Genomic DNA, 45,189 nt, shown 5'->3' on the forward strand with positions numbered 1-45,189 from the left:
AAGCAGGCGTCCCCGCAGCGGAAGCGGCAGGTCAGCGCGGAACGCCCGCCCGGGTGGGAGCTGATGAGCGGCAGCAGATTACGCACGTGGATTCCCTCCGTCGGTGTGTCGTGCGTGACGGTAGGTGCGCCCGCACGCGGTCCGAGGGACTCCCGGTGAACGGGGAGTGAAGTCCGGGCCACCGCTGTTCCCTTGAAGCCGTACGCGGACACCGCGCCGGGCTCGGTCCGGGATCGGTTTCGGCTCGGTTGGCGCAGGGGTGGGCCGGACCGGCGAACGGCCGGATCCGGCCGCTAACCTTACGTATCCGTCCTGGCCAGGGATGAAATCGCCCAGGTCGGACATTCCCCGCACCCAACTCATGCGAAAGGCCTCGCCCATGGGCATTCGGAGCTTGCTGCGTAAGGTGTTCGGCCGCACGGAGCAGGACGAGCCGACCACGGCCACCGTCCCGCCCCAGGCCGAGCGCACTCAGTCCACGGAGCCGGAGCCGGAGACCACTTCGGCGGCCGGTCCCCCGTCGGAGACGGAGCCGTCCGACCCGAAGCCGTCGGAGCCGAAGGCGTCGATCCCGGCCCCCGCTTCGCCCGTCGCGGAGACCACCGAGAGTGACGCCGGTGCCGCGGACCTGGTGGCAGCGGCCTTCGACAAAGCGGCCACCTCCCCGACGACGCCCTCTCCCACACCGACCGTGCCCGCACAGGGCTCGGGACCGGACGCGGAGCCGGTCGCGGAGCGGAAGGCGGAGGCCGTGGCGGAGCCGGTCGCGGAGCCGAAGGCGGAGCCGGTCACCGAGCCGAAGGCGGAGCCGGTCACCGAGCCGAAGGCGGAGCCCGTCGCCGAGCCGGTCGCGGAGAGCGTGGCTGAGCCCGTAGTCGAGCCGAAGGCGGAGACCGCCAGGGAGGCCGTCCCGGAGCCCGTGGTCGAGCCGGTCACGGTGGAGGAGCCGGCCGCGGAGCCGGTGAAGGCAGAGGAGCCCGTCAAGGCCGACGAGCCCATCGCCGAGCCCGTCAAGGCCGAAGAGCCCGCACCGGCCCCGGTCGTGGAACCTGCCCCCGTGCCGGCCCCGATCACGATCGACTTCGACCTCGATCTCGACCCGGAGCCGGCCGCCGCGCCGGAAGCCCAGGCCGCGCCGGAGCCGGAGCCGGAGGCCAAGCCCGAAGCGGAAGCGGAAGCAGCCCCCGCGCCGGAAGCCGCCCCGAAGGCCGTCGCCCCCACCGAGGTCAACGAAGCCTCCGCGACCACCGAGGCGACGCCCGACGCGACTCCCGAACCGGCGGCGGCCATCCCCACCACCCCCGAGCCCCCCAAGGCAACCCCCGCCGCCAAGCCCGCCACCCCCCTCGCCCGCGTCACCCAGCGCGCGCCCCAGCTCGTCGCCCCGTACAAGGCGGCGCAGGCGGCGCTCAAGGCGCACGGGCTGACCGGGCTCCGCGCCCGCGTCTACCTGGTGCTCGACCGCTCGGGCTCCATGCGGCCCTTCTACAGGGACGGCAGCGCCCAGCACCTGGGCGACCGCGCCGTGGCCCTCGCCGCCCACCTGGACGCCGACGCCACCGTGCCCGTCGTCTTCTTCTCGACCGACGTCGACGGCACCGGCACGATCGAGCTGGCCGCCCACGAGGGCCGCGTCGATCAGCTGAACGCGGGCCTCGGCCGCCTGGGCCGGACGAACTACCACCGCGCGGTCGAGGAGATCGTCGCGCACCACGAGAAGGCGCAGGACGCCGGCCCGGCTCTGGTGATCTTCCAGACGGACGGCCCGCCGGACGCCAAGCAGCTCGCCCGCCAGGCGCTGGCGGAAGCGGCGCGGCTGCCGTTGTTCTTCCAGTTCGTCGCGTTCGGCGAGCAGGACGGGAAGGGCTTCGAGTTCCTGCGAAGGCTGGGCGCACCCAACGCCGCCTTCTTCCACGCCGGCCCGGCCCCGCGCGAGATCGCGGACGCCGAGCTCTACCGCGCCATCCTCGCCGGGCTCCCGGCCTGGATCGCGGCGCGCGAGGCCCGTACCGAGGGCTGATCGACCGGCAGCCGTACGGTCACGGCGAGACCGCCGCCCCCCGGGCCCGGTACCGCCGTGACCGTACCGCCGTGCGCCACCGCGATGGACCGCACGATGGACAGCCCGAGGCCCGACCCCGGGCCCATCCGGTCGCGCCCCTCGCCCCGCCGGAACGGCTCGAAGAACTCCGCGATATCGGCCTCGGAGACCACCGGGCCGGTGTTACGCACCACCAGCGCGCCGTCACGGGTCAGCGAGACGTCCACCGAACCGCCCGGCACGTTGTACGTGACCGCGTTGGCCACCAGGTTCGACACCAGCTGCGACAGCAGCATCCGGTTGCCCCGCACCGGACAGTCCGCCACCGCGACCCTCACCGGAGGACGGCCGTCCGCGCCAGGCCTCCGGGTCGTCTCCTCCGCCACCACCCGGTCGAACCGGATGTCCTCGCGCTCGTCGGCGGCCAGCCCCCGTTCGCTGCGGGCCAGCACGAGCAGCCCCTCGATGAGCCGCTCGCTGCGCCGGTTGGTGTCCAGCAGCGTCTGCCGGGTGCGGACGAGGTCCTCGGGGGTCGGGTCGTCCAGCCCCACCTGGATCGCCACGCGCTGGGTGGCGAGCGGGGTCCGCAGCTCGTGCGAGGCGTTCGCGATGAACCGGCGCTGACTGTCGAACGCCTTCTCCAGCCGGGCCAGCAGCGCGTCCAGCGTCTCGCCCAGCTCCTTCAGCTCGTCGTCGGGGCCGCTGGAGGCGATCCGCTCGTGCAGCGTCCGCTCCGAGAGCCGGCGGGCCTTCGCCGTCATCGCGTGCACGGGCCGCAGCACCCGGCCGGCGATCCACCAGCCCACGCCGACCGCGCCCGCCGTCATCACGAGGAGCGCGGCGACGGACCAGTACATGTGCTGTTTGCTCGCCGCGTCGCTGACGTGGTCGGTGAGTTCGTAGGCGGTGGGAGCGCCGACCGAGCTGCGGGCGATGAACGGGCCGTTGACGGTGTACCCGGGCGGAACGACGGTGGCGGAGGAGGCGATGGCACGCGCCTCGGAGTCCGTACCGGCACGGGAGGCCACGTTGACGGTGGCGAGCAGGGCCGTGCCGAGGACGAGGAAGACCCCGCCGTACACGAGGGCGATGCGCGTCCTGATCGTCGAGTGCGGCAGCGTCGACGCCTCCACCAGCCGCCGCAACCACAACCTGAGCAGGAACCGGAACCGGACCGGGCCCTTCACAGGGCGTACCCGACACCCTGGACGGTGCGGATCAGGGCGGGCTCACCGAGCTTGGCGCGGAGTTTGCTCATGCAGACGCGTACGGCACCGGTGAAAGGATCGGCGTTGGCGTCCCAGGCCCGCTCCAGCAGCTCCTCCGCGCTGACCGTCCCGCCGTCCGCCTCCAGGAGCAGTTGCAGCACGGTGAACTCCTTGGGCGACAGGTCCAGCTCCCGGCCGTCACGGAGCGCGGAGCGCCGTACGGTGTCGAGCCGGATGCCGTGGCGCTCCAACTGGGGCGGTACGGGTCTGGCGCTGCGGCGGCGCAGGGCGCGGACCCGGGAGACCAGCTCGGGGAACTCGAACGGTTTGCTGACGTAATCGTCGGCGCCGAGGTCGAGCCCGGCGACCCGGTCCTCCATAGTGCCGGAGGCGGTCAGCATCAGGATCCGCGTACGGGAACCGGAGGCGACCAGGCGGCGGGCCACATCGTCGCCGTGGACGCGCGGGAGGTCGCGGTCGAGGACGACGACGTCGTAGTCGTGCAGCCCGAGGTAGGCGAGGGCCGCGTCCCCGCTGTAGACGGTGTCGACCGCGAAGCCGGCCCGGCGCAGCCCCGTCGCGACCAGTTCCGCGAGGATCTCCTCGTCCTCGGCGACCAGTACCCGCATGGTGATGTCCCCTGCCTCGTACACGCTTGTCCGCTCCCTCCCAGGATGCGACTTTCCTGGGGGAACCATTACGGGAAGGCATGTTTCGCAAAGCTCTCCACCGGCGGCTCTACCGGCCGCTCCACCGGAGAGCCCTGCTGGAGCGAGGTTTATCGATGTGAGTGGATCTTCAACCGACCGTTAGGATTTCGACCATGGCGGCCACTGGATCCGAGAAGCAGGGGGCGACGGCGTACTACGTCTCGACCCCCATCTACTACGTCAACGACGCTCCTCACCTGGGCCACGCCTACACGACCGTCGCAGGCGACGTGCTCACGCGCTGGCACCGCCAGCGCGGCGAGAAGGTGTGGTACCTCACCGGCACGGACGAGCACGGTCAGAAGATCATGCGCACGGCCGAGGCGAACAACGTCACTCCCCAGGCTTGGTGCGACAAGCTCGTGGAAGAGGCGTGGAAGCCCCTCTGGGAGCATCTGAACATCGCGAACGACGACTTCATCCGGACGACGGAGAAGCGGCACACCGACCGTGTGCAGGAGTTCGTGCAGGACCTGTACGACAAGGACGAGATCTACAAGGGCGGGTACGAAGGCCCGTACTGCGTGGGCTGCGAGGAGTACAAGCTCCCCGGCGATCTGCTCGACGGCGAGGGCGAGTTCGCCGGGCAGAAGCTCTGCCCGATCCACAAGAAGCCGGTGGAACTCCTCAAGGAGGAGAACTACTTCTTCAAGCTCAGCGCGTACGGCCCGAAGCTGCTGGAGTTCTACACGGCGAACCCGGGCTTCATCCAGCCCGAGTCGGCCCGCAACGAGATCGTGAACTTCGTCGAGCAGGGCCTCCAGGACCTGTCGATCTCGCGGTCCACCTTCGACTGGGGCGTCCCGGTCCCGTGGGACGACAAGCACGTCATCTACGTCTGGATCGACGCGCTCCTGAACTACGCGACGGCCGTGGGCTACGGCGCCAACCAGGAGAAGTTCGACGGTACGTTCCCGGCGGACGTGCACCTGATCGGCAAGGACATCCTCCGCTTCCACACGGTGATCTGGCCCGCGATGCTGATGGCGCAGGGCCTGCCGCTCCCCGGCAAGGTCGTCGCCAACGGCTGGCTGATGGTCGGCGGCGAGAAGATGTCGAAGTCGAACCTGACCGGCATCAAGCCGCAGGACCTGACCTCGCACTTCGGCGTGGACGCGTACCGCTGGTACTTCCTGCGGGCCATCGCGTACGGCAGCGACGGCTCGTTCTCCTGGGAGGACTTCTCCGCCCGCTACACCTCCGAGCTGGCCAACGACTACGGCAACCTCGCCTCACGCGTGGCGGCGATGGTCGGCAAGTACTTCGGCGGCGCGCTGCCGGAGGCCGCGGCCGCCGGTGACGCCGAGCGGGCCGTGCAGGAGGGCTTGGCGAAGGCCGTCGCCACGGCCGACCAGAAGATCGGCGAGGAGCTGGACTTCCAGTCCGGCATCCTGGCGATCTTCGACTTCGTGAAGCAGGTCAACGGCTACATCACGGAGCAGGAGCCGTGGAAGGTGGCCAAGGACACCACCCCCGAGGGCCAGGCCCGCCTGGCGACCATCCTCTACACGGCCGCCGAGTCGCTGCGCGGTGTCGCGGTCCTGCTGAACGCCGTGATGCCGGAGACCTCGCAGAGCCTGTGGGAGTCCCTGGGCGCCGAGGAGTCCCTGGGCGCGCTGGCCGACCAGAAGGTCCAGGACGCGGGCACGTGGGGCATCCTGCCCGCAGGCGCGACGGTGACGAAGGGCGCGGTGCTGTTCCCGCGCCTGGAGGAGAAGCCGGCGTAGTACGTACACCAGGAGCCCGGGACCACCGCATGTGGTCCCGGGCTCCTGCCGTACGCGTACGGCGTCGGGTCAGCGCGTCCAGTTCTTGAGCGGCTCGGTGTCCAGCCCGATCCCGACCGGGTCGGGGAGAGTGACGGACTTCCCGTACGGCACCGTCACGACCTGCTCGTAGCGCACGCCGTCGGGCTGCGAGTGGACCTTCACCTCACAGCTGTCCCGGTCGATCAGCAGGTAGACGGGGATGCCGGTCTCGGCGTACGCCCGCGGCTTCTCGACGCGGTCACGTTGGTCGGTGTCCTCGTCGTACGAGGTGACCTCGACGACCATGAGGACGCCGTCGGGGCCGGCCCATTCACCCTGGCCTGCGAAGGTGCCGCTCGGGGCGAAGCTGCCGTCGGGCCGGGCATTGCCCTCCCGGTCGGTCCCGATCCGCAGCCCTTGGTTGGCGTAGAGCCATCGGTCCGGGTCCGCCTGCATGCACAGGCGCGTCAGCCAGGCGATGATCCGCCCGCGATTCCCGTCCGGCGGCGCCTTGACACCCAGCTTCCCGTGCACGAACTCCAGCCACGGCGCCTCCTCGATCCGCTGGGCATGCCGGGACAGCTCCTCGAACACGTCCTGCGTCAGGACGCGGTCCCTGCCCTTGCTCACGACGGTCTCCTCCTGCGCTGGGGCACACCGGATCACGTGCACCGGGGATCGTCCTCAGCGTACGGACCGGCGCTCACCGCCCCAGCGTCTCCGCGTCCGCCATCACGATCACCGGGTCCATCTCCGGGTCCAGGGTGCGCAGGAGCTCCTCCATGCGCTCCTCCGGGATGGAGACGCAGCCCTGGGTCGGGCCGCCGTGGTCGACGTGGATCCAGATGCCGCCGCCGCGTTCGAGGCCGAGAGGACGGGTGCGGTCGAGCGGGGTGACGCCCTCCGTGCGGTTGTAGTTGATCGCCACGACGTAGTCGAAGGAGCCTTCCAGCGGCTCGCCGAAGAAGCCCACGCCGTCCACCGCGAACCGGGGGTGCTCGTCGTACGGGAGCAGCGCGCCCGGGTCGGGGAGGCGGCCGCCCGCGTCGGTGAGGGAGTAGACGCCCCTGGGGGACCTCAGGTCGCCCGCCACATGGTGGTCGGTCCAGCCCTCCATGCCGTTGTGGGCGTCCCACGGACCGGCGACCGGCACCCATCCCTCCGCGGGGTCCTCGCGGCTGTACAGCACCGCGCTGGACCGGTTGGCGTCCTCGTCCTCCCCGGTGACCACGAACGCCTGCCGGGCCTCCTCGGGAATCTCCGCCCGCGTCTGCGGCCCGAGGCCCGGGATCTCCGCGGGGCTCGGCGCCGCCTCGGCGGAGGGCGATGAGCGCAGTACGGAGGCGGCGTCGGACTCCGGGCCCGCGGCGCCCTGCCCCGGGGCCCCTACGGGTGCCTTCACGGGACCGGAGGAGGCGCAGCCGGTGAGCAGCAGGGCCAGGACGAGGAGCGGTGCGGTGAGCAGGGCGGGCAGGCGGAGCGGGACGGACACGGTGGCGGGCTCCTCGGGTGACGGCGGACGGCGGACGGCGGACGGCGTGACGCTCCGGCTGGGGCGGTACGCGCGGCGCAAGAGGGGTGTCTCGATACGAGAGGGGGGCTCGTACGAGAGGGGGGCTCGTACGAGAGAGGGGCTCGTACGAGAGAGGGGCTCGTACGAGAGAGGTATCTCGGTGCCAGTCCTTGCCGCACCCGGCGCCGTCGAATCCGAACCGGGGCCATCCGGCTGTACCGCGTCGCCCGCCGGTCACCGGCTCGCGCGCCCCCGTAACGAAACAGCCCCCGATCAGGTGATCGGGGGCTGTTTCACGTGAAACATCCGCAGAGCGGGACCGTACGGACTACTTGTCGGCGGGCTTCTCCGACGTGCTCGCGCCCTTCGCGGCGACCGGCTTGCGGAGCTGGATGTTCAGCTCGCGCAGCCGGGACTCGTCCAGCTCGGTCGGCGCGCCCATCATCAGGTCCTGGGCGTTGCCGTTGAGCGGGAAGGCGATCGTCTCGCGGATGTTGGGCTCGTCGGCGAGCAGCATCACGATGCGGTCGACGCCCGGGGCGATGCCACCGTGCGGCGGGGCGCCGAGGCGGAACGCGCGGAGCATGCCCGCAAACTCGTGCTCGACGGTCTCGCGGTCGTACCCGGCGATCTCGAAGGCCTTGAGCATCAGCTCGGGCTCGTGGTTACGGATGGCGCCCGAGGACAGCTCGATGCCGTTGCAGACGATGTCGTACTGCCAGGCGAGGATGTCCAGCGGGTCCTTCTCCTCCAGGTCGGCCAGGCCGCCCTGGGGCATCGAGAAGGGGTTGTGCGAGAAGTCGATCTTGCCGCTCTCCTCGTCCTTCTCGTACATCGGGAAGTCGACGATCCAGCAGAACCGGAACACGCCCTCCTCGAAGTTGCCGGCGCGCTTGGCGGCCTCGACCCGGACGACCGACATGATCTTGGAGACCTCGTCGAACTCGCCCGCGCCGAAGAAGACCGCGTGGCCCGGGACCAGCGAGAGGCGCTCGGTGAGCGTCTTGACGTCGGTCTCGGTGAGGAACTTGGCGATCGGGCCCGCCAGCGTGCCGTCCTCGCCCACGCGCACCCAGGCCAGGCCCTTGGCCCCGTGCTCGACGGCGTACTCACCGAGGCCGTCGAAGAACTTGCGGGACTGGCCCGCCGTGTCCGGGACGGGCAGCGCGCGCACGTGCTTGCCGGCGAACGCCTTGAACCCGGAGTCGGCGAAGACGTCCGAGATGTCGACGAGCTCCAGCTTGGCCCGCAGGTCCGGCTTGTCGTTGCCGTACTTCAGCATCGACTCGCGGAACGGGATGCGCGGGAACGGCGAGGTGACCTCGCGGCCGTTGCCGAACTCGGTGAAGAGCTCGGTCATCAGCCTCTCGATCGGCTGGAAGACGTCCTCCTGCTCGACGAAGGACATCTCCACGTCGAGCTGGTAGAACTCGCCCGGCGAACGGTCCGCACGCGCGTCCTCGTCGCGGAAGCAGGGCGCGATCTGGAAGTAGCGGTCGAAGCCCGAGATCATCAGCAACTGCTTGAACTGCTGCGGGGCCTGCGGCAGCGCGTAGAACTTGCCGGGGTTCAGCCGGGACGGGACGACGAAGTCACGGGCGCCCTCGGGGGAGGTCGCGGTGAGGATCGGGGTCGCCATCTCGTTGAAGCCGAGGGCCACCATCTTGGAGCGGATGGAGGCGATCACGGCCGAGCGCAGCAGGATGTTGCGGTGCATACGCTCGCGGCGCAGGTCGAGGAAGCGGTACTCCAGGCGCCGCTCCTCGTTGACGCCGTCCTCGGTGTTGATCGTGAAGGGCAGCGGGCCGGCCTCGCCGAGCACCTCGACCTCGGTGACCTCGATCTCGATCTCACCGGTCGGCAGCTCCGGGTTGACGTTCTCGGCGCCGCGCGCGGACACCTTGCCGTCGATCCGGACGACGGTCTCCTTGGTCAGCTTCGCCAGGGCCTCGTTGCCGGGGGTGCCGGGACGGGCGACGAGCTGCACCAGACCGTAGTGGTCGCGCAGATCGATGAAGAGGATGCCACCCAGGTCTCGGCGATTGTGCAGCCAGCCGCTCAGCCGGACGTCGGTGCCGACGTCAGAGGCGCGGAGCTCGCCGCAGGTGTGGGACCTGTACCGATGCATCGTCGTTCATCCAGTCTTCGCGGTTGGGGGTCGAATGAGCCACCCCAGGCTACCGCCCGGCGCCGCACCTCTTCATTTCCCTTTACCGCCCGCTCCGGCGCGGGCCCGCACTCGGCCGCCCCTCGGTGGCGTACGGAGAGCACATCTTCCTAAAGTGGGGCAATGCGCACCGAGGAAGTCCTGGCCGCGATCGCGACCGGCCTGTGGCGCTGGGACAACGCCGCCGGCACGGTCACGCTCGACGCGGAGGCGGCCCGGCTGCTCGGCCTGCCCGCCGAGCCCGGCAGCTACCGGGAGGCGGCGGTGCGCTCCCGTTTCCACCCGGTCGACTGGAACGAGATCTACGGGGTCGTGAACCTGGCCGTCGCCGAGGGCACCCTGGCCGAAGCCAGGCTGCGGATCGTGGACGAGCGGGGCAAGGTGCTGCGTACGGTGCGCAGCCGCTCCAAGCCGGTCGTCGCGGCGGAGGGGGACCGGGAGAACTACCTGCTCATCGGCACGCTCCAGGAGGTCGCCGAGCCGCAGCTGGGCTCCACGGACGCCGCCCACACGCCGATCACCGGCGACTGGCGCAGGTCCCGGGAGGCCTTCCTGCTGGACGCCGGGCGGGCGCTGGCGGAGGCCCGGTCCACGGAGGAGGTGCTGCGGGTCGCCGCGTCGCTCTCCATGCCCGGGTTCTCGCCGGACGGGCTCGCGGTCTTCGGCTCCGTCGGGGAGCGGCTGACGATCATCGGCCACCACGGGCAGAGCCCGGGCGAGGAGGACCCGTTCACCGACATGCCCCTGGACACCGACTACCCGGCCGCCGAGGTGGTCCGCACCGGCCGCGCGATCTATCTCCCCTCCCCCGAGGAGTACCGCCGCCGCTACCCAGCCACCTGGCCGCTGGCCCGGCGTTTCGGCCGGCAGTCCTGGGCGTACCTCCCGCTGGTCTCCTCCGGCCGCACGATGGGCGCGTGGATGGCCGGGTTCCAGCATCCGGTGGGGTTCTCGCCCGACGAGCGCGCGGTGCTCTCCACGGTCGCCCGGATGCTCGCCCAGGCGCTGGCCCGGGCCGGGGTCGCGGAGACGGAGCGGGAGCTCTCGCTCGGACTCCAGCGCTCGATGATGCCGACGCTGGGGCCCGACATCCCGGGCATGACGGTGGCGGCGCGGTACGTGCCGACCGGCGGCGGGCTCCAGGTGGGCGGCGACTGGTACGACATGATCCCGCTGCCCAACGGCCGGATCGCGCTGGTCATCGGTGACGTCCAGGGCCATGACGTACGGGCCGCCGGGCTGATGGGCCAGCTCCGCATCGCCCTGCGCGCGTACGCCTCCGAGGGGCACCGCCCGGACGCGGTCCTCGCCCGGGCCTCGCGCTTCCTCGCCGGGCTGACCGACGCGTACGAGGGCGTGGCGGGCGACGACGAGTTCTCCGCGCCGCGCTTCGCGACCTGCCTGTACGCGGAGGTGGACCCGGAGACCGGGACTCTGGACATCGCCCGCGCGGGCCATCCCGACCCGGTGGTGGTGAGCGCCGACGGCACCGCGGTGATCCGCCAGACGGCGGGCGGGCTGCCGCTGGGCATCGAGACGGACTCCGACTACCCCACCACCCGGGTCGACCTGGAACCCGGCGAAACGATCATGTTCTGCACGGACGGCCTCATCGAGACCGGCGGCCACGACATGGCCACCGGCTGGGGCAGGCTGCGCCCGGTCCTGGAGGAGCCCACCGAGGACCTGGAGGAGATGGCCGACGCCCTGGTCCAGGCCGTGCACGGGCCGACCTCGCACTACACGACCGGGCCGCTCGCCGACCGCCGCGAGGACGACATCGCGGTGCTGGTGCTGCGGCGGGAGAGGGTGCGGGCGCCGCAGACGCCGATGCGCCGCAGCGTCCTGACGATCGCGCAGGCCGAGCCCGAGCGGATCTCGGTGGGCCGCCAGCTCGTACGGGAGCTGCTGCACGACTGGAAGGACCCCGAGCAGGTCGACTCGGCGGTCCTGATGGTCTCGGAGATGGCCACCAACGTGCTGGTCCACACGGACGGCGACGCGCTGATGGTGGCGGAGGTCTCCGGGGAGCGGGGGGAGCGGCGGCTGCGGGTGGAGGTGGCCGACGCGAGCGACGAGCTGCCGCACAAGCGGCGTCCTGGGGAGATGGCGTCCAGCGGGCGGGGGCTGGTGCTGATGGAGATGCTGGCGGACGCGTGGGGGGTGGATCCGCGGGGGGAGGGGAAGTCGATCTGGTTCGAGCTGTACGAGGCGGGTGGGGCGGATGTCTAGGTGCGGGGTCTCCGTCGTGAGGGTTCCGTCCTCAGACGCCGGACGGGCTGGAATGGCGCCTGCGTAGTTCGCCCAGGACGCCGAACGCCGCCGCGCACATCGGGACGGCCAGCAGCATGCCCATCAGGCCGGCCACGCTCGCTCCCGCCGTCAGCGCGATCATGATCATCGCGGGGTGCATCTGCACCGTACGGCTCTGGATCACCGGCTGGAGCACATGGCCCTCCAGCACCTGGACCGCGAGCACCACCCCCAGCGCCCACAGCGCGATCACGAACCCCCGGTCCGCCAGCGCCACCAGGACGGCGACGGCGCCGGAGAGGAAGGCGCCGAGGTACGGGATGTAGGCGCCGACGAAGACCAGCGCACCCAGCCCCACCGCCCCCGGCACGTCCAGGATCAGCAGGCCCACCGTGATGCACACGGCGTCGATCAGCGCGATGAACGTGGTGCCGCGCATGAAGCCCTCGACGGCCTCGAACGCCCGGCGCCCCATCGCCTCCACCAGGTCACCGGTCCCGCGCGGGGCCACCGCGTGCGCGAGGTCCACCGCGCGGTCGGAGTCGCGGAGGAAGAAGAAGGTCAGCAGCAGCGCGAGCACGCTGGTCGCCACCAGCGTGCCGACCAGGCTGATCCCGCTGAGCAGGCCCCCCGCCGCGCTCGCGCCGAACTTCTCGACCAGGTTCCTGGCGTTCTCGGCGAGGCTGTCGACGTCGGTGTTTCCGCCGATGTCCAGGTGGTCGACGACCCACTGCCCGGCGTCCTTCAGGGAGCGGACGATCTGGTCGCCGGAGTCGACGAGGGCGGTGACCACGATGTACCCGGCGCCGCCCACCACCGCGACGAGCGCCGCACAGGTCAGCCCGGCGGCCAGCGACCGGTTGAGCCGGCGGGCGATGAGCCAGCGGTGTACGGGGCCGAGCAGCGCGGTGCCGAGGAGGGCGAGCAGCACCGGGGTGACGGCGGTCTTGAGCGCGACGACCAGCCAGATCGCGACGGCGGCGACGCCCACGACCAGCAGGACGACACCGCACCAGGCGGCCGCACGGCGGGCGCCGTCGGGCAGGAGGGGCTTGGAAGCAGGCACCCTCCCACCCGATCACGGCGTACGTCGACCGGCCCGCCCGCCGCCACCGTACGGGTGACGGATCGTCATAAAGGACATCGGGCGGACCGTGCGCCGTGCTGTCACATGCCGTGGACCGCCGGGACCGTGCCGAGCCGGCCGGCCTGGAAGTCCTCGAAGGCCTGCTTCAGCTCGGCCTGACTGTTCATCACGAACGGCCCGTAGTGCGCCATCGGCTCCCGGATCGGGCGACCGCCGAGGAGGACGATCTCCAGGTCCGGGGTGTTCCCGTCCTGCTTCTCGTCCGCGCGGACGGTCAGCGAGCCGCCGCTGCCGAACACCGCGGTCTGCCCGAGGCGGATGGGCCGGCGCTCCTGGCCGACCGTGCCACGCCCGGCCAGGACGTACGCGAGCCCGTTGAAGTCCTCGCGCCAGGGCAGGGTCACCTCGGCGCCGGGCCGGACGGTGGCGTGGATCATCGTGATCGGGGTGTGGGTGATGCCGGGGCCCTGGTGCCCGTCGAGCTCACCGGCGATGACCCTCAGCAGCGCGCCGCCGTCCGGGGAGGCGAGGAGCTGGACCTCGCCGCCGCGGATGTCCTGGTAGCGCGGGTTCATCATCTTGTCGGCCTTGGGCAGGTTCACCCAGAGCTGGAGACCGTGGAAGAGCCCGCCGGACATCACGAGCGACTCCGGCGGCGCCTCGATGTGCAGCAGCCCCGATCCGGCGGTCATCCACTGGGTGTCGCCGTTCTCGATGGTGCCGCCGCCACCGTTGGAGTCCTGGTGGATGAAGGAGCCGTCGATCAGGTACGTGACCGTCTCGAAGCCGCGGTGCGGGTGCCAGGGCGTGCCCTTCGGTTCGCCGGCGGCGTACTCCACCTCACCCATCTGGTCCATCATGATGAACGGGTCGAGGTGCTGGTAGTTGATCCCCGCGAACGCGCGGCGGACGGGGAAGCCCTCGCCCTCGAATCCGCTCGGCGCCGTGGTGACGGCGAGCACGGGGCGGGCCACGGCGTCACCCGAAGCGGCCACCTTGGGCAGGGTCAGCGGGTTGTCGACGGTCACTGCGGGCATGGGAGCCACCTCCGGGCGAGTCTGCTGGAAAGAATTTAGTTGAATGATGAACATCCCGCAAGGCGTGCGGCATTCCCGAGGCACCCCGCGGGGCGCTCCTGGCGCATCCTCGGGGCGCTCCCGGCGCACCCTCGGGGCGCTCCCGGCAGCACAAAGGGCCCGCGCCGGAAGTGGCGCAGGCCCTCACCCGTACAAGAAGTCCGCAGGTCAGCGACGCACGGACCCGGAACCCCTACCCGTACATCCGCCGCATCGCGAAGTCGACCATCTGCTCGACCGCCTTGGCGTCGAAGACCATCCGGTGGTCGCCCTCCATGTCCAGGACGAAGCCGTATCCCGTGGGGAGCAGGTCGATCACCTCGGCGCCGGTGATCACGAAGTACTTGGACTCCTTGCCCGCGTAGAGCCGCAACTCCTTGAGGGTCGTGAACATCGGGATCACGGGCTGCTGCGTGTTGTGCAGCGCCAGGAAGCCGGGGTTGTCACCGCGCGGGCAGTAGACCTTCGACGTGGCGAAGATCTGCTGGAAGTCCTCGGCGGAGAGGGAGCCGGTGGTGAAGGCCCGTACCGCGTCGGCCAGGGAGGGCGGGGAGGGCTCGGGATACAGCGGCTGCTCGCCGTAGCCGCCGCCCATCTGCCCCATCTGGCCCATCTGACCCATCTGCTGCTGAGCACCAGGGTTCTGGTCGTAGCCGTACATGCTGCAAAGAGTAATCGGACACATCTACGGCTTGAGGGGTTGCGCCTTATTACTGACGGGTAGCATCATCGTAGAGGTCAGCTGATACACCCGCGTCCGCCTGTACCGAACGCTGCACCGAACCGCTGTACCGCCGCCTGCCTGTCGCCCGACCCGCATCACTCCCCGGGGCGCTGTGCGCCACTGCTATTGATTACGGAGCCTTCCCATGGGGCACTACAAGTCGAATCTCCGCGACATCGAGTTCAACCTCTTCGAGGTGCTCGGGCGCGACAAGCTGTACGGCACCGGTCCGTTCGCGGAGATGGACGTCGACACCGCGAAGAGCATCCTGGAGGAGATCGTCCGCCTCGCGGAGAACGAGCTCGCCGACTCCTTCGCCGACGCCGACCGCAACCCGCCGGTCTTCGACCCGGAGACCAACACCGCACCGGTCCCGGAGAGCTTCAGGAAGTCGTACCAGTCCTTCATGGACTCGGAGTACTGGCGCCTGGGCCTGCCCGAGGAGATCGGCGGCACCACCGCGCCCCGCTCCCTGATCTGGGGCTACGCGGAGCTGCTGCTCGGCGCCAACCCGGCCGTGTGGATGTACTCCTCCGGTCCCGCCTTCGCGGGCATCCTCTTCGAGGAGGGCACCGAGGAGCAGAAGAAGGTCGCGGAGATCGCCGTCGAGAAGCAGTGGGGCTCGACGATGGTGCTGACCGAGCCGGACGCCGGCTCCGACGTCGGCGCCGGCCGGACGAAGGCCGTGCAGCAGGACGACGGCTCCTGGCACATCGAGGGTGTGAAGCGCTTCATCACCTCGGGCGAGCACGACATGTCCGAGAACATCCTCCACTACGTCCTGGCGCGCCCCGAGGGCGCCGGCCCCGGCACCAAGGGCCTCTCGCTCTTCCTGGTCCCGAAGTACCACTTCGACTGGACCACCGGTGAGCTGGGCGAGCGCAACGGTGCGTACGCGACGAACGTCGAGCACAAGATGGGCCTCAAGGCCTCCAACACCTGCGAGATGACCTTCGGCGACCGCCACCCCGCCAAGGGCTGGCTCATCGGCGACAAGCACGACGGCATCCGCCAGATGTTCCGCATCATCGAGTTCGCCCGGATGATGGTCGGCACGAAGGCCATCGCCACCCTCTCCACGGGCTACCTGAACGCGCTGGAGTACGCCAAGGAGCGCGTCCAGGGCACGGACCTGTCGCAGTTCATGGACAAGACGGCGCCCAAGGTCACCATCACGCACCACCCCGACGTGCGCCGCTCGCTCATGACGCAGAAGGCGTACGCCGAGGGCATGCGCTCCCTCGTGCTGTACACGGCCACCGTCCAGGACGCGATCCAGGAGAAGGAGGCCGCCGGCGAGGACGCCAAGGCGCTGAACGGCCTCAACGACCTGCTGCTCCCGATCGTGAAGGGGTACGGCTCCGAGAAGTCCTACGAGCAGCTCGCGCAGTCGCTCCAGACGTTCGGCGGCTCCGGCTACCTCCAGGAGTACCCGGTCGAGCAGTACATCCGGGACGCCAAGATCGACACCCTCTACGAGGGCACGACGGCGATCCAGGGCCAGGACTTCTTCTTCCGGAAGATCGTCCGCGACCAGGGCGTCGCGCTCAACACGCTCTCCGAGGAGATCAAGAAGTTCCTCGCGGGCGCCCAGGGCAACGAGGAGCTGGCCCCCGCGCTGGACTCGCTCGCCAAGGCGGCCGTGGACCTGGAGGCGATCGTCGGCACGATGATCACCGACCTCACCGCCACCGGCGAGGACGTCAAGAACATCTACAAGGTGGGCCTCAACGCCACCCGCCTCCTGATGGCCTCCGGCGACGTCGTCGTCGGCTACCTGCTCCTCAAGGGCGCGACCGTGGCCGCCGAGAAGCTGCCGACCGCCTCCGCCAAGGACGTGGCCTTCTACCAGGGCAAGATCGCCGCCGCGAAGTTCTTCGCCGCGAACATCCTGCCGGGCGTCTCGGCCGAGCGCGCGCTCGCCGAGAACGTCGACAACTCGCTGATGGAGCTGGACGAGGCGTCCTTCTAAGGAACCGCTCGCCTGTTTCGTCAACCAGCGCCGCCACCCGGAATTCGTCCGGGTGGCGGCGCTGTCGTATCAGCGGGTTGTAGACATCGGGCACCACCCCCACCCGTCACCGGATTCCGGACGCGGGTCCCTCGATACAGTGAAGACCATGAGTTCTCGCCACCGGTTCGACCGTGCGCACACCGATGACCTGATGTCCTTCCTGGCGGCGAGCCCGTCCCCGTACCACGCCGTGGCCAACGCGGCCGCCCGGCTGGAGGTGGCCGGATTCCGCCAGGTCGAGGAGACCGCCGCCTGGGACGCGAGCCCCGGCGGGAAGTACGTGCTCCGCGGCGGCGCCATGATCGCCTGGTACGTGCCGGAGGGCGCGGCCGCGCACACCCCGTTCCGGATCGTCGGCGCGCACACCGACTCCCCGAACCTGCGGGTGAAGCCACTGCCCGACACCGGGTCGCACGGCTGGCGGCAGGTCGCCGTCGAGGTCTACGGCGGCACACTGCTGAACACCTGGCTCGACCGGGACCTGGGCCTGGCCGGCCGGATCTCGCTGCGGGACGGCACCGACCGGCTGGTCAACATCGACCGGGCGCTGCTGCGGGTGCCCCAACTGGCCGTGCACCTGGACCGGTCGGCCAACACCGACGGCCTCAAGCTCGACCGGCAGCGCCACATGCAGCCGATCTGGGGTCTCGGCGAGGTGGCCGAGGGTGACCTGATCCGGTTCGTCGCCGAGGAGGCGGGCGTCGACGCGGAGGACGTCACCGGCTGGGACCTCATGCCGCACGCCATCGAGCCGCCGTCCTACCTGGGCCGGGACCGCGAGCTGGTCGCCGGGCCGCGGATGGACAACCTCCTCTCCGTGCACGCCGCGACCGCCGCCCTGGCCGCCGTCGCCGGACTGCCCGACGGCGAACTCCCTTACATCCCCGTCCTGGCCGCCTTCGACCACGAGGAGAACGGCTCCCAGTCCGACACCGGGGCCGACGGGCCGCTGCTGGGCACGGTGCTGGAGCGCTCGGTCTTCGCCCGGGGCGGTACGTACGAGGACCGCGCCCGCGCCTTCGCCGGAACGGTCTGCCTCTCCTCCGACACCGGCCACGCCGTGCACCCCAACTACGCCGAGCGGCACGACCCGACGCACCACCCGGTCGCCAACGGCGGGCCGATCCTCAAGGTCAACGTCAACATGCGGTACGCCACCGACGGCAGCGGCCGCGCGGTGTTCGCCGCCGCCTGCGAGAAGGCGGGCGTGCCGTGGCAGACGTTCGTCTCCAACAACTCGATGCCCTGCGGCACGACGATCGGACCGATCACCGCGGCCCGGCACGGCATCATGACCGTGGACATCGGGGTCGCGATCCTCTCCATGCACAGTGCGCGTGAACTGTGCGGCGCCGACGACCCGTATCTGCTGGCCAACGCGCTCACGGCGTTCCTGACGGACTGACAACCACTCTCAACGACCGCCTCGGACATGGTTGTTGCCGGGGCGGGTATCCGCCCCGTACACGATCCGGATACACCGGACCGTCGAGGAGGCGGGAATCATGGGGCTCGGAGGATGCATTCTTCTGATCGGTGGTGGCGCGATCCTGGCGTTCGCGACCGACTGGAAGGTGGACACCGTCAATGTCGACCTGGTCGGCTGGATCATGATGCTCGTCGGCCTCATCGGGGTCTTCGTCTACATGAGCATCGCGCGCCGTCGGCGCATGATCGTGCCGCCCACCACCACGGTCGTCCAGGACGACCAGCAGCGCTACCACTGACCGGGGCGGGCAAGGCTGATGCCTTGCCCGCCCGGCAGTGTTCCTGCCGGCCCGGCAGCGTCCTTGTCTGCCGGGCAGTTCCTTGACCGCCCGTCGAGCAGTTTCCTTGCCCGCCGGTCGAGCGGTTCCTTGCCCGCCCGGCGGTCGATGCGACGTCAGCCCTGCTCGTCGTCCATGCCTGCCAGCACCAGCGGCAGCCGGGCCACTCCCTGAGCCGTCACCCGGACCGGGACGCCCCAGTCCTGCTGGTGGACGTGGCAGGCCGGGTACTCGTTGGCCGGGTCGTCGTCGCAGGACGCCGCCATCGCGGAGACGTGCAGCACGCCCTCGGTGACCCCGTCCGCGAGGACCAGGTCGCGCCCGAGGTCCGTGCCCGCGCCGGAGCCCTCGGCCAGCAGCTCGGGCGGGGTGGCGGAGATCAGGAGCCGGGTCGAGGGCCCGTACCGGGTGTCCAGCTTCTGGCCCGCCGGCGCCTGGAAGACGACGTCGAGGCGGAGCGTGCCCGGGGCGATCTCGGTGGCGGCGCGCTGGGTACGGTGCGCCTGCTCGGCGACGCGTACGGCCGCCTCGGGCAGCCGGAGGCGGGTGAGGCGGTGGCGGGCGGACTCGACGACGACCAGGTCGCCGTCGACCAGCACCGCGTCGCTGGGCTCGCGGACGTCGGTGGCGAGCGTGGTGACCTCGTCGGTCGCGGGGTCGTACCTGCGCAGGGCGTGGTTGTACGTGTCCGAGACCGCCACGGACCCGTCGGGCAGCGCGGTCACGCCGATCGGGTGCTGGAGGAGCGCCTGGGCGGCGGCCCCGTCGCGGTGGCCGAAGTCGAAGAGGCCGGTGCCGACGGCCGTGTGCACGTGCTCGTCCCGGTCGACCCAGCGCAGGGCGGAGGTCTCGGAGTCGGCGACCCAGAGCCGCTCGCCGTCGGCGGAGACCGCGAGCCCGGACGGCTGGGCGAACCAGGCCTCGGCGGCGGGCCCGTCGACCAGGCCCTCGTTGGTGGTCCCGGCGGCGACCCGTACGGCCTGGGCCTCGGGGTCGTACGTCCACAGCTGGTGCACGCCCGCCATGGCGATCCACAGCCGGTCACCGAACCAGGCCAGGTCCCACGGCGAGGAGAGATCCACCTCGCGGGCCGGGCCGCTGGTCGGGGTCCCCTGCCACCACTGGCGGCCGGTCCCGGCCAGAGTGGTGACCGCCCCGGTCGTGAGGTCCAGGGCGCGGATCGCGTGGTTGACGGTGTCCGCGACGGCGATGCGGCCGTCCGGGAGCACGGCGAGCCCCTGCGGCTCGCTGAACCGGGCCTCGTCCGGGCCGCCGTCGTGCAGCCCGCGCTCACCCGTGCCGAAGTGGCGCCGTACGGTCTCGCCGTCCGCGTCCAGCTCGACCAGGCGGTGCCGGGTGGTGTCGGAGACCAGGAAGCCGCCGTCGGGCAGGAGCAGCGCCTTGCCCGGGAAGCGCAGATGCGTGGCGACGGGCTCGGGTGCCACGTAGGGGCCGTCACCGCGGCGGAGCGTGCCCTTGGCGCCGTGCTCGGCCTCCAGCTCCTCGACCAGCTTCTCGATGGCGTGGGCGTGGCCCTCGCCCGCGTGCTGGGCGACGACATAGCCCTCGGGGTCGATGACGACAAGCGTCGGCCAGGCCCGTACGGCGTACTGCTTCCAGGTGGCCAGCTCGGGATCGTCCAGCACCGGGTGGTGGACCTCGTACCGCTCGACCGCGTCCACGACGGCCTGGTGCTCGGCCTCGTGGACGAACTTCGGCGAGTGGACCCCGATGATCACCACGGTGTCGCGGTGCTTCTCCTCCAGCTCCCGCAGCTCATCGAGGACATGCAGGCAGTTCACACAGCAGAACGTCCAGAAGTCGAGGATGACGATGCGTCCTCGCAGTTCGGAGAGGGTGTACTGCCGGTCGCCTGTATTGAGCCAGCCGCCCTTGCCGATGAGTTCGGGGGCGCGGACCCGTGCACGTGATGCCATGCCACCAGTCAACACCGACCCCGCCTGCGCGCATTCCGCCGGGGGCCGGGGGAACCTGTGTCGCATGAGACTTCTCGTACGTGAGCGGCTGTTCTCCATCGGTGACGACTACTGGATCGAGGACACCGAGGGCCGCAAGGTCTTCCTGGTCGACGGCAAGGCCATGCGGCTGCGTGACACCTTCGAGCTGAAGGACGCCGACGGCCGGGTGCTGGTCGAGCTGCGGCAGAAGCTGGTCAGCCTCCGCGACACGATGCTCATCGAGCGCGGCGGGGAGGAGCTGGCCAAGGTCAAGCGCAAGCGGCTCTCGCTGCTCCGGAACCACTACCGGGTGACCCTGGTGGACGGTACGGAGATGGACGTCAGCGGCAAGATCCTGGACCGCGAGTTCGCCATCGAGTACGACGGTGAGCTGCTGGCCCAGGTCTCGCGGCGCTGGCTGACGATCCGGGACACGTACGGCATCGACGTGGTCCGGGAGGACGCGGACATCGCGCTGCTGATCGCCGTGGCGATGTGCGTGATCGTGCTGGCGGACAAGGAGAGCGGGGACTGATCGCTGTGCCGGGTGCGGGAGTTGGTTGTTTCACGTGAAACAGGGCGTTTCACGTGAAACAACGAGCGACGCTCAGATGCTCGGCGGCGCGAGCCCGAGACGGCGGTCCTTCAGCGCCGGGAACTGCTCCCGCGTCGCGCCGACCTTCGCCGGGTCGAAATCCACGGTCAGGATCTCCTCGTCCGCACCGGCCTCGGCGAGCACCTCGCCCCAGGGGTCGACGACGATGCTGTGCCCGGCCTGCGGGACGTCGGCGTGGCTGCCCGAGGTGCCGAGGGCGAGGACGTACGCCTGGTTCTCGACGGCGCGGGCCTGCGCGAGGAGCGTCCAGTGCGCGCGGCGGCGCTCGGGCCAGCCCGCCGACACGACGAGTGTCTCGGCGCCCGCGTCGACGAGCCCGCGGAACTGCTCCGGGAAGCGCAGGTCGTAGCAGGTGGCCAGGCCCAGCGTGGTCTCCGGCAGGGCAACGGTCACCAGCTCCTCGCCGGCGCCCATCATGACCGCCTCACCCTTGTCGAAGCCGAAGCGGTGGATCTTGCGGTAGACGGCCGAGCGCTCGCCGTCCGGTGAGAAGACGAGCGCGGTGTTGTAGAGAGTGCCGTCCGGCGCTCGCTCCACGAAGGACCCCGCGTGCAGCCAGACCCCGGCCTCGGCGGCCGCCTTCGCCATCACGTCGTGGGTGGGGCCCTGGAGCGGCTCGGCCTCCTGCTCGAAGACGGTGTAGGCGAACGCCCCGACCGGCCAGAGCTCGGGAAGGACCACCAGGTCGGAGCCGCGCTGGGCGACCACCAGGGAGGCCGCACGCTCGCGGCGGGCCTCGACGGATTCGTCCGGGTCTACTGCGATCTGGATGAGGGAGGCGCGCACACTACCACCGTCCTGGCATTCAAGCCGTCAACACGGGCCTACGATCGTCACACGAAAGCACTGCCGGGGTGCCTGCTCGCAGCGTAACTTAGGCGACTGAACCTCCACGTAGCCCGCAGCCCGCAGCCCGCAGCCCGCAGCCCGCAGCCCACGACAGCGTCGTCCGTGCCGGCCCGCCCGCCGGCACACCCTGCTCTCCAGCCCATGCACCGAAGAACCGCCGAGGGGTCCCGTGACCGTCCATCCCAGCCTCCAGACCTACGCCGACTCCGCGACCCACTCCATCGAAGCGATAGCCGATCTGGTCAAGCCGCTCGCGGAAGGGGAGTGGAACCGCCGCACGCCGTGCCCCGGATGGTCGGTGCGGGACATCGTGTCGCACGTCATCGGTATGGAGTGCGAGATGCTCGGCGACCCGCGGCCCATCCATACGCTGCCGCGCGACCTCTACCACGTACAGAGCGACTTCGCGCGCTACATGGAGATGCAGGTCGACGTCCGGCGCCACCACACCGCTCCGGAGATGACGTCCGAGCTGGAGTACGTCCTCATCCGCCGCGCCCGGCAGCTCCGCAACGAGTCCCGTGCCCCCGAGACGACGGTCCGCGCACCCCTCGGCGCCGAGCAGACCCTCGAAGTGGCGTACAACATGCGGGCCTTCGACGTCTGGGTGCACGAGCAGGACCTGCGGACGACGCTGGGCCAGCCGGGCAACCTGGACTCCCCCGGCGCGCACATCACCCGGGACGTCCTGCTCGCCGCGCTGCCGAAGGTGGTCGCGAAGGACGCGGGCGCGCCGGCCAACTCGGCGGTGGTGCTGGACGTACACGGTCCGGTGGAGTTCCTGCGGACGGTACGGGTCGACGCGGAGGGCCGCGGCTCGATAGACGGTTCGCCGTCGCTGGGCCCGGACGTGACGCTCTCGATGGACTGGGAGACGTACGTACGCCTCGCCTGCGGCCGGGTCCGTCCGGCGACGGTGGCCGACCGGATCAAGGCCGAGGGAGACCAGGATCTGGCCACGGCGATCCTGAACCACTTCGCCGTCACTCCGTAGTTACCTCTTCTCGGCGGCGCCCGCCCCGGATTTCACGGACGGACGGACGGGCGGGCGCGCCGCCGCCGGTCGCAGGGCCGCACGGATCACGCAGATCACGCGGGCACGTGCACGGCTTCCACCCGGCTGACCACATGGTGGTCGCGTTCCCTGAGCGCCGCGCGGCGGCGCAGCCGCAGGATCTGGGCCACGCCGAGCGCCTCCAGGACGAAGACCGAGGCGAAGGCGACCCGGTAGTTGCCGCCCGTGGCGTCCAGCAGCACCCCCACAGCGAACAGCGTCGTCATGGACGCGATGAACCCGCCCATGTTGACGATCCCCGACGCGGTGCCCTGACGCTCCGGCGGATTGGCGGGCCGGGCGAAGTCGAAGCCGACCATCGAGGCCGGCCCGCAGGCGCCCAGCACCACGCACAGGACCGTCAGCAGCCACATCGGGGTGTGCGCGGCGGGATAGAAGATCGCGCAGGCCCAGAGAAGGGCGGTCGTCGCGACCGTGCCCAGCGCGATGGGTGCCCGTGCCTCGTGATGGCGGGCGATGATCTGCCCGTAGACGAGCCCCACCACCATGTTGGAGAGCACCACCAGGGTGAGCAGCGTGCCCGCCGTCCCCCGGCTCAGCCCCTGCGCCTCGACCAGAAACGGCATCCCCCAGAGCAGCAGGAACACCATCGCCGGGAACTGCGTGGTGAAGTGCACCCACATCCCGAGCCGGGTCCCCGGTTCCCGCCAGGCGGCGGCGATCTGCTTGCGGACGTACGCACCGCCCGCATGCTCGGCGGGCGGCGGCTCATGGCCCTCGGGGTGGTCCTTGAGGAACAGGAGCAGCGGGACGAGCACGACGACCCCGGCCAGCGAACTGCCGACGAAGGTGGTGGTCCAGCCGAAGCTGTGCAGAGCACGCGCGATGAAAAGGGTCGAAACGAGGTTGCCCGCCATCCCGAACAGCGCGGCGACCTGGCCGATCAGCGGCCCGCGCCGGGCGGGGAACCAGCGGCTGCCGAGCCGCAGCACGCTGATGAAGGTCATCGCGTCACCGCAGCCGAGCAGGGCGCGGGCGGCGAGCGCCATGCCGTACGAGGGCGAGAGCGCGAATCCGAGCTGGCCGACCGTGAACAGGACGGCCCCGATGGTGAGGACCCGCTTGGTACCGAGCCGGTCGACCATCAGCCCCACGGGTATCTGCATGCCCGCGTAGACGAGGAGCTGGAGGATGGAGAACGTCGACAGGGCGGAGGCGTTGACGTCGAACCGGTCGGCGGCGTCGAGACCGGCCACGCCCAGGCTCGTACGGAAGATGATGGCGACGAAGTAGACGGCGACGCCGATGCCCCAGACCCAGGCGGCACGCCGTCCCCCGGGTGGATCGCCGGGCAGGGAGAGCGTGGGGGCGGCCGAACTCACCGGTCCTCACCCCGGACCAGCACCCGCACCCGGCTGACGTGCCGCCGGACGACCTGCGCGGCCTCCTCGGCGTTCCCGCCCCGGATCGCCTCCAGCAGCTCGCTGTGCTCGGTGATGTTGGCCTCGATCCTGCCCGGGTGCGCCTCCATCACGGCGACACCCATCCGCAACTGGCGGTCGCGCAACTGGTCGTAGAGGCGCGAGAGGATCTCATTGCCGGCGTTCTTGACGATCTCGGCGTGAAAACAGCGGTCCTTGACAGCCACTTCCGCCAGGTCCCCGGCCTCGGCCAACTGCCGCTGCTCCTCCAGAAGCTGTTCGAGCCGCGCGATCAACTGAGGTGACGCGGGAACAGCTTTACGCGCCGCGAACTCCTCCACCAGCAGCCGCGTCTCCACCACGTCCTTGATCTCCTGCGCGGAGACGGCGAGCACGAGGGCGCCCTTCTTGGGATAGAGCTTGATCAGCCCCTCGACCTCCAGCCGCAGCAACGCCTCCCGCACAGGCGTCCGCGAAACCCCCACCGCGTCCGCGAGCCCCCCTTCGGTGAGCAGCGTCCCGCCCTCGTAACGGCGGTCCAGGACGGCGTCCTTGATGTGCGCGTAGACCCGCTCGGCGGCGGGCGGCTGCTTGAGGGAGGCGATCGGCGGCTGGGTGGCGGCGGAGGGTGCGGCAGGCATGCGCACAGCATAGATACAACATGCACGCATGGAGGAGGGGCGTCCGGATTCTGGACCCGGGCCCGCCCACCCATCGCCGCACAGTTCATGCTTCCATGAATTCACGCTGAGCTGTACCGTCAGGCGCATGCTGACTGTCGCCTCCGACATCGAAGTGCTCGCGCGGTTCGGCCGCGCGCTCGCCGACCCGATCCGCTGCCGCCTGCTGCTCGCGCTCCGCGAGGCCCCCGCGTACCCCTCCGATCTCGCCGACGCCCTGGGCGTCTCGCGCACCCGGCTCTCCAACCACCTGGCCTGCCTGCGCGACTGCGGACTCGTCGTCACCGTGCCGGACGGCCGCCGGACGCGGTACGAGCTGGCCGACGAGCGCCTCGGCGACGCCCTGGACAACCTGCGCACCGCCGTGGTGGCCGTGGAGACCGACCGGACCTGCCCGGACGCCGAGACGGACGGGTGCTGCTGACCCATGACCGCGCTATCCCTCGGCCCCTCCCCGGCCCGCCGTGACGCGCTCGCCCGCCGGATACGGCTGCTGGTCGCCGCGACCATCGCGTACAACGTCATCGAGGCGGCCGTCGCCCTCACCGCCGGAACGATCGCCTCCTCCAGCGCGCTGGTCGGCTTCGGCCTGGACTCCGTCATCGAGGTCTCCTCGGCCACCGCCGTCGCCTGGCAGTTCTCCGCCCGTGACCACGCCGTGCGCGAGGCCCGGGAGAAGGCCGCCCTGCGGTTCATCGCCTTCTCGTTCTTCGCGCTCGCCGCGTACGTCTCCGTCGACGCGGTCCGGTCGCTGGCGGGCGGCGGCGAGGCGGATCGCTCCCTCACCGGCATCGTGATCGCGGCGCTCTCGCTCGCGATCATGCCGTTCCTGTCGGCCGCCCAGCGCCGGGCGGGCCGCGAACTCGGCTCCGCCTCGGCCGTCGCGGACTCGAAGCAGACCCTGCTGTGCACCTACCTCTCCGCCGTCCTCCTGGTCGGCCTGCTCCTCAACGCGCTGCTGGGCTGGTCCTGGGCCGACCCGGTCGCCGCCCTCGCCATCGCCGTCATCGCGGTCAAGGAGGGCCGCGACGCCTGGCAGGGCAAGGGCTGCTGCGCGCCGACCACCGCGACGGTGGACTCCGCCGGCCCTGCGGAATCCGAGGCGGAGACGTGCGGTTGCCGACCCGGCTGTACGTGCCACACCCGGGCGGAATCCGGTGGCCGCTGACCTAAGGTCAGACGGGGTAGCCGTAGGAACGGGCTCAGGGTCAAGGCTGCGCAAATTCACTCGTCCGGCACGCATCCATTGGCCCGTCCCAGAAGTCTCATCACCGAGCGGCACCCATATGTGGCCGCACATCAGGGGCATTTGGAGCGTTCAGTTGAAAATCGGGATCAAGCGCATCAATCGCGTGACCATCACGAGCACCGTGGCTCTCACCGCGGGTGCGGTGCTGGCGAGCGGCGCCTTCGCCTCGACGGCGCAGGCCGCCACTGCGCCGCCGGCTCCGAAGATCGTCGCCAAGGGCGGCTTCGTGATGAACAGCGGCACCGGCAAGTCGCTCTTCAGCAAGGCCGCGGACACCCGCCGCTCCACCGGATCCACCACGAAGATCATGACCGCCCTCGTGGTGCTCCAGCAGAAGAACGTGAACCTCAAGACCAAGGTCACGATCCAGAAGGCGTACAGCGACTACATCGTCTCGAAGAACGCCTCGTCCGCCCGGCTCATCGTCGGCGACAAGGTCACCGTGGGCCAGCTCCTCTACGGCCTGATGCTCCCGTCCGGCTGCGACGCGGCGTACGCCCTGGCCGACAAGTTCGGCTCCGGCTCCACCCGCGCGGCCCGCGTGAAGTCGTTCATCGGCAAGATGAACGCCACGGCGAAGAGCCTCAAGCTGAAGAACACCAACTTCGACTCGTTCGACGGCATAAGCAGTGGGAAGAACTACTCGACCCCCCGCGACCTGACGATCATCGCCCGCCAGGCGATGAAGAACGCCACGTTCCGCTCGGTCGTCAAGACCAAGTCGACGAAGCAGAAGGTCACCACGAAGAGCGGTGGCTACCGCTACATGTCGTGGACCAACACCAACAAGATGCTCAGCAGCTACAGCGGCGCGCTCGGCGTGAAGACGGGTTCCGGCCCGACCGCGAAGTACTGCCTGGTCTTCGCCGCGACGCGTAAGGGCAAGACGGTCATCGGCACGGTGCTCACGTCGTCCTCCGAGGCGAACCGCACCGCCGACGCGAAGAAGTTGATGGACTACGGGTTCAAGAAGTAGCCCGCAGGCGCTGTACGGCAAGGGGCCGGGCCCGCACATGCCGTGCGGGCCCGGCCCCTTGCCGTTCGGTACGGCGTACGGGCCTACGGCTGCTGCCGGCGCAGGTCGGCCGTGAAGGCGCCCCACGCGGCGGGCGCGACGGTGACGACGGGGCCGTCTAGGCGCTTGGAGTCGCGGAGGGCGACGGTGCGGGGGATGTTGCGGGCGACCTCGACGCAGTCGTGATCCTTGGTGCTGTAGCTGGACTTGATGAACCGGAATGCTCTCATTCCCTCATCCCCTTGGCGATGCTCTGCATGAACTGTACGGAATCGTGCGGCGACAGGCTCGACGTCACCAGGCTGTTGAACATCCCGATGAAGACCGCGCTCCGTTCCGCGTCCTCGATCCAGATCTCGGAGCGCGACGCGTCCATGTGGACCACGTCGATAGCCTTGTCCTCGCCGAACGACAGGATATTGAACGGTCCGCCGACACCGCTGTGTCCACCCGCCCGGAACGGCAGCACCTGGATGTGGATGTTCGGAAGATCCGACAGCTCACACAGGTGATCGAGCTGGCGTCGCATCACATCCGGCCCACCCATGAGCTGCCGCAAGGCGGCCTCCCAGATGACGGCGTGCATCAGCAGCGGGTTGTCGCCGTGCAGCCGTCGCTGGCGCCGCTCTCGGCTCTCCACCACGGCCTCAAGCTGGTCGATATCGTCCCAGGGCAGATCCGCCACGCCCATCGCCCTGATGTACTCGGCCGTCTGAAACAACCCCGGGATCAGGGCAACCTGCCATTGCCTGTTGCGCAGCGCGCCGTCTTCCATGGCGATGTAGTCCACGGCACCCGGGACAAGGCCGTTGTCCCACCAGCCCTTTACCTTGCGGCGCTCGCGATCCGTCTTCGCGATGTCCAACAGCCCGTCGACTACCCGGTCGTCCGTCACCCCGTACAACTGGCACAGCGCCCGGATGTCCGGATCGCGGACAGGAACCCACCCGCTCTCCATCTTCACCACCTTGGTCGCCGTCGCACTCAGGTATCCGGCAGCTTGCTGCTGCGTCATGCCAGCTTCGAGCCGCAGTCGTTGCAGCTCACCGCCAAGGCGTCGCCCGAGCACGGTGGACGTCCGATTGCCGCGCGCAGCGACTCCGGAATTCCGCATCTCGCCCTCCCGCTGATCGCGCCCAGTGTGCCAGCAAGCACACCGGCCGCGTGCTTCATTCGCTCGTTCGGGGAAGATATTCCCCGAACCACTTGAGCGTAAGAGCTTTCTGTCGCTACGTTCAGCACTTCCCCGATCACACAGCGGACGGGAATCCGGCACCGCCCACCCCCACCCGGAGGCACGCGACCATGACCGCAGCCCAGGAGACCCCAGCACCCACCCCCGAGCCCGTCCTCCGGGAGGACCGGGTCGACTACACGCCCACCGCTCGTGCCGTCTCGCTCAGCCGGCATCGGGCCGCCCGAATGGTCCTCCAGTGGGGGCACCCGGGAATGGCCGGCGACGCGGCCCTGATCGTCAGCGAGTTGGCCACCAACGCGCTGCTGCACGGCGCCATCCGTGGGCGGCTCTTCCGGGTCCACCTCACGCTCACCGAGTTCGTCCTCCGCGTCGCCGTCAGCGACCCCCGGGGCGAACGGCTGCCCTGCCTCCGGCGGCCCTACGGCGACGACTGCTACGGGCGCGGGCTCCTGATCGTCGCTCAGCTCGCCGACCGGTGGGGCGTCGAGCCCCGGACCGTCGGCAAGTCCGTGTTCGCCGAGCTCTCCGTACGGTGAACTCCGGGCCCGGACATGGCGGTGGGCCCGTACGCGACAAACACGTACGGGCCCACCGGCGAAGCGCTACGCCCAGGTGATCAGGCGCTTCGGCTGTTCCAGGATCGCCGCCACATCGGCCAGCACCTTGGAGCCGAGCTCGCCGTCGACCAGGCGGTGGTCGAACGACAGGGCCAGCGTGGTGACCTGACGCGGCTTCACCTTGCCCTTGTGCACCCACGGCTGGAGCTTGATCGCGCCGACCGCCAGGATCGCGGACTCGCCCGGGTTCAGGATCGGGGTGCCCGTGTCGACGCCGAAGACGCCGACGTTGGTGATCGTCACCGTGCCGCCCGCCATCGCCGCCGGGGACGTCTTGCCGTCCCGCGCCGTGCTGACCAGCTCGCCCAGGGCCCCCGCGAGCTGCGGCAGCGTCTTGTCGTGCGCGTCCTTGATGTTCGGCACGATCAGACCACGCGGGGTGGCCGCCGCGATGCCCAGGTTCACGTAGTGCTTCTGCACGATCTCCTGGTTGACCTCGTCCCAGGCCGCGTTGACCTCGGGATTCCGCTTGATCGCGACCAGGAGGGCCTTGGCGATGATCAGGAGCGGGTTGACCCGCACCCCCGCCATCTCCTTGTCCTCCTTGAGCTCCGCCACCAGCTTCATCGTCCGCGTCACGTCGATCGTCACGAACTCGGTGACGTGCGGTGCGGTGAACGCGCTGCCCACCATCGCCTGCGCGATCGCCTTGCGGACTCCCTTGACCGGGATGCGGGTCTCGCGCGCGGAAGAGGTGACCTCTACAGCAGCAGCCACCACCGGCTCGGACACCGAAGGGGCCTGGGCCGAAGGAGCCACAGCCGCAGAAGCAGAGGCCGCCGCGTGCACGTCCTCGCGGGTGATGATGCCGTCCTTGCCGGTCGGCACCACCGTCGCCAGGTCGATCCCCAGGTCCTTGGCCAGCTTCCGTACCGGCGGCTTCGCCAACGGGCCACCGGCCGGAGGCGCGTCGACCGGAGCCTCAGGAACAGCCGGTGCCGCGTGGCCGTTCAGCTCCGCCTGCACCGCCACCGCCACCGCGGCGGCCTCCGGAGCAGCCGCCCCCTTGCGCGGGCGGCGCTTCGTGGAGGACTCCGCGACCCCGTAGCCGACCAGGACCGGCGTACGGCCCTTCGGTTCCTCGGAAACGGGAGCGGCGGCCTCCACCGGCTCCTGCACAGGAGCCGGAGCCGGAGCTTCCTCGTCACTCCCTGGCGCCACGTCCACCGTGATGATCACCTGGCCGACATCGACCGTCGTACCTTCGGAGAAGCGCAGCTCGTGCACCACGCCGTCGAACGGGATCGGCAGCTCCACCGCCGCCTTCGCCGTCTCGACCTCGCACACGACCTGGCCGTCGGTGACCGTGTCACCGGGCTGGACGAACCACTTGAGGATCTCGGCCTCGGTGAGCCCCTCGCCCACGTCGGGCATCTTGAACTCGCGGAAGCGAGCGGACGTCTGTGTCATCGTCGTCACGACCCCAATCCCTCAGTACGCCAGCGAGCGGTCGACGGCGTCGAGCACCCGGTCCAGGCCGGGCAGGTACTCGTCCTCCAGCCGGGCCGGCGGGTAGGGCACGTGGTAGCCGCCGACCCGCAGGACGGGGGCCTCCAGGTGGTAGAAGCTGCGCTCGGTGATGCGGGCGGCGATCTCCGCGCCGGAGCCGTAGAAGACGGGCGCCTCGTGGACGACCACGAGCCGGCCGGTCTTCTCGACCGACGTCTGGATGGCGTCGAAGTCGATCGGGGACATCGAGCGCAGGTCCAGGACCTCGACCGACTTGCCCTCCTCCTGGGCGGCCGCGGCCGCTTCCAGGCAGACCTTGACCATCGGGCCGTACGCGACGAGCGTCAGGTCGCTGCCCTCGCGGACGGTGACGGCCTTGTGGAGCGGGCCGGGGATGGACTCGGTGTCGACCTCGCCCTTGTCCCAGTAACGTCGCTTCGGCTCGAAGAAGATGATCGGGTCATCGCTCTGCACGGCCTGCTGCATCATCCAGTAGGCGTCGCTCGCGTTGGACGGAGAGACCACCTTCAGGCCCGCCACGTGCGCGAAGAGCGCCTCGGGGGACTCGGAGTGGTGCTCGACCGCGCCGATGCCACCGCCGTACGGGATCCGGACGACGACGGGCAGCTTGATCTTGCCGAGCGCGCGGGCGTGCATCTTCGCGAGCTGCGTGACGATCTGGTCGTACGCGGGGAAGACGAAGCCGTCGAACTGGATCTCCACGATCGGGCGGTAGCCGCGCAGGGCCAGGCCGATCGCGGTGCCGACGATGCCGGACTCGGCGAGCGGGGTGTCGATCACCCGGTCCTCGCCGAAGTCCTTCTGGAGGCCGTCGGTGATCCGGAAGACACCGCCGAGCTTCCCGACGTCCTCGCCCATGATGAGGACCTTGGGGTCGGTGTCGAGGGCCAGACGCAGCGACTCGTTGAGCGCTTTCGCGATGGACATCTTTTCCACGGCCATGGCTACTTGCCCTCCTCGGCAGAGTCGGCGAACGATGCCTGGTAGGCGGCGAACTGGGCACGCTCCTCGTCGACGAGGGAGTTCCCGTCGGCGTAGCCGTGCTCGAACAGCGACAGCGGCTCCGGGTCGGGCATCGCCCGCACCACCTCGCGTACGCGCTTGCCGAGGGTCTCGCTCTCCGCCTCCAGCTCGGTGAAGAACGCCTCGTCGGCGTGGCCGGAGCTCTCCAGGTACATGCGCAGCCGCAGGATCGGGTCCTTGGCCTCCCACGCGGCGCGCTCGTCGTCGGCCCGGTACTTCGTCGGGTCGTCGGAGGTGGTGTGGGCGCCCATGCGGTACGTGAACGCCTCGACCAGGGTGGGACCTTCGCCGCGGCGGGCGCGCTCCAGCGCGGAGCGGGTGACGGCGAGGCACGCGAGTACGTCGTTGCCGTCGACCCGGACGCCGGGGAAGCCGTAGCCCTGAGCGCGCTGGTAGAGCGGCACGCGGGTCTGGCGCTCGGTGGGCTCGGAGATGGCCCACTGGTTGTTCTGGCAGAAGAACACGACCGGGGCGTTGTAGACCGCGGAGAAGGTGAACGACTCCGCGACATCGCCCTGGCTGGAGGCACCGTCACCGAAGTACGCGATCACGGCCGAGTCCGCGCCGTCCTTGGCGACGCCCATGGCGTAGCCGGTGGCGTGCAGGGTCTGCGAGCCGATGACGATCGTGTACAGGTGGAAGTTGTTGGCCGTCGGGTCCCAGCCACCGTGGTTCACTCCGCGGAACATGCCGAGGAGGTTGGTGGGGTCGACCCCGCGGCACCAGGCCACACCGTGCTCGCGGTAGGTCGGGAAGACGTAGTCGTCGTCGCGCAACGCCCGGCCGCTACCGATCTGCGCGGCCTCCTGGCCCAGCAGCGAGGCCCACAGGCCCAGCTCCCCCTGCCGCTGGAGGGCGGTCGCCTCGGCGTCGAATCGGCGGGTCAGGACCATGTCCCGGTACAGGCCGCGCAGCTCGTCGGCGCTCAGGTCGATGCTGTAGTCCGGGTGCTCGACCCGCTCGCCCTCGGGCGTCAGCAGCTGCACGAGCTGGGGCTCGGAACTCTGCGGCTTCTTCGCGGCGCTGGTCCGCTTACTGGCGCGTCGCGGTTTACGCGCGGCGGCAGTGCTCTCCACGGTCACGTGCGTGCTCCTCCGTCGGTCCGGCCCCCGGGGTCTGCCGGGAGACCAGTGCGGCTCGCCTGTGTCCGGACCCGAGCACGGGGTGGGTGCTTCTCGGCCGGGATACAGGCGTGACAGGTGCCCCGGCGAGCGCCCTGTCACAGGCACGTTACCCAGTGCATCGCATAACTGCGAAACCCTATCTGACCTGCGTTTTTGCTTGGATTTCCAAGTAAATCGAAAAAATCACGAAGCTCTGCTGGTCACAGCACTGGGAACAGCCTTGCAGGCCGCCGGAACAACGGCACGTTATCCCGCGGATCAGCGGCTGGGAAGAGCGGAGAGGGGGCGAGTGTGTGAGACTGCGACCGTGCGCGAAGATGGAAAAATCACGGTATTTCTGCTCGACGATCACGAGGTCGTCCGGCGTGGCGTCCATGAGCTGCTCTCCGTCGAGCCCGACATCGAGGTGGTCGGCGAGGCGGGCACGGCAGCCGACGCCCTGGTCAGGATCCCGGCGACGCGTCCGGATGTGGCGGTGCTCGACGTCCGGCTGCCCGACGGCAGCGGGGTGGAGGTGTGCCGGGAGGTCCGTTCGCTGGACGAGAACATCAAATGCCTGATGCTCACCTCGTACGCCGATGACGAGGCGCTTTTCGACGCGATCATGGCTGGTGCGTCGGGTTATGTGCTGAAAGCGATCCGGGGCGATGAACTGCTCAATGCCGTTCGGGACGTCGCCGCCGGGAAATCTTTGCTGGACCCGGTGGCCACCGCCCGGGTGCTGGAGCGGCTGCGCGACGGCGGCACCGCCAAGGGCGACGACCGGCTCGCCAACCTCACCGAGCAGGAGCGCAAGATCCTGGACCTGATCGGGGAGGGGCTGACCAACCGGGTCATCGGGGAGCGGCTGCACCTCGCCGAGAAGACGATCAAGAACTACGTCTCCAGCCTGCTGTCCAAGCTCGGCATGGAGCGCCGCTCGCAGGCGGCCGCGTACGTCGCCCGGCTCCAGGCCGAGCGTCGCTGAGCCGGTAGGTCCATGGGACTTTGGTCCCGCGCCACCCGGGGCCGGGGACTCTTACCCGGCCCCTACGTGTGCCGGACAGTGGACCGTATGCCCTCCGACGAAACCCCCGCGCCCCAGGCGATGGAGCTGCTCCGCCGGGTCCCGTACGGCCGCCTCGCCACCAGCATGCGCGCCCTGCCGTTCCTGGCGGTGGCCCGGCACGTGGTGTGCGACGGCCGCATCCTGCTGCGGATGCACAGCGGCTTCGGTTACCACGAGGCGTGCGACGGGAGCGTCGTCGCCTATGGGGCGGACAACTACAACGCCGCCTCGACCGATGCGGAGGAGGATGAGGGCGAGCGCCTGTGGTCCGTGCAGTTCACCGGGCCCGCCGAGATCGTCCATCCCTGCCCTGAGCAGGAAGAACTCTTCGGAGCCGCCCCCGTCCGCGCCAACGGGGAACCCTTCGCGCCGGCCTACCTCCGGGTCGACCCGCACTTCGTCACAGAGCACAGTCTGGGCTTCGGCGCAAGTCCGCTTGTCCGCCACGCAGCGTGATCTACCATTTGGTAAGTGCCGCGCTCATATGTAACCCGCCCACCAGTTCCCCCGGTCGGCGAGGTGCTGCGCCGCTACCCGGACGTGGGTGAACCGCTCGCCTGCGAGCCGATCACCAAGGGCCTGCTGAACCACGGATACCGCGTGTCCACCACCCGCGGCTCCTACTTCCTCAAGCACCACCTCGACAAGAAGCACATCGACGACGCCACCGGTGAGCGCGCCACGATCGTGCGCCAGCACCGCGCCACCCAGCGCCTGGCCTCGCTCGGTGTGCCCGTCGTCCCGCCGCTGACCGACGCGGAGGGCACCACGGTCACCGTGATCGGCGACCGCTGCTTCGCCCTGCACCCCTGGGTCGACGGACTGCACCGGGTCGGATCCCAGCTCACCCCCCACCAGTCGCGGCGTCTCGGGACGCTCCTCGGAGCCGTACACACCGCTCTTGAGCAGGTCATGCCGCGGGACGGTGAACCCGGTCCTCCGATGGGGTCGTTACCCGCCGGGTACGGCAGTCCGCACGCCGCCGACACCTTCGCGCTGATCGACGAGCTGCTGGCCGTAGCGCGTGGGCAGCGCTCCCGGGACACCCCGCGCGACGCCTTCGACGAGCTGGCCGTGCACCGGCTCGTGGAGCGCCGGGCGCTGCTGGAGCTCCATGCGCACCGCCGGCCGCCGACGCCGGACGGGCCCGCCACCGGGTGGGTGCACGGCGACTTCCACCCGCTCAACCTGCTCTACCGGGGCGCCGATCCGGTCGCGATCGTGGACTGGGACCGGCTCGGTGTGCAGCCGCGCGCCGAGGAGGCGGTCCGGGCGGCGGCCATCTTCTTCGTGCAGCCGGGCGGGGAGCTGGACCTGCCGAAGGTACGGGCGTACGCCCGCGCGTACCGGCGTGCGGCGGGGGCGGGAGCGGCCGAACTGGCCGCCGCCGTGCACCGGGTGTGGTGGGAGCGGCTCAACGACTTCTGGATACTCCGCTGGCGCTACCGCCTGGACGACCGAAGGGCCGACCCGCAGTTCCCTGCGGTGTCGGCCCTGGCGGTGTGGTGGACCCGTGAGTACGAGGCGGTGTGCGCGGCCTTCACGGAATGAGGGGGCCCTGTGCTCTGTAGGAGCGTGCGTGCCGCCTATAGGTGACGTGTGCGCCTATAGGTGACGCGTGCGCTGTCAGGGCCGCGCGTGCACGGCAAAGGCTGCGCGGTTCCCTAAGGAGTGGTGCCTCCCGCTGCCGGGCCGGCCGTGTCGCCCGTGCCGCTGCTGCCGGCGCTGCCCGCGCTGGCACCGCCGTCCGCGCCCTCCGAGCCACCGGGCTCCCCGCCGTTGCCGCCGCCCGGGGTGCCCGGGTCGGTGGACGGCTCGGTCGGGTCGACGCTCGGCTCGCCCGTGGTGCCCTCGTTGGTGTTGCCGTCCGTCGTCCCGGCATCCGTGTTGTCGGACGGGGTCGGGGACGGCGTGAGAGAGGGCTGGGACTTGGTCGGCGGCGGGGTGTACGGCGGCGGCTCCGGCTGCGTCTGACCGCCGGTGGAGGTGTTCGGCTGCTCCGGCTCCTCCTCCGTCGGCTGCTCCTCGTCGGACGGCTTCTCCGACGGCTCCTCCTCGGAGGAGCTCACCGAGGTGGACGGGGTGACCGGCGTCTTCTTGTTGCCGTCGTCGTCCTTGGCGGCGCTGATGGCGAAGGCGACTCCGGCGCCGATCGCGACCAGTGCGAGCAGCACGAAGAGCCACATCTTGTTGCGCCGGCCACCGCCCCGCTGTCCGCCGCGACCACCGTCGTAGCCGTTGTAACCGCCGTCGTCCGGGTTCATCGGCGGCAGGATCGGACCCTGCGAGGTGTCCCCGTGCACCGGGTGGCCCATGGCCCGGGTCGAGCCCGTCATCCCGTGCGGCGGGGTCTGGCCGCCCTCGTGGTGCGCGACCGGGCCGGTGTTCCACGTGCCGGTGTGACCGCCCTGCACCTGGAGCATCTGCAGGCTGTACTGGACCAGCCCGCGCATCTCCTCGGCGCTCTGGAACCGGTCGTCCGGGTCCTTCGCCAGCGAGCGCATCACCATCCCGTCCAGCTCCGGCGGCACCGCGTCCGAGACCTCGGACGGCTGCACCGGGATGTCCTGGACGTGCTGGTAGACCACCGAGAGCGGGGTCTCACCGGTGAACGGGGGCCGCAGCGCCAGCAGTTCGTAGAGCAGGCAGCCCGTGGCATACAGGTCGGAGCGGTGGTCGACGGCCTTGCCGAGCGCCTGCTCGGGGGAGAGGTACTGCGGCGTGCCCATGACCATGCCGGTCTGGGTCATCGTCGACTGGGCGCCGTGCAGCGCCCGCGCGATGCCGAAGTCCATCACCTTGACCGCGCCGGAGTCCGTGATGATCACGTTGGCGGGCTTGATGTCACGGTGCACGATGCCGTGCTGGTGCGAGTAGGCCAGCGCCTCCAGCACCCCCGAGACGATGATCAGCGCCTGCTCGGGCGGCGGCGCCTCGGCGGTCAGGAGGAGGTCGCGGATGGTGCGGCCCTCGACCAGCTCCATCACGATGTACGGGACGGTCTGGCCGCCCACGGTGTCCTCGCCGGAGTCGTAGACGGCGACGATCGCATGGTGGTTGAGGCCGGCGACGGACTGCGCCTCACGCGTGAAGCGGGCCTTGGAGACCGGGTCCTCGGCCAGGTCGGAGCGGAGCAGTTTGACCGCGACCGTACGTCCGAGCCGGACGTCCTCCGCCGCGTACACCTCTGCCATGCCGCCCCGGCCGAGCCGGTAGGTCATCCGGTAGCGTCCGTCACCGACGACGCCACCGACACCCCAGGCGTCGGAGCCATCCGAAAATCCGCCGCCGTTTGCTTCGGAATCGGGTGCCATCAGTCCTCGCCGTCGTATCTGTCCGCGCGTCCGCGGGTTCTCACGGTGCCTTGCTGCATTGCCACGTCACGCTACAGCCTCCACCGGACACCCAGGTTCCGCACCGGACGGATCATCCGACCGGTCGGCGTGTCCTCCACCGCTCATCCATGCGTTTCCTGTAACGCTTCCGCGACACTTCCTGCGCGTAGGGTCACGGAACGGGTACCCGGCTTGACGTGTCGGACCCCTCGGGCAGACTTGGCGCGTAATCGCGTCGTACGGAACCGGGTCGTATGCATCCGCGTCCTACAGAAACATCGCGTGTGCACCACATCGCGTGTGCACGACAGCGCGTGCCGGAGCCCGCGCCGCCGAGGGGGAAGCAAGTCATGAGTCAGGACGGCGCACAGGGCCGCTACGCGGGCGGGGCGGTCGCAGGCGGCCGGTACCAACTGCGCGACCTGCTCGGCGAGGGCGGGATGGCGTCCGTCTACCTGGCGTACGACTCCGCCCTCGATCGCCAGGTCGCGATCAAGACCCTGCACACCGAGCTCGGGCGCGAGCAGTCGTTCCGCGAGCGGTTCCGGCGCGAGGCGCAGGCCGTCGCCAAGCTCCAGCACACCAACATCGTCTCGGTCTTCGACACCGGCGAGGACGAGCTCGGCGGCGCGCTGATGCCGTACATCGTCATGGAGTACGTCGAGGGGCAGCCGCTCGGTTCGGTGCTGGCCGACGACATCCGGCAGTACGGGGCGATGCCCGCCGACAAGGCGCTCAAGGTGACGGCGGACGTGCTCGCCGCGCTGGAGACCAGCCACGAGATGGGCCTGGTCCACCGCGACATCAAGCCCGGCAACGTCATGATGACCAAGCGCGGCATCGTGAAGGTCATGGACTTCGGCATCGCCCGCGCCATGCAGTCCGGTGTCACCTCCATGACGCAGACCGGCATGGTCGTCGGCACCCCGCAGTACCTCTCCCCCGAACAGGCCCTCGGCCGCGGTGTGGACGCCCGCTCCGACCTGTACTCGGTCGGCATCATGCTCTTCCAGCTCCTCACCGGCCGGATCCCGTTCGACGCGGACTCGCCGCTCGCCATCGCGTACGCGCATGTGCAGGAGGAGCCGGTCGCGCCGTCCACCATCAACCGGTCGGTCACCCCTGCGATGGACGCGCTCGTCGCCCGCGCCCTCAAGAAGAACCCGAACGAGCGCTTCCCGAGCGCCGCCGCGATGCGGGACGAGATCGCCCGGGTGCTGAACGCCTCCGGCGGCCGGACCGGCGCCCCGGTGATCGTCGCCGGGGGCGGACCGGCCAACAGCGGCTCGGGCGTCGGCTCGGCGGTGTTCCCGCCCGTCGACCAGGCGACCCCCGCCCCGCAGAGCGTCCAGACGCCGTACCAGCCGCACGCGCAGTCGCCGTACCCGTCGGGGCCTCCGGGGCCTTCGGGGCCTCCGGGGCCTCCGGGGCCGTACAACCAGCCGGCCCCGACGCCAGCGCCGGGCTACGGCTACCCGCAGGCGGCCCAGGGCTACCCCTCGCCGGGCCCGCTCGCCCACCAGACCCCGCCGCCGTACACGATCAACCCGCAGCACCAGACTGCCGTCGGCACCACGGGCTCCGGCTCCTCCGGCAAGCGGAACATGCCGGTCATCGTCGGTTCGATCGTCGTCGCGCTCCTCGCCGTGGGCGGCCTGATCACCGCGCTCGCCCTCCAGGGCGACGGCAAGGACGACGAGGCGGGCAAGGGCGGCGACCCCGGCACCAGCGAGACCTCCACGGAGGACGGCTACCGGCCGCCGGAGCGCAACCGCGTGATGAAGACGACGGCCTGCACGGACGCCTCCGAGGACTCCAACGACCCGAAGAAGGTCCAGGCGCCCAACTTCGTCTACAAGGACATCCTCTCGGCGAAGGAGTGCGCGCAGGCCGCCGGCTGGACGATCAAGGAGATCGAGGAGCCGGGCAACACGTACGCGGAGGGCCAGATCGTGGGCCAGTTCCCGTCCTCGGGTACGGCCGTCTCCGAGCAGGGCGCCCACTTCGAGCTGAAGATCTCTACGGGCCGGCCTTCCTGATCGTTCCTGTTCGCACGGTGATCGTTGCGGGCCTCGGGCGTCCGTTCCGGCGCTGTTTCGTGGCGACAATCGACGCCTAACGGCCGGTTATCTCCTCCTGGGCCGTCCGGGATGCCGGATGCAGGAGCGCGTGTGACGCTGATCTCATGGCTCCAGGACGTCCGGCCGTGTGGTCGTCGAGGTGCGCGGTCTGTCTGCTGGTGACGGCCGGCGCGGCGCTGGGGCCGTGGGGGGCGTCGGGCGGGGCTGCTTTCGGGTCTTCGGTGACCGTCGGGTCGTCGGTGACCGACAGGTCTTCGGTGACCGACAGGTCTTCGGTGACCGACGGGCCTTCCGGGCGGGCTGTGCCGCCGGGAGCGTCGAGCCCTGGTGCCGCGCCGTCCTCCCCGGGCGCTTCGTCCGGTGCCTCGCCCGGGGTTCCTCGTGGCACGCCGGCCGTCGGTGCTTCGTCGGGCGGTACGTCCTCCGCCTCGGCCCTCCCCTCCCCCCTGCCGCTGCCCTTGCTGCCGTCGCCCGTGCCGCCGTCGTCCGGCGTCACCGATGCCGACCGGGAAACCGTGGACGGTGCCGAGGCTCCCGCAGGCTCCGCCTCCCCCTCTCCCAGCCGTTCCGCTTCCGTCGAGGTGTCGGGGTCGACCGCACCGATGGCCGGGCGTGAGGCCGGGGCCGGGAAGGCCCGCCCCGGGCGTTCGCTGACCCCGCTGGAGCTGGCGCGGGCCCAGGCACCGGTTGATCCCGAGCCGTCGGACGAGCCCGAGGAGAGCGCCTCCGACCTGCCGGTCTTCACCCCGCCGCCCGAGGCGTTCAGCGATCCGGGAGCCGCGGGTGCACGCGCCCTGGACGCCGCCGCCGTACGGCAGGTGCAGCAGGTCTCGCTCGGTGCCGGCATCGCCCTGGTCGGGCTCGGGATCGCCTTCCTCGCCCTCCGCTTGCGTCGCGTGAACTGACCGCCCCACCCCGTGGCAGGACCGTCCGGTGACGGGCCCGGGGACTTGTCCGGGGACTTGCCATGAACAACATACTCGGTATACATACTCAGTATGTCGATCCGTCACGGGCTGCTGGCCCTCCTGGAGCGGGGCCCTCGGTACGGCTCCCAGCTCCGCACCGAGTTCGAGTCGCGCACCGGCTCCACCTGGCCGCTGAACGTCGGCCAGGTCTACACGACGCTCAGCCGCCTGGAGCGCGACGGCATGGTCGTGCAGGAGGGGGCCGACGAGGCCGGGCACGACCTCTACGCGATCACCGGCGACGGCCGGGCCGAGCTGCGCAACTGGTTCGAGACCCCGGTGGACCGCACCAGTCCGCCCCGCGACGAACTGGCGATCAAGCTCGCCATGGCCGTGGGGGCCCCGGGCGTCGACATCCGCGATGTCATCCAGTCCCAGCGCCACCACACCCTCAAGGCCATGCAGGACTTCACCCGGCTCAAGGCCCAGGCGCTGGCCGACGTCCCCGCCAACCGGGACGAGGTCGCCTGGCTCCTCGTGGTGGAGCAGTTGATCTTCCAGGCGGAGGCCGAGGCCCGCTGGCTGGACCACTGCGAGTCGCGGCTCGTCCGCCTCGCCGGGGCCGCCGCCACCGAGCCCTCGGCCGAACCCGGCCCGGCGGCCACCCGCGGCCCGGCCCGCGCCTTGACCGGGCGCCCGGGGCGTACGAAGACCCGCCGCTGAGCCGGGCTCCGCCTCAGCCGCCCACGTCCCGTTCCGCATTCCCGTACCGCGTTCCCGTTCCGCACTCCCGTTCCGCACTCCACGACCAGCGCGTTTCGTCCTAGGGGGAACCACCCGCCATGTCCTCGCCCGCCGCCACACCGCCGCCGCCGTCCCCCGGGACACCCGCAGGCGACCCCGTACTCGAACTGCGGGCCCTCACCCGTACCCACGGCACCGGCATCGCCGAGGTGCACGCCCTGCGCGGGATCAGCCTCTCGGTGTATCCGGGTGAGCTGGTCGCCGTCATGGGGCCCTCCGGCTCCGGCAAGTCCACCCTGCTGACCCTGGCCGGCGGGCTCGACAACGCCACCAGCGGCCAGGTGATCATCGAGGGTCAGGACATCGCCGCCCTCGGCCGCAAGGGCGTCGCCGCCCTGCGCCGCCGCAGCGTCGGCTACGTCTTCCAGGACTACAACCTCATCCCCGCCCTGACCGCCGCCGAGAACATCGCGCTGCCCCGCGAACTCGACGGTGTCTCCGTGCGCAAGGCCCGCAAGGAGGCCCTCGCCGCGCTGGCCGAGATGAAGCTGACCGAGATAGCCGACCGCTTCCCCGACGAGATGTCCGGCGGCCAGCAGCAGCGCGTCGCCATCGCCCGCGCACTCGTCGGCGACCGGCGCCTCGTGCTCGCCGACGAGCCGACCGGAGCGCTCGACTCCGAGACCGGCGAGGCCGTCCTCGCCCTGCTCCGCACCCGCTGCGACCAGGGCGCGGCAGGCGTCATGGTGACCCATGAGCCCCGGTACGCGGCCTGGGCCGACCGGGTCGTCTTCCTCCGCGACGGGTCGATCGTCGACCAGACGCTGACCACCGGAGCCGACTCGCTGCTCACAGCGGGAGCGGCGGGAGCGGCGGGAGCCCCCGGGTCCCCGGGGTCATCCGGCACCTCCGGCACCTCCGGATCCACCGAGGCCGCCCAGTGAGCCTCTTCACCGGGTGGCGCGCTGCCTTCCGCATAGCCAGGCGCGACGCCGTACGGGCCAAGGGCCGCAGCGCCCTCGTCGTCGCGATGATCGCCCTGCCGGTCCTCGGGGTGACCGCCGCCGACCTGACGTACCGCAGCGCCCTGCCCACCGTCGCGGAGGATCTGACGGCGGATCTGGGAGCGGCGGACGCCCTCTTCGTCGACCAGGGCATGGGCCCGGTCCGGCTGCAGCAGATGCCCGACGGCATCATGTGGGGCACGCCCGAGGACGCACCGGAGACGCTGCCCGAGGACGAGCGCAAGCCCGTCGACGTACCGGCGACCTTCCCCAAGGGCTCCCGGTACCTCACCGAGCAGTCCCTGCCCGCGTCCGTGACGACCCGCCACGGCATCACGGACACCCAGATCACCGAACTCGCCGTCGCTGACCCGCTGCTGCGCGGCCGGGTCGAGCTGACCGAGGGCGCCTACCCGAAGGCCAAGGACGAGATCGCGGCGACCGGGGCCTTCCTCAAGGCGTCCGGGCTCTCCGTCGGCGACCGTGTCACCGTGCGCGGCCCCGAACAGGCCTACACCCTCACCGGCTCGGTGGAACTGCCCGCCGACCTGAAGTCCGAGTCCCTGTTCGCCGTCCCCGGCGCGGTCATCGCCCCGTGGCAGAAGACCGCCGACGGCGACAAGGAGATCCTCCCGCCGCAGGCCGGCGACCGGAAGTGGCTGGTCCAGGGTCCGTCCGGGGCGGGCGTGACCTGGTCGGACGTGCGCGCCGCCAACGAGAAGGGCGTGGTGGTACGGGCCCGGCAGGTCGTCCTGGACCCGCCGCCGGACTCCGAGGTCCCGATGGCCGCGCAGATGGGCGGCTGGGAGACCGACGACGCGGAGATGACCGCGGCGGCCCTCACCGTGGCCGCCATGGCCGTCCTGGAGATCGTGCTGCTGGCCGGACCGGCGTTCGCCGTGGGCGCCCGCCGTTCGCGCCGCCAGCTCGGGCTGGTCGGCTCGTGCGGCGGCACCCGCGGCCAGGTGCGGGCCGTGGTGCTCGCGGGCGGCGCGGTGCTCGGCGCGGTCGGCGCGGTCGTCGGCGTCGGGGCCGGGTTCGGCCTCACCGCCCTGTTCCGCCCGATGATCGAGGACTTCACCGGCCGCCGCTTCGGCGAACTGACCGTCCAGCCCTGGGAGATCCTCGCCATCGCCGTACTCGGCCTGGTCACCGGTGTCCTCGCCGCACTCGCCCCGGCGATCGTGGCGGGCCGCCAGTCCGTCCTGGAGTCGCTCACCGGCCGCCGCGGCTCCCGCCGCAGCTCCCGGGTGCTGCCGGTCGTCGGCTCCCTCGTGCTGGCGGGCGGCGTCGCCCTCGCCGTGTACGGAGGCGTCAGCGGCACCGTCAATCTGGTCGCGGGCGGTTCCGTCCTCGCCGAGCTGGGGCTCCTCTGCTGCATCCCGGTCATCGTCGGCTTCCTCGGCCGGCTCGGCCGCCGGCTGCCGCTGACGCCCCGCATCGCCCTGCGCGACGCGGCCCGCAACCGGGGCCGTACCGCACCGGCCGTCGCCGCCGTGATGGCCGCCGTCGCGGGCAGCGTCGCCATCGCCACGTACACCAGCAGCAACGCCGCCGAGCAGGCCTACGACCACCAGCCCGACCTCACCGCGGGCACCGCGGCGGTGATGGCCTTCGACACCTCCCAGCAGGCCAACCTGCCCCGCGCACGGGCCGCCGTCGAGCAGAACTACCCCGTCAACGGCGGGCGCGCCGACGTCGGAAGGGTCTGGGCCGGCAGCGACTGCTCGGTGTACTACGAGGAGGAGAACGGCTGCGGAACCATCGGGCTCGTCAAACCCACCGGAGAGGGCCACTCCTGCCCCCTGTCGGGCAAGGGCGCCAAGGAACTCGCGCTGCGGATCTCGGCGGACGAGCACAAGCGGCTGATGAACTCCCCCGCCTGCGTGGACGAGCGGTGGACCTCGGTCTCCCTCGGCAACGACGACAGCAAGATCGTCATCGGTGACGCCGGGCTGCTCACGTCGTACGTGAAGCTTGACGACCCGGCGGCGGCGAAGGCCCTGGCCGCAGGCACACCCGTGCTGCTCAACCCGGCGTACGCAAAGAACGGCGAGGTCACCCTCAAGGCCGTCCACACCTACAGCGAACGCGACAAGAAGAACCGGGCCCTCCACCCCGGCAAGGCCCGCACCACCACGGACCGGCTGAAGGTGTACGTCGCTCCCGACCGGTACGCGTCCACCCCCGGCATCCGGATGATCCTGCCGCAGCGGACCGCGGAGGAACTCGGCCTGCACACCGAGGAGCACGCCAGCATCTACACGCTGAGCCGCGAGCCGAACGACGCCGAGCGGCAGGCGACCGACGCGGCGATCGAGCAGGCCGGAAACCGCGCGTACGTGATGACCCCGAACGACACCCGGCGGGAGGACGACGACGCGGCGATCCTGCTGATCCTCGCCCTCTTCGCCGGAGTGGTGACCCTGGGCGCGGCGGCCATCACCACCGGGCTCTCCAAGGCCGACGCGGAAGCCGACCTCACCACGCTCAGCGCGGTGGGCGCGCCCCCGGGCGTACGGCGCTCGCTCTCCGGCTTCCAGTGCCTGGTCGTCGCCCTGACCGGGGTGCTGCTGGGGACACTGGCGGGGATCGTGCCGGCGGTCGCGCTGCGCCTGACCGACCTGCGCGCGGCGCTGGCGGACATGCGGGCGGATCCGATGGAGTCGGCGTACACCCCGATCGTGATGCCGTGGGAGACCATCGCGCTGCTGGCCCTGGTCGTCCCGGTGCTGGCCGGGCTGCTCGCCGCCGCCCTCACCGGCTCCCGGCAGAAGCTGGCCCGACGGGCGGGATAGCGCCCCCCTGGGCCCTTCCGGTGCCCCCGGAGACGGTGGATCATCCGTTTCCGGGGGCACCAATGTGGTGTACGGCATGTGTGCGAGACAATGGCGGCATGGAAATGCCGAGGAATGACCGGTCGCAGGAGCACCCGCAGGTCCTTGTCGTGGGCCAGGACGGAATGGCTGTCGGCGGCGGTGCCAGTGACGACGAGTCGCGCGAGGTCCCGGTGACGGAGATGGTCGAACAGCCCGCGAAAGTCATGCGCATCGGCAGCATGATCAAGCAGCTTCTGGAGGAGGTCAGGGCGGCTCCTCTCGACGAGGCGAGCCGGGTCCGGCTCAAGGAGATCCACGCCAGCTCCGTGAAGGAGCTGGAGGACGGTCTCGCGCCGGAGCTGGTGGAGGAGCTGGAGCGGCTCTCCCTGCCGTTCACCGAGGAGTCGGTGCCCTCCGAGGCCGAGCTGCGGATCGCGCAGGCCCAGCTCGTGGGCTGGCTGGAGGGCCTCTTCCACGGCATCCAGACGGCGCTGTTCGCCCAGCAGATGGCGGCCCGCGCGCAACTGGAGCAGATGCGCCGCGCGCTGCCGCCCGGAATGGCCCACGAGGACGAGGAAGGCGGCGGCGCGGACCCGCACGGCCCGATCCGCTCGGGGCCGTACCTGTAAACGGCTCGTTCGGGGCCGTACCTGTAGACGCGTGAAAAGGCCGCGGGGCCCGGCACACACCACCGTGTGTGCCGGCTGT

Annotated in this window: 41 protein-coding genes (1 of these 41 running past the window's edge); 21 read left to right on the forward strand and 20 right to left on the reverse strand. The window is 70.7% G+C overall.

Annotation, left to right across the window (positions count from 1 at the left end):
* A protein-coding gene (locus tag ACFWRT_RS18305; protein WP_380949624.1) for a PhoX family protein crosses the window boundary here: on the reverse strand, positions 1-86 show its start. The gene continues 1,984 nt to the left of window position 1, outside the view; only the first 86 of its 2,070 coding nucleotides appear in the window; it begins with the start codon at positions 84-86; its stop codon lies beyond the left edge, outside the window.
* A gap of 293 nt (positions 87-379) precedes the next feature.
* Between ACFWRT_RS18305 and ACFWRT_RS18310 the strand changes: the two genes are divergently transcribed.
* Complete coding sequence (locus ACFWRT_RS18310; protein ID WP_380949623.1) at positions 380-2,020, forward strand: VWA domain-containing protein; 1,641 nt, start codon at positions 380-382, stop codon at positions 2,018-2,020.
* On the opposite strand, the gene ACFWRT_RS18315 is transcribed toward ACFWRT_RS18310, so the two are convergent.
* Together ACFWRT_RS18315 and ACFWRT_RS18320 are read right to left on the reverse strand one after the other, a co-directional pair.
* On the reverse strand, positions 1,954-3,228 hold the full coding sequence (locus ACFWRT_RS18315; RefSeq protein ID WP_380949622.1) for a sensor histidine kinase: 1,275 nt from the start codon (positions 3,226-3,228) through the stop codon (positions 1,954-1,956). The genes ACFWRT_RS18310 and ACFWRT_RS18315 overlap by 67 nt on opposite strands.
* A complete protein-coding gene (locus tag ACFWRT_RS18320; RefSeq protein WP_026237833.1) occupies positions 3,225-3,878 on the reverse strand; it encodes a response regulator transcription factor in 654 nt (217 codons plus the stop codon). The genes ACFWRT_RS18315 and ACFWRT_RS18320 overlap by 4 nt, the downstream gene beginning before the upstream one ends.
* A 194-nt stretch (positions 3,879-4,072) precedes the next feature.
* Here ACFWRT_RS18320 and metG point away from each other — a divergent pair, with 194 nt between their 5' ends.
* Complete coding sequence (gene metG / locus ACFWRT_RS18325; protein WP_380949621.1) at positions 4,073-5,686, forward strand: methionine--tRNA ligase; 1,614 nt, start codon at positions 4,073-4,075, stop codon at positions 5,684-5,686.
* Between the two features lie 69 nt (positions 5,687-5,755).
* Here metG and ACFWRT_RS18330 read toward each other — a convergent pair whose 3' ends face one another.
* From ACFWRT_RS18330 to aspS, 3 genes are all read right to left on the reverse strand, one after another.
* Complete coding sequence (locus ACFWRT_RS18330) at positions 5,756-6,337, reverse strand: Uma2 family endonuclease (protein ID WP_380949620.1); 582 nt, start codon at positions 6,335-6,337, stop codon at positions 5,756-5,758.
* Positions 6,338-6,410: 73 nt separating this feature from the next.
* Positions 6,411-7,199 (reverse strand): L,D-transpeptidase family protein, encoded by a 789-nt coding sequence (locus ACFWRT_RS18335; protein ID WP_380949619.1) that lies wholly within the window; start codon positions 7,197-7,199, stop codon positions 6,411-6,413.
* A gap of 349 nt (positions 7,200-7,548) precedes the next feature.
* On the reverse strand, positions 7,549-9,348 hold the full coding sequence (gene aspS, locus ACFWRT_RS18340; RefSeq protein ID WP_380949618.1) for an aspartate--tRNA ligase: 1,800 nt from the start codon (positions 9,346-9,348) through the stop codon (positions 7,549-7,551).
* A 162-nt stretch (positions 9,349-9,510) separates the two neighbouring features.
* Here aspS and ACFWRT_RS18345 point away from each other — a divergent pair, with 162 nt between their 5' ends.
* Positions 9,511-11,619: an ATP-binding SpoIIE family protein phosphatase gene (locus ACFWRT_RS18345; protein WP_380949617.1), complete on the forward strand. Its 2,109-nt coding sequence runs from the start codon at positions 9,511-9,513 to the stop codon at positions 11,617-11,619.
* Positions 11,620-11,650: 31 nt separating this feature from the next.
* Here ACFWRT_RS18345 and ACFWRT_RS18350 read toward each other — a convergent pair whose 3' ends face one another.
* The 3 genes from ACFWRT_RS18350 to ACFWRT_RS18360 all read right to left on the reverse strand — a co-directional run bounded on the left by ACFWRT_RS18350 (position 11,651) and on the right by ACFWRT_RS18360 (position 14,464).
* A complete protein-coding gene (locus ACFWRT_RS18350) occupies positions 11,651-12,706 on the reverse strand; it encodes an AI-2E family transporter (RefSeq protein ID WP_380949616.1) in 1,056 nt (351 codons plus the stop codon).
* A 101-nt stretch (positions 12,707-12,807) separates the two neighbouring features.
* Positions 12,808-13,764 (reverse strand): pirin family protein, encoded by a 957-nt coding sequence (locus ACFWRT_RS18355; RefSeq protein WP_380949615.1) that lies wholly within the window; start codon positions 13,762-13,764, stop codon positions 12,808-12,810.
* A gap of 232 nt (positions 13,765-13,996) precedes the next feature.
* Positions 13,997-14,464: an SseB family protein gene (locus ACFWRT_RS18360; protein WP_007447855.1), complete on the reverse strand. Its 468-nt coding sequence runs from the start codon at positions 14,462-14,464 to the stop codon at positions 13,997-13,999.
* A gap of 208 nt (positions 14,465-14,672) precedes the next feature.
* Here ACFWRT_RS18360 and ACFWRT_RS18365 point away from each other — a divergent pair, with 208 nt between their 5' ends.
* The 3 genes from ACFWRT_RS18365 (at position 14,673) to ACFWRT_RS18375 (ending at position 18,268) form a co-directional block, all read left to right on the forward strand.
* Positions 14,673-16,499 (forward strand): acyl-CoA dehydrogenase, encoded by a 1,827-nt coding sequence (locus tag ACFWRT_RS18365; protein ID WP_380949614.1) that lies wholly within the window; start codon positions 14,673-14,675, stop codon positions 16,497-16,499.
* 148 nt (positions 16,500-16,647) lie between these two features.
* On the forward strand, positions 16,648-17,946 hold the full coding sequence (locus ACFWRT_RS18370; RefSeq protein ID WP_380949613.1) for a M18 family aminopeptidase: 1,299 nt from the start codon (positions 16,648-16,650) through the stop codon (positions 17,944-17,946).
* Positions 17,947-18,046: 100 nt separating this feature from the next.
* Positions 18,047-18,268, forward strand: a complete 222-nt coding sequence (locus tag ACFWRT_RS18375) for a DUF6458 family protein (protein WP_380949612.1) — start codon at positions 18,047-18,049, stop codon at positions 18,266-18,268.
* 155 nt (positions 18,269-18,423) lie between these two features.
* On the opposite strand, the gene ACFWRT_RS18380 is transcribed toward ACFWRT_RS18375, so the two are convergent.
* Positions 18,424-20,244, reverse strand: coding sequence for an NHL domain-containing thioredoxin family protein (locus ACFWRT_RS18380; protein ID WP_380949611.1), 1,821 nt, complete (start codon positions 20,242-20,244; stop codon positions 18,424-18,426).
* Between the two features lie 64 nt (positions 20,245-20,308).
* On the opposite strand from ACFWRT_RS18380, the gene ACFWRT_RS18385 reads away from it, so the two are divergent.
* Entirely contained in the window at positions 20,309-20,800 is a 492-nt protein-coding gene (locus ACFWRT_RS18385) for an LURP-one-related/scramblase family protein (protein WP_380949610.1), read from the forward strand.
* Between the two features lie 72 nt (positions 20,801-20,872).
* Here the strand turns inward: ACFWRT_RS18385 and ACFWRT_RS18390 are convergent, their stop codons facing one another.
* On the reverse strand, positions 20,873-21,667 hold the full coding sequence (locus ACFWRT_RS18390) for a carbon-nitrogen family hydrolase (RefSeq protein ID WP_380949609.1): 795 nt from the start codon (positions 21,665-21,667) through the stop codon (positions 20,873-20,875).
* 232 nt (positions 21,668-21,899) lie between these two features.
* Here ACFWRT_RS18390 and ACFWRT_RS18395 point away from each other — a divergent pair, with 232 nt between their 5' ends.
* Positions 21,900-22,724 carry a maleylpyruvate isomerase family mycothiol-dependent enzyme gene (locus ACFWRT_RS18395; RefSeq protein ID WP_380949608.1) on the forward strand — a complete coding sequence of 275 codons (825 nt, stop codon included), beginning with the start codon at positions 21,900-21,902 and terminating at the stop codon, positions 22,722-22,724.
* 95 nt (positions 22,725-22,819) lie between these two features.
* Here ACFWRT_RS18395 and ACFWRT_RS18400 read toward each other — a convergent pair whose 3' ends face one another.
* Both ACFWRT_RS18400 and ACFWRT_RS18405 read right to left on the reverse strand, forming a co-directional pair.
* Positions 22,820-24,127: an MFS transporter gene (locus tag ACFWRT_RS18400; RefSeq protein ID WP_380949607.1), complete on the reverse strand. Its 1,308-nt coding sequence runs from the start codon at positions 24,125-24,127 to the stop codon at positions 22,820-22,822.
* A complete protein-coding gene (locus tag ACFWRT_RS18405) occupies positions 24,124-24,807 on the reverse strand; it encodes a GntR family transcriptional regulator (protein WP_380949606.1) in 684 nt (227 codons plus the stop codon). Before ACFWRT_RS18405 ends, ACFWRT_RS18400 begins: the two co-directional genes overlap by 4 nt.
* Positions 24,808-24,934: 127 nt before the next feature.
* Here ACFWRT_RS18405 and ACFWRT_RS18410 point away from each other — a divergent pair, with 127 nt between their 5' ends.
* The 3 genes from ACFWRT_RS18410 (at position 24,935) to ACFWRT_RS18420 (ending at position 27,071) form a co-directional block, all read left to right on the forward strand.
* Positions 24,935-25,270 (forward strand): ArsR/SmtB family transcription factor, encoded by a 336-nt coding sequence (locus ACFWRT_RS18410; RefSeq protein WP_380949605.1) that lies wholly within the window; start codon positions 24,935-24,937, stop codon positions 25,268-25,270.
* A 3-nt stretch (positions 25,271-25,273) separates the two neighbouring features.
* On the forward strand, positions 25,274-26,014 hold the full coding sequence (locus tag ACFWRT_RS18415; protein WP_380949604.1) for a cation efflux transmembrane domain-containing protein: 741 nt from the start codon (positions 25,274-25,276) through the stop codon (positions 26,012-26,014).
* 154 nt (positions 26,015-26,168) lie between these two features.
* On the forward strand, positions 26,169-27,071 hold the full coding sequence (locus ACFWRT_RS18420; RefSeq protein WP_380949603.1) for a D-alanyl-D-alanine carboxypeptidase family protein: 903 nt from the start codon (positions 26,169-26,171) through the stop codon (positions 27,069-27,071).
* 83 nt (positions 27,072-27,154) lie between these two features.
* Here ACFWRT_RS18420 and ACFWRT_RS18425 read toward each other — a convergent pair whose 3' ends face one another.
* A complete protein-coding gene (locus ACFWRT_RS18425) occupies positions 27,155-27,340 on the reverse strand; it encodes a DUF397 domain-containing protein (RefSeq protein WP_380955898.1) in 186 nt (61 codons plus the stop codon).
* Positions 27,337-28,224, reverse strand: a complete 888-nt coding sequence (locus ACFWRT_RS18430) for a helix-turn-helix domain-containing protein (protein ID WP_380955896.1) — start codon at positions 28,222-28,224, stop codon at positions 27,337-27,339. The genes ACFWRT_RS18425 and ACFWRT_RS18430 overlap by 4 nt, the downstream gene beginning before the upstream one ends.
* 191 nt (positions 28,225-28,415) lie before the next feature.
* Between ACFWRT_RS18430 and ACFWRT_RS18435 the strand changes: the two genes are divergently transcribed.
* Entirely contained in the window at positions 28,416-28,844 is a 429-nt protein-coding gene (locus tag ACFWRT_RS18435; RefSeq protein ID WP_380955895.1) for an ATP-binding protein, read from the forward strand.
* A gap of 66 nt (positions 28,845-28,910) precedes the next feature.
* On the opposite strand, the gene ACFWRT_RS18440 is transcribed toward ACFWRT_RS18435, so the two are convergent.
* From ACFWRT_RS18440 to pdhA, 3 genes are read right to left on the reverse strand one after another with little or no spacing between them, the layout of a single operon-like run.
* On the reverse strand, positions 28,911-30,344 hold the full coding sequence (locus ACFWRT_RS18440; RefSeq protein WP_380955894.1) for a dihydrolipoamide acetyltransferase family protein: 1,434 nt from the start codon (positions 30,342-30,344) through the stop codon (positions 28,911-28,913).
* 12 nt (positions 30,345-30,356) lie between these two features.
* Positions 30,357-31,337: an alpha-ketoacid dehydrogenase subunit beta gene (locus ACFWRT_RS18445; RefSeq protein WP_030563182.1), complete on the reverse strand. Its 981-nt coding sequence runs from the start codon at positions 31,335-31,337 to the stop codon at positions 30,357-30,359.
* 2 nt (positions 31,338-31,339) lie between these two features.
* On the reverse strand, positions 31,340-32,500 hold the full coding sequence (gene pdhA / locus ACFWRT_RS18450; RefSeq protein WP_380955893.1) for a pyruvate dehydrogenase (acetyl-transferring) E1 component subunit alpha: 1,161 nt from the start codon (positions 32,498-32,500) through the stop codon (positions 31,340-31,342).
* Between the two features lie 349 nt (positions 32,501-32,849).
* Here pdhA and ACFWRT_RS18455 point away from each other — a divergent pair, with 349 nt between their 5' ends.
* The 3 genes from ACFWRT_RS18455 to ACFWRT_RS18465 all read left to right on the forward strand — a co-directional run bounded on the left by ACFWRT_RS18455 (position 32,850) and on the right by ACFWRT_RS18465 (position 35,141).
* Positions 32,850-33,509 (forward strand): response regulator, encoded by a 660-nt coding sequence (locus ACFWRT_RS18455; protein ID WP_380955891.1) that lies wholly within the window; start codon positions 32,850-32,852, stop codon positions 33,507-33,509.
* Between the two features lie 87 nt (positions 33,510-33,596).
* Positions 33,597-34,046 carry a pyridoxamine 5'-phosphate oxidase family protein gene (locus ACFWRT_RS18460; protein ID WP_380955889.1) on the forward strand — a complete coding sequence of 150 codons (450 nt, stop codon included), beginning with the start codon at positions 33,597-33,599 and terminating at the stop codon, positions 34,044-34,046.
* Positions 34,047-34,109: 63 nt separating this feature from the next.
* On the forward strand, positions 34,110-35,141 hold the full coding sequence (locus tag ACFWRT_RS18465) for a phosphotransferase (RefSeq protein ID WP_380955899.1): 1,032 nt from the start codon (positions 34,110-34,112) through the stop codon (positions 35,139-35,141).
* 113 nt (positions 35,142-35,254) lie between these two features.
* Here the strand turns inward: ACFWRT_RS18465 and ACFWRT_RS18470 are convergent, their stop codons facing one another.
* Positions 35,255-36,904: a protein kinase domain-containing protein gene (locus ACFWRT_RS18470; RefSeq protein ID WP_380955888.1), complete on the reverse strand. Its 1,650-nt coding sequence runs from the start codon at positions 36,902-36,904 to the stop codon at positions 35,255-35,257.
* Positions 36,905-37,275: 371 nt separating this feature from the next.
* Here ACFWRT_RS18470 and ACFWRT_RS18475 point away from each other — a divergent pair, with 371 nt between their 5' ends.
* A complete protein-coding gene (locus ACFWRT_RS18475) occupies positions 37,276-38,964 on the forward strand; it encodes a protein kinase domain-containing protein (RefSeq protein WP_380955887.1) in 1,689 nt (562 codons plus the stop codon).
* Positions 38,965-39,040: 76 nt separating this feature from the next.
* Here ACFWRT_RS18475 and ACFWRT_RS18480 read toward each other — a convergent pair whose 3' ends face one another.
* On the reverse strand, positions 39,041-39,502 hold the full coding sequence (locus ACFWRT_RS18480; RefSeq protein WP_380955886.1) for a hypothetical protein: 462 nt from the start codon (positions 39,500-39,502) through the stop codon (positions 39,041-39,043).
* Positions 39,503-39,608: 106 nt separating this feature from the next.
* Here ACFWRT_RS18480 and ACFWRT_RS18485 point away from each other — a divergent pair, with 106 nt between their 5' ends.
* The 5 genes from ACFWRT_RS18485 (at position 39,609) to ACFWRT_RS18505 (ending at position 45,110) form a co-directional block, all read left to right on the forward strand.
* Positions 39,609-39,911 (forward strand): hypothetical protein, encoded by a 303-nt coding sequence (locus tag ACFWRT_RS18485; RefSeq protein WP_380955885.1) that lies wholly within the window; start codon positions 39,609-39,611, stop codon positions 39,909-39,911.
* A 93-nt stretch (positions 39,912-40,004) separates the two neighbouring features.
* Positions 40,005-40,637, forward strand: a complete 633-nt coding sequence (locus ACFWRT_RS18490) for a PadR family transcriptional regulator (protein ID WP_380955883.1) — start codon at positions 40,005-40,007, stop codon at positions 40,635-40,637.
* 119 nt (positions 40,638-40,756) lie between these two features.
* Positions 40,757-41,602, forward strand: a complete 846-nt coding sequence (locus ACFWRT_RS18495; RefSeq protein WP_380955882.1) for an ABC transporter ATP-binding protein — start codon at positions 40,757-40,759, stop codon at positions 41,600-41,602.
* Entirely contained in the window at positions 41,599-44,460 is a 2,862-nt protein-coding gene (locus ACFWRT_RS18500) for an FtsX-like permease family protein (protein ID WP_380955880.1), read from the forward strand. The genes ACFWRT_RS18495 and ACFWRT_RS18500 overlap by 4 nt, the downstream gene beginning before the upstream one ends.
* Before the next feature lie 98 nt (positions 44,461-44,558).
* Positions 44,559-45,110: a bacterial proteasome activator family protein gene (locus tag ACFWRT_RS18505; protein ID WP_109164715.1), complete on the forward strand. Its 552-nt coding sequence runs from the start codon at positions 44,559-44,561 to the stop codon at positions 45,108-45,110.
* Positions 45,111-45,189: the final 79 nt, after the last annotated feature.

Source organism: Streptomyces cyaneofuscatus (genome assembly GCF_042718795.1).
In the GTDB taxonomy this organism is placed as follows: Bacteria; Actinomycetota; Actinomycetes; order Streptomycetales; family Streptomycetaceae; genus Streptomyces; species Streptomyces cyaneofuscatus_A.

Bases quoted from the DNA above. Each gene is read 5' to 3' on its own strand.
- ACFWRT_RS18310 (WP_380949623.1), top strand. From the start codon at position 380: ATGGGCATTCGGAGCTTGCTGCGTAAGGTGTTCGGCCGCACGGAGCAG.
- ACFWRT_RS18320 (WP_026237833.1), bottom strand. From the start codon at position 3,878: ATGCGGGTACTGGTCGCCGAGGACGAGGAGATCCTCGCGGAACTGGTC.
- metG (WP_380949621.1), top strand. From the start codon at position 4,073: ATGGCGGCCACTGGATCCGAGAAGCAGGGGGCGACGGCGTACTACGTC.
- aspS (WP_380949618.1), bottom strand. From the start codon at position 9,348: ATGCATCGGTACAGGTCCCACACCTGCGGCGAGCTCCGCGCCTCTGAC.
- ACFWRT_RS18345 (WP_380949617.1), top strand. From the start codon at position 9,511: ATGCGCACCGAGGAAGTCCTGGCCGCGATCGCGACCGGCCTGTGGCGC.
- ACFWRT_RS18355 (WP_380949615.1), bottom strand. From the start codon at position 13,764: ATGCCCGCAGTGACCGTCGACAACCCGCTGACCCTGCCCAAGGTGGCC.
- ACFWRT_RS18360 (WP_007447855.1), bottom strand. From the start codon at position 14,464: ATGTACGGCTACGACCAGAACCCTGGTGCTCAGCAGCAGATGGGTCAG.
- ACFWRT_RS18365 (WP_380949614.1), top strand. From the start codon at position 14,673: ATGGGGCACTACAAGTCGAATCTCCGCGACATCGAGTTCAACCTCTTC.
- ACFWRT_RS18370 (WP_380949613.1), top strand. From the start codon at position 16,648: ATGAGTTCTCGCCACCGGTTCGACCGTGCGCACACCGATGACCTGATG.
- ACFWRT_RS18375 (WP_380949612.1), top strand. From the start codon at position 18,047: ATGGGGCTCGGAGGATGCATTCTTCTGATCGGTGGTGGCGCGATCCTG.
- ACFWRT_RS18380 (WP_380949611.1), bottom strand. From the start codon at position 20,244: ATGGCATCACGTGCACGGGTCCGCGCCCCCGAACTCATCGGCAAGGGC.
- ACFWRT_RS18385 (WP_380949610.1), top strand. From the start codon at position 20,309: ATGAGACTTCTCGTACGTGAGCGGCTGTTCTCCATCGGTGACGACTAC.
- ACFWRT_RS18405 (WP_380949606.1), bottom strand. From the start codon at position 24,807: ATGCCTGCCGCACCCTCCGCCGCCACCCAGCCGCCGATCGCCTCCCTC.
- ACFWRT_RS18410 (WP_380949605.1), top strand. From the start codon at position 24,935: ATGCTGACTGTCGCCTCCGACATCGAAGTGCTCGCGCGGTTCGGCCGC.
- ACFWRT_RS18415 (WP_380949604.1), top strand. From the start codon at position 25,274: ATGACCGCGCTATCCCTCGGCCCCTCCCCGGCCCGCCGTGACGCGCTC.
- ACFWRT_RS18425 (WP_380955898.1), bottom strand. From the start codon at position 27,340: ATGAGAGCATTCCGGTTCATCAAGTCCAGCTACAGCACCAAGGATCAC.
- ACFWRT_RS18430 (WP_380955896.1), bottom strand. From the start codon at position 28,224: ATGCGGAATTCCGGAGTCGCTGCGCGCGGCAATCGGACGTCCACCGTG.
- ACFWRT_RS18435 (WP_380955895.1), top strand. From the start codon at position 28,416: ATGACCGCAGCCCAGGAGACCCCAGCACCCACCCCCGAGCCCGTCCTC.
- ACFWRT_RS18445 (WP_030563182.1), bottom strand. From the start codon at position 31,337: ATGGCCGTGGAAAAGATGTCCATCGCGAAAGCGCTCAACGAGTCGCTG.
- ACFWRT_RS18460 (WP_380955889.1), top strand. From the start codon at position 33,597: ATGCCCTCCGACGAAACCCCCGCGCCCCAGGCGATGGAGCTGCTCCGC.
- ACFWRT_RS18470 (WP_380955888.1), bottom strand. From the start codon at position 36,904: ATGGCACCCGATTCCGAAGCAAACGGCGGCGGATTTTCGGATGGCTCC.
- ACFWRT_RS18475 (WP_380955887.1), top strand. From the start codon at position 37,276: ATGAGTCAGGACGGCGCACAGGGCCGCTACGCGGGCGGGGCGGTCGCA.
- ACFWRT_RS18485 (WP_380955885.1), top strand. From the start codon at position 39,609: ATGGCCGGGCGTGAGGCCGGGGCCGGGAAGGCCCGCCCCGGGCGTTCG.
- ACFWRT_RS18490 (WP_380955883.1), top strand. From the start codon at position 40,005: ATGTCGATCCGTCACGGGCTGCTGGCCCTCCTGGAGCGGGGCCCTCGG.
- ACFWRT_RS18495 (WP_380955882.1), top strand. From the start codon at position 40,757: ATGTCCTCGCCCGCCGCCACACCGCCGCCGCCGTCCCCCGGGACACCC.
- ACFWRT_RS18505 (WP_109164715.1), top strand. From the start codon at position 44,559: ATGGAAATGCCGAGGAATGACCGGTCGCAGGAGCACCCGCAGGTCCTT.